The 50417-nt window shown below is 69.9% G+C and carries 47 protein-coding genes, 1 pseudogene and 1 CRISPR repeat array; of the genes and pseudogenes, 34 read left to right on the forward strand and 14 right to left on the reverse strand.

Annotation, left to right across the window (positions count from 1 at the left end):
• A partial coding sequence (locus D458_RS34410) for an RHS repeat-associated core domain-containing protein (RefSeq protein ID WP_017589974.1) occupies positions 1–1815 on the forward strand: 1815 nt, incomplete at its 5' end.
• 814 nt (positions 1816–2629) lie between these two features.
• Complete coding sequence (locus D458_RS0127695) at positions 2630–4060, forward strand: hypothetical protein (protein ID WP_152521269.1); 1431 nt, start codon at positions 2630–2632, stop codon at positions 4058–4060.
• A 552-nt stretch (positions 4061–4612) separates the two neighbouring features.
• Here D458_RS0127695 and D458_RS0127705 read toward each other — a convergent pair.
• The 3 genes from D458_RS0127705 to D458_RS0127715 form a co-directional block, all read right to left on the reverse strand.
• Positions 4613–5026: a hypothetical protein gene (locus D458_RS0127705; protein WP_017589977.1), complete on the reverse strand. Its 414-nt coding sequence runs from the start codon at positions 5024–5026 to the stop codon at positions 4613–4615.
• 195 nt (positions 5027–5221) lie between these two features.
• A CRISPR array of direct repeats spans positions 5222–6775; the repeat unit is 29 nt; unit sequence GTGAGCCCCACGCACGTGGGGATGGACCG.
• Positions 6776–7142: 367 nt separating this feature from the next.
• Positions 7143–7970, reverse strand: coding sequence for an alpha/beta hydrolase family protein (locus D458_RS0127710; protein WP_017589978.1), 828 nt, complete (start codon positions 7968–7970; stop codon positions 7143–7145).
• A 727-nt stretch (positions 7971–8697) separates the two neighbouring features.
• Positions 8698–9063: a MerR family transcriptional regulator gene (locus D458_RS0127715; protein WP_017589979.1), complete on the reverse strand. Its 366-nt coding sequence runs from the start codon at positions 9061–9063 to the stop codon at positions 8698–8700.
• Positions 9064–9148: 85 nt separating this feature from the next.
• On the opposite strand from D458_RS0127715, the gene D458_RS0127720 reads away from it, so the two are divergent.
• Both D458_RS0127720 and D458_RS0127725 read left to right on the forward strand, forming a co-directional pair.
• Positions 9149–10021: an NAD(P)-dependent oxidoreductase gene (locus D458_RS0127720; protein ID WP_017589980.1), complete on the forward strand. Its 873-nt coding sequence runs from the start codon at positions 9149–9151 to the stop codon at positions 10019–10021.
• Between the two features lie 86 nt (positions 10022–10107).
• Positions 10108–10341: a hypothetical protein gene (locus D458_RS0127725; RefSeq protein WP_017589981.1), complete on the forward strand. Its 234-nt coding sequence runs from the start codon at positions 10108–10110 to the stop codon at positions 10339–10341.
• A gap of 202 nt (positions 10342–10543) precedes the next feature.
• Here D458_RS0127725 and D458_RS34415 read toward each other — a convergent pair whose 3' ends face one another.
• From D458_RS34415 to D458_RS0127745, 4 genes are read right to left on the reverse strand one after another with little or no spacing between them, the layout of a single operon-like run.
• Positions 10544–10771, reverse strand: coding sequence for a helix-turn-helix domain-containing protein (locus D458_RS34415; RefSeq protein ID WP_017589982.1), 228 nt, complete (start codon positions 10769–10771; stop codon positions 10544–10546).
• On the reverse strand, positions 10768–11190 hold the full coding sequence (locus D458_RS38220) for a hypothetical protein (RefSeq protein ID WP_017589983.1): 423 nt from the start codon (positions 11188–11190) through the stop codon (positions 10768–10770). Before D458_RS38220 ends, D458_RS34415 begins: the two co-directional genes overlap by 4 nt.
• Complete coding sequence (locus D458_RS0127740) at positions 11190–11750, reverse strand: ATP-binding protein (protein ID WP_017589984.1); 561 nt, start codon at positions 11748–11750, stop codon at positions 11190–11192. The genes D458_RS38220 and D458_RS0127740 overlap by 1 nt, the downstream gene beginning before the upstream one ends.
• Positions 11747–12004: a hypothetical protein gene (locus D458_RS0127745; protein WP_017589985.1), complete on the reverse strand. Its 258-nt coding sequence runs from the start codon at positions 12002–12004 to the stop codon at positions 11747–11749. The genes D458_RS0127740 and D458_RS0127745 overlap by 4 nt, the downstream gene beginning before the upstream one ends.
• 138 nt (positions 12005–12142) lie before the next feature.
• Between D458_RS0127745 and D458_RS34425 the strand changes: the two genes are divergently transcribed.
• The 3 genes from D458_RS34425 to D458_RS0127760 all read left to right on the forward strand — a co-directional run bounded on the left by D458_RS34425 (position 12143) and on the right by D458_RS0127760 (position 13689).
• Positions 12143–13045 carry a helix-turn-helix domain-containing protein gene (locus tag D458_RS34425; RefSeq protein WP_083936448.1) on the forward strand — a complete coding sequence of 301 codons (903 nt, stop codon included), beginning with the start codon at positions 12143–12145 and terminating at the stop codon, positions 13043–13045.
• An 11-nt stretch (positions 13046–13056) separates the two neighbouring features.
• Positions 13057–13236, forward strand: coding sequence for a DUF397 domain-containing protein (locus D458_RS35865; RefSeq protein ID WP_083936449.1), 180 nt, complete (start codon positions 13057–13059; stop codon positions 13234–13236).
• Positions 13237–13461: 225 nt separating this feature from the next.
• Positions 13462–13689: a DUF397 domain-containing protein gene (locus D458_RS0127760; RefSeq protein WP_017589988.1), complete on the forward strand. Its 228-nt coding sequence runs from the start codon at positions 13462–13464 to the stop codon at positions 13687–13689.
• Positions 13690–13818: 129 nt separating this feature from the next.
• Here D458_RS0127760 and D458_RS37100 read toward each other — a convergent pair whose 3' ends face one another.
• Positions 13819–13968 carry a hypothetical protein gene (locus D458_RS37100; RefSeq protein WP_017589989.1) on the reverse strand — a complete coding sequence of 50 codons (150 nt, stop codon included), beginning with the start codon at positions 13966–13968 and terminating at the stop codon, positions 13819–13821.
• A 135-nt stretch (positions 13969–14103) separates the two neighbouring features.
• Here D458_RS37100 and D458_RS0127770 point away from each other — a divergent pair, with 135 nt between their 5' ends.
• The 7 genes from D458_RS0127770 (at position 14104) to D458_RS0127800 (ending at position 21448) form a co-directional block, all read left to right on the forward strand.
• The gene (locus tag D458_RS0127770) at positions 14104–14580 is read left to right on the forward strand and encodes a nitroreductase/quinone reductase family protein (RefSeq protein ID WP_017589990.1); all 477 of its coding nucleotides are present in this window, start codon (positions 14104–14106) and stop codon (positions 14578–14580) included.
• A gap of 230 nt (positions 14581–14810) precedes the next feature.
• Positions 14811–15113 carry a hypothetical protein gene (locus tag D458_RS34430; RefSeq protein ID WP_017589991.1) on the forward strand — a complete coding sequence of 101 codons (303 nt, stop codon included), beginning with the start codon at positions 14811–14813 and terminating at the stop codon, positions 15111–15113.
• Positions 15114–15342: 229 nt separating this feature from the next.
• Complete coding sequence (locus D458_RS0127780) at positions 15343–16971, forward strand: pyridoxal phosphate-dependent decarboxylase family protein (RefSeq protein WP_017589992.1); 1629 nt, start codon at positions 15343–15345, stop codon at positions 16969–16971.
• The gene (locus D458_RS0127785; RefSeq protein ID WP_017589993.1) at positions 16968–18443 is read left to right on the forward strand and encodes a lysine N(6)-hydroxylase/L-ornithine N(5)-oxygenase family protein; all 1476 of its coding nucleotides are present in this window, start codon (positions 16968–16970) and stop codon (positions 18441–18443) included. The genes D458_RS0127780 and D458_RS0127785 overlap by 4 nt, the downstream gene beginning before the upstream one ends.
• Positions 18440–19054 carry a GNAT family N-acetyltransferase gene (locus tag D458_RS0127790; protein ID WP_017589994.1) on the forward strand — a complete coding sequence of 205 codons (615 nt, stop codon included), beginning with the start codon at positions 18440–18442 and terminating at the stop codon, positions 19052–19054. Before D458_RS0127785 ends, D458_RS0127790 begins: the two co-directional genes overlap by 4 nt.
• Positions 19051–20922, forward strand: a complete 1872-nt coding sequence (locus tag D458_RS0127795) for an IucA/IucC family protein (protein WP_017589995.1) — start codon at positions 19051–19053, stop codon at positions 20920–20922. Before D458_RS0127790 ends, D458_RS0127795 begins: the two co-directional genes overlap by 4 nt.
• Positions 20923–21148: 226 nt before the next feature.
• Positions 21149–21448: a hypothetical protein gene (locus tag D458_RS0127800; protein WP_152521270.1), complete on the forward strand. Its 300-nt coding sequence runs from the start codon at positions 21149–21151 to the stop codon at positions 21446–21448.
• Positions 21449–21557: 109 nt separating this feature from the next.
• On the opposite strand, the gene D458_RS0127805 is transcribed toward D458_RS0127800, so the two are convergent.
• Positions 21558–22403: a glycoside hydrolase family 16 protein gene (locus D458_RS0127805; RefSeq protein ID WP_017589997.1), complete on the reverse strand. Its 846-nt coding sequence runs from the start codon at positions 22401–22403 to the stop codon at positions 21558–21560.
• Positions 22404–22692: 289 nt separating this feature from the next.
• A complete protein-coding gene (locus D458_RS34435; RefSeq protein WP_017589998.1) occupies positions 22693–23694 on the reverse strand; it encodes a LacI family DNA-binding transcriptional regulator in 1002 nt (333 codons plus the stop codon).
• Positions 23695–23930: 236 nt separating this feature from the next.
• On the opposite strand from D458_RS34435, the gene D458_RS0127815 reads away from it, so the two are divergent.
• From D458_RS0127815 to D458_RS0127830, 4 genes are all read left to right on the forward strand, one after another.
• On the forward strand, positions 23931–25208 hold the full coding sequence (locus D458_RS0127815; protein ID WP_017589999.1) for an ABC transporter substrate-binding protein: 1278 nt from the start codon (positions 23931–23933) through the stop codon (positions 25206–25208).
• Positions 25205–26146 (forward strand): carbohydrate ABC transporter permease, encoded by a 942-nt coding sequence (locus D458_RS0127820; protein ID WP_017590000.1) that lies wholly within the window; start codon positions 25205–25207, stop codon positions 26144–26146. The genes D458_RS0127815 and D458_RS0127820 overlap by 4 nt, the downstream gene beginning before the upstream one ends.
• Before the next feature lie 3 nt (positions 26147–26149).
• Positions 26150–27073 carry a carbohydrate ABC transporter permease gene (locus D458_RS34440; RefSeq protein ID WP_017590001.1) on the forward strand — a complete coding sequence of 308 codons (924 nt, stop codon included), beginning with the start codon at positions 26150–26152 and terminating at the stop codon, positions 27071–27073.
• A gap of 125 nt (positions 27074–27198) precedes the next feature.
• Positions 27199–28155, forward strand: coding sequence for a nucleoside hydrolase (locus D458_RS0127830; protein ID WP_040702892.1), 957 nt, complete (start codon positions 27199–27201; stop codon positions 28153–28155).
• A gap of 59 nt (positions 28156–28214) precedes the next feature.
• Here D458_RS0127830 and D458_RS0127835 read toward each other — a convergent pair whose 3' ends face one another.
• The gene (locus tag D458_RS0127835; protein WP_017590003.1) at positions 28215–28994 is read right to left on the reverse strand and encodes a siderophore-interacting protein; all 780 of its coding nucleotides are present in this window, start codon (positions 28992–28994) and stop codon (positions 28215–28217) included.
• 240 nt (positions 28995–29234) lie between these two features.
• Here D458_RS0127835 and D458_RS0127840 point away from each other — a divergent pair, with 240 nt between their 5' ends.
• The 3 genes from D458_RS0127840 (at position 29235) to mshC (ending at position 31335) form a co-directional block, all read left to right on the forward strand.
• The gene (locus tag D458_RS0127840) at positions 29235–29549 is read left to right on the forward strand and encodes a hypothetical protein (RefSeq protein ID WP_017590004.1); all 315 of its coding nucleotides are present in this window, start codon (positions 29235–29237) and stop codon (positions 29547–29549) included.
• Between the two features lie 214 nt (positions 29550–29763).
• A complete protein-coding gene (locus D458_RS0127845; RefSeq protein WP_017590005.1) occupies positions 29764–29952 on the forward strand; it encodes a hypothetical protein in 189 nt (62 codons plus the stop codon).
• A gap of 159 nt (positions 29953–30111) precedes the next feature.
• A complete protein-coding gene (gene mshC, locus D458_RS0127850; RefSeq protein WP_083936451.1) occupies positions 30112–31335 on the forward strand; it encodes a cysteine--1-D-myo-inosityl 2-amino-2-deoxy-alpha-D-glucopyranoside ligase in 1224 nt (407 codons plus the stop codon).
• Between the two features lie 135 nt (positions 31336–31470).
• On the opposite strand, the gene D458_RS0127855 is transcribed toward mshC, so the two are convergent.
• Positions 31471–32019, reverse strand: coding sequence for a nitroreductase family deazaflavin-dependent oxidoreductase (locus D458_RS0127855; RefSeq protein WP_017590007.1), 549 nt, complete (start codon positions 32017–32019; stop codon positions 31471–31473).
• A gap of 132 nt (positions 32020–32151) precedes the next feature.
• Between D458_RS0127855 and D458_RS0127860 the strand changes: the two genes are divergently transcribed.
• The 6 genes from D458_RS0127860 to D458_RS0127885 all read left to right on the forward strand — a co-directional run bounded on the left by D458_RS0127860 (position 32152) and on the right by D458_RS0127885 (position 37837).
• Positions 32152–33414 (forward strand): hypothetical protein, encoded by a 1263-nt coding sequence (locus D458_RS0127860; RefSeq protein WP_017590008.1) that lies wholly within the window; start codon positions 32152–32154, stop codon positions 33412–33414.
• Positions 33415–33797: 383 nt separating this feature from the next.
• A complete protein-coding gene (locus D458_RS34445; RefSeq protein ID WP_017590009.1) occupies positions 33798–34703 on the forward strand; it encodes a sensor histidine kinase in 906 nt (301 codons plus the stop codon).
• A complete protein-coding gene (locus D458_RS0127870) occupies positions 34700–35383 on the forward strand; it encodes a response regulator transcription factor (protein WP_017590010.1) in 684 nt (227 codons plus the stop codon). Before D458_RS34445 ends, D458_RS0127870 begins: the two co-directional genes overlap by 4 nt.
• Before the next feature lie 129 nt (positions 35384–35512).
• Positions 35513–36397: an ABC transporter ATP-binding protein gene (locus tag D458_RS0127875; protein ID WP_017590011.1), complete on the forward strand. Its 885-nt coding sequence runs from the start codon at positions 35513–35515 to the stop codon at positions 36395–36397.
• The gene (locus D458_RS0127880) at positions 36384–37235 is read left to right on the forward strand and encodes a hypothetical protein (protein WP_017590012.1); all 852 of its coding nucleotides are present in this window, start codon (positions 36384–36386) and stop codon (positions 37233–37235) included. The genes D458_RS0127875 and D458_RS0127880 overlap by 14 nt, the downstream gene beginning before the upstream one ends.
• A gap of 176 nt (positions 37236–37411) precedes the next feature.
• A complete protein-coding gene (locus D458_RS0127885; RefSeq protein WP_017590013.1) occupies positions 37412–37837 on the forward strand; it encodes an ABATE domain-containing protein in 426 nt (141 codons plus the stop codon).
• A 36-nt stretch (positions 37838–37873) separates the two neighbouring features.
• Here the strand turns inward: D458_RS0127885 and D458_RS0127890 are convergent, their stop codons facing one another.
• Both D458_RS0127890 and D458_RS0127895 read right to left on the reverse strand, forming a co-directional pair.
• A complete protein-coding gene (locus D458_RS0127890) occupies positions 37874–39070 on the reverse strand; it encodes a glycosyltransferase family 4 protein (RefSeq protein ID WP_017590014.1) in 1197 nt (398 codons plus the stop codon).
• A 242-nt stretch (positions 39071–39312) separates the two neighbouring features.
• The gene (locus D458_RS0127895) at positions 39313–40152 is read right to left on the reverse strand and encodes a PAC2 family protein (protein ID WP_017590015.1); all 840 of its coding nucleotides are present in this window, start codon (positions 40150–40152) and stop codon (positions 39313–39315) included.
• A gap of 324 nt (positions 40153–40476) precedes the next feature.
• On the opposite strand from D458_RS0127895, the gene metH reads away from it, so the two are divergent.
• The 7 genes and pseudogenes from metH to D458_RS0127930 all read left to right on the forward strand — a co-directional run.
• On the forward strand, positions 40477–43950 hold the full coding sequence (gene metH, locus D458_RS0127900) for a methionine synthase (RefSeq protein WP_083936453.1): 3474 nt from the start codon (positions 40477–40479) through the stop codon (positions 43948–43950).
• A gap of 97 nt (positions 43951–44047) precedes the next feature.
• Positions 44048–44761 (forward strand): HAD family hydrolase, encoded by a 714-nt coding sequence (locus D458_RS0127905; RefSeq protein ID WP_040702888.1) that lies wholly within the window; start codon positions 44048–44050, stop codon positions 44759–44761.
• Positions 44762–44952: 191 nt separating this feature from the next.
• Positions 44953–45441: a hypothetical protein gene (locus D458_RS0127910; protein WP_017590018.1), complete on the forward strand. Its 489-nt coding sequence runs from the start codon at positions 44953–44955 to the stop codon at positions 45439–45441.
• A 590-nt stretch (positions 45442–46031) separates the two neighbouring features.
• Positions 46032–47063 carry an ABC transporter permease gene (locus tag D458_RS0127915; RefSeq protein WP_017590019.1) on the forward strand — a complete coding sequence of 344 codons (1032 nt, stop codon included), beginning with the start codon at positions 46032–46034 and terminating at the stop codon, positions 47061–47063.
• 98 nt (positions 47064–47161) lie between these two features.
• Positions 47162–48907: an ABC transporter substrate-binding protein gene (locus D458_RS0127920; RefSeq protein WP_017590020.1), complete on the forward strand. Its 1746-nt coding sequence runs from the start codon at positions 47162–47164 to the stop codon at positions 48905–48907.
• 93 nt (positions 48908–49000) lie between these two features.
• Complete coding sequence (locus D458_RS0127925; protein ID WP_026119748.1) at positions 49001–50014, forward strand: ABC transporter permease; 1014 nt, start codon at positions 49001–49003, stop codon at positions 50012–50014.
• A 67-nt stretch (positions 50015–50081) separates the two neighbouring features.
• Positions 50082–50417, forward strand: a pseudogene (locus tag D458_RS0127930) (ATP-binding cassette domain-containing protein); the annotation flags it as partial.

The following is a 50417-nucleotide window of genomic DNA, read 5'->3' on the forward strand; positions in this document are numbered from 1 at the left end:
AATCCGGCCAAACCCACCAGCGTCACCACCCCTGACGGGGACACTCTGGAGATGTCCTACGACAGTGCGGGGAACCTGATCCGCGCGGTCCAGGAGGACATGGACATCACCGTCTCCGACATCGACTACACCGGCCAAGGGCTCGTCTCCTCCACGACGGACGCCAACGGCAACACCACCGAGTTCTCCTACGACAGTTCGGGGAACCTGACCGAGATGGCCGAGCCGGGCCCGATCGGGGCGACCTCGTTCGGCTACGACTCGCTGTCGCGGGTGACCTCGGTGACCGACGGCAACGGCACCAGGCTGGACTACGGCTACGACCGCCTGGACCGGATCGTGTCCATCTCCCATGAGGGCGATGTGCTCCAGAGCGTGGAGTACGACGGCAACGGCCGCCAGGTCGCCACGCACATCGACCAGGCCACCACCACCTGGTCCTACAACGGTCGCGGCGATTTGACCGAGTCCGAGCGCACCGACTCCGCCGGTACGGAAACCACCAGCTACACCCACGACGCGGTCGGCAACGTCACCGCCGTCACCGAACACGGCCAAAAGACCGAGTACGGTTACGACGCCGCGTTCCGCCTCACTTCCCTGGTCGACCACACCGGAGCCGAGACCACCTTCGACTACGACGCCAACAACCAACGCACCACCATCACCCACCCGGACGGGGCCGAGGAGAGCCGCGGCTATGACGCCTCGGGGCGGTTGACGGACATCACCACCACCGGCGCCGCCGACCAGATGCTGGTGGAGGCTTCCTACACCTGGGACACCGCCGAGGGCGAGGACAGCACCCAACTGCAGTCGCGCACCGTCAACGGCGAGGAGGAGAACTTCTCCTACGACGGCCTGCAGCGCCTGACCAGCAACGGCCAGATCGACTACACCTACGACGACGCCGGCAACCTCCTGCAAGCGGGGGAGGAGGAGTTCACCTACAACGACGCCGACCAGCCCACCCGAGCGCGCGGTGAGGACGTGGCCCACGATGAGGCCGGGAACATGACCGGCCGCGGCGAGTACGTGCTGGACTACAGCGTCACCAACCAGAACACCCGCATCGACGACGGCGACGGGAACCTGGCCACCAGCCTGAGCTATGACACCACCGACCAGACCCAGATGCGCGGCGTCACCGACGTCCACGACGGCGACCGCCTCGAGCGCCAGCTGTCCAACACCGCCCTGGGCGTCACCAACATCGCCTCAAACGGGGAGCGCACCAGCTTCGTCCGCGACCCCAACGGCCAGCTGATCTCGATGGTGGCCTGGGACGGCGACGAGCGCTTCCACTACACCCTGGACCACCAGAACACCGTCCTGGCCCTGACCGCCGAGGGTTCTGAAGCCGATGCCCCAGACGCGGTGTATGAGTACAGCCCCTACGGTGAACAGAACAGTGACACCCTGGACGGGACCCGGGCGGGGGAGCTGAACCCGTTCGGTTACACCGGCGCCTACCAGTTCCAGGACGGGACCGTGCACCTGTCCCACCGCTTCTTGGACACCTTCACGCTGGGGTTCACCCAGCCGGACCCCTCCCGGCAGGAGTTGAACAACCACACCTACGCGGCGTGTGACCCGATCAATAACACTGACTCGAGTGGCTTGGCCTCCGCCGCTTGTGTCGTGTCGGTCGCGGCCCTAACTGTTACGGCGCTTGCCGCTGTGATCGGGTTCGGGTTGATCTTCGCTTACGGAATGCCTGTAGCCACGGCAGCTGCTGTGGGGACCGGGGCTTTGGCAGGGCTCGATGTCATGGCGATCGGGCTCTCCCTAGCCGGAGTAATTTTGTCCTGTTGACCTCCCCGGGGTGCGGTACCCCATCCTTGATCGTGTACCGCGCCCCGGTTCCCCTGAATCGAGGAAAATGTCCCCGAGAAGGAAAAAAGCGTCCGCGGCTGGAGTTCTCTACCTCGTAGGAGCGGGATTTCCGGTAGTGGTACTCATCCTGCTCCTGGCCGATGGTGTTTTTGGAACAGGAATCAGTCCTGATGTCCTGATTGGACTCGGAATCGGGGCGGTTGCGGTCTTCGTCTTGGTCTCAGCTGTGCTGTTCGGTGTGCTCTCCGGGTTGGCGAAAGATCAAGAAGCCGGAGCATCTGAGAAGGCAGGCCCATGATCTCCGCTCCTGGATGACGTCTTCCGGGACGGGAGAGTCTGACGGCACCTGTTTCGTGCCGGGTGTGGGGCAGACAGCGTTGTGTGCTGGGATCGCCTCCCCTCACTCATCTTCTCTGGCTCTTGGGGTGAGGAAGTGCCCCCACCGGCTGATGCGTGAGTACCTGCCCAAGGGGACCGAGATCCCCCGGCACCAGCCGTAACCGACCGCGATCGGTGAATGAGGGTGGCGAGAGCCTGGAAGGCGATCGTGGAAGCCCGCGCTTGTTCGGCCCCGCCCCCGCCCAGCAGTACCTCGACCGGGGGATGCGGACCGCCGCGAACCTTCGCTGGACTCCACAGGGTTTGGGATGAACGAGCTTCCGTCTCGTCGATAGGTTCGTTTCGACGATCACCCCCTCGACACGAGCGGAGACTCGCGTTGGACCACGAAGACCCCCTACCCCCGCCGCAGGCCGAGCCCTCCACGGAGCACACACCCGACCGACTCCTGACGGTGATCGGCAACGCCACCCTGCTCGGTATCGGCTACATGCTGATGCGCCGGCCGGTTTTGGCGATCGCGTCGCTGCTCGGATCGATCGGTCTGCTGGCGCTCATCGCCGTCTATCCGTACGTTCTGGTGTGGAGGGTGCTGCTTCCGGTCTGGTGGGCGGCAGTGGTAGCCCATACCTGGTGGTCGGCGCCCCAGAAGGATCCGGTCCTTCGGGGTGTGGAGAACTCGGTATGGCGCAAGCGCGTCCTCGCCGCCGCCTGCCTGATACTCGTCCTGCTTGCCTGGGTCCGCTTCGACTCCTGGGCGATCACGCGCGACGCCGAGGTCGCTCACGCCGACGGCGACTGCGATCGCGCTGTGGCCTCGTTGCGATGGCTCGGTGCGGCCCACGGCGTCGTCCACAGCTCGGTGGCCTCGCGAGGCGAAGAGGAGCGCGAGGCCTGCGAACTGCTGATCGACGCCCTCGACACGTTGGGTCGGCCCGCGGCGGCCGAGAAGCTCGAAGCCTATCTGGACCACCCCGGTTCCCTCTGGGACGGCGCCGGACCGGAACGAGCCGGACTTCTGCTCGAAGCGGTCATGGACAGCAACGATGAGGTTCTGGAAGACGACGATCCGGCACTGGCCACGATGGAGGACGCATTCGCGCAGCTGTCCGTAACGCTCCAGAGCACGCCCGGCCAGAGCGAAAGAGTGGGAGAGGTCGTGGAGTCGTTCCTCGCCGCTCTCGTCGAAGCCCCGCCCTGCCGGACCAAGGAGATCGACACCTGGCTGTTCGCGCAGACCTGGGAGGAGCCGGAGCTGACCGAAATGGTAGCGCCAGAGGCCGATCAGGTGCCGATACGGATGTTCGGCTGCGCGGATGAACTCGGCAGTACCAGCGTGGAAGCGGCGTATGCGGCCTACCAGGAATTCCTGACGGTCCACCCCGAACACGCCTTGGCGACGAAGGCCGCCGAGAGCCTGCTCTCCGACGGAGGGTACTGCGAGTATCCGGCTGCCTATCCTGGTGCGCCGGCTTACGAGGGTGGCGGTCCGCACGCGATGTGGACGGTCGGGATCGACCCCGACGAGTACGACTTTCCGGGTTCCTGGCAGGCCGAGACTACTGACGAGACGGTCCTGGTGGTCTGTGCCGAAGGCCCCGAACGGGGCAGCCTCCAGCAGACCTGTGCCTACGAGCCGGGGGAGAGCCAACTGGAGCCGCGAGGGTTCGTGGAGGTCGATTTCTATGCCAGTGAGTTCACCGTCGAGGCGTACGAGCTGAGGTCCGGTGAGCTGGTGGCGGACTACAGTGCGGAGGTCGGCGACCCGTGTCCCGGAGTGCTCGAATACGGCTCCAGCCCCTACCTCGATATCGTGCCGGACGAATACGACTCCGACTATTCGGACGCGGACGTCCGAGCGATCTTCGACCGCCTCATGGATTGATCCCGTGTCCGCTGGTCGAGGGTCGGACGGCACGGTGAACTCCGGTCTTGGGCCGTGGAGCGTGGGTCGGCGTCCTCGGGCGGGGCCGTCGGCCTACGCTCCGGCAGGGTGCGCCCCAGCCCGTCGGCCGACGCTCGGGTTCTGCCTGCGGTCGAGGCGCCAGCTACCAGCACTATCCCGCCGCGCGGTGAGGCCGCGGCTGCGGCCAGACGCCGATCGAGCTCACCGTCGGTCTCACGGGGCACGTATGGCGGCAGACCCCGTGCTCGGTGTCTGGGAGGGCTTCGTGGGCGCCCAACCCACGGGCATCGGCCTGGTGGCCCTGGTCTCATCCTTCCGGGGTCATGGTGCGCGAACGGGCTCCACCATGACCGAAGAATGCCTTGCGCAGGCGCCGGTCGGGGCCGTGCAGCAGGCGGTGGACGAACCGCGAGATCAGGTAGAGCAGGGGACAGAGCCGACGTGAGCGTCTGTACGGACACGTGTGAGCTCGTGGACTTTGATTCGCGGGCATGCTGCCCAACACTTGTTCCGCGGTGAGGAGAGAGGAATTCACATCGTCTCCGGGGCCGTACCGACGGCCCCGGCTGAGCGAAGTGAGCGTCCCAAGTCTCCGACGAGGATGCGGGGGTGTCGCCGCCACCACCACAGGTCGGGGCCGGGCAGCCTGTGGAACTGATCGAGTGCCGTGCCCTCGTCGTCGACGGTCGCGGCCTTGTAGCGGTTGTCCAGAGCTTTGATCTGTGGGGTCCAGATCTGGACGATGTGTTCGTCCAACAAGAGCCATGCCTCGTGCAACCAGGTCCGGGAGTAGAGATCGTTGGTGTATTCGTAGATGTCGTCGTCATAGCCGAGCTCGATCGCGGAGACGAGAGCAGCCCACGCGGTCACCCTGTCGGAAACCGTGAACGCCGTCCGCCAGCCTCGTTGGTGCAGCAGCTTTCCGACCTCGATTTCAGTAGCCACGAGCGTGAGGTTCTCATACGGGGATTCGTTCAGGCGACCGTGAGGTCGTTTGCTGTGGTGGAGTATGTAAGACGAAGCTGACGCTCTGAGGTTTGGGTGCGGGGCGGGTCGTGGATTGGGGGGCGTTGAATCAGCTCCCTACTGCCGAGTAGGTCTCTCGGAGATAACGCCTTGCGTTTTCGCAGGTCATTAACTGTGAGCCCCACGCACGTGGGGATGGACCGCTGATCATCACGACCCGGCAGGGGAGCACCGGTGAGCCCCACGCACGTGGGGATGGACCGCCGTGCGCGAGTCGATGGCGGCGCTGGAGCAGGTGAGCCCCACGCACGTGGGGATGGACCGAAACGGCTCCCCCCGACACGACGTTTCCCCGTGTGAGCCCCACGCACGTGGGGATGGACCGCTGGCATACGGAGAGGTCTCCCCGGGGGAGCGGTGAGCCCCACGCACGTGGGGATGGACCGCGGCTGTTCGCGTGGTCTGAGGATTGGCAGCAGTGAGCCCCACGCACGTGGGGATGGACCGTTCGGCAGGATCCCCGCGCTGATCCTGTTCGTGTGAGCCCCACGCACGTGGGGATGGACCGCTCATCATCGCCGGGTACGGCGGTGCGACCACGTGAGCCCCACGCACGTGGGGATGGACCGTACAGCACCGAGCTGGTGCCCCTCGGTGGCGCGTGAGCCCCACGCACGTGGGGATGGACCGAATGGCTCTGCCATTCTTTATCCGAGTCGCCTGTGAGCCCCACGCACGTGGGGATGGACCGCATCTACGTCCGAGGCCATTCTCCGGACACCGGTGAGCCCCACGCACGTGGGGATGGACCGGGCGGGTGGGCCACCAAGGGAGCCGGCAGCACGTGAGCCCCACGCACGTGGGGATGGACCGACCTGGCGCCGCGCGCCGACGATCCGACGCGCGTGAGCCCCACGCACGTGGGGATGGACCGGCGCTGTTCTGGCCCGGTGCTGCTCACCCGGTGTGAGCCCCACGCACGTGGGGATGGACCGGCGCTGTGGATCGAGGAGGGTACTCGCCCGCAGTGAGCCCCACGCACGTGGGGATGGACCAGTCGGCGCGGGTGCCGCCGGTGACGTCGATGTCGTGAGCCCCACGCACGTGGGGATGGACCGCGGATCATCCGGGCCCACCCCGACGCGGTCCTGTGAGCCCCACGCACGTGGGGATGGACCGCAGCAGGTTGAGCGGCAGGGGCGTGTGCCGCGGTGAGCCCCACGCACGTGGGGATGGACCGGAGCTGGACCGCCGAGAGGAGCGGGCCGCCCGGTGAGCCCCACGCACGTGGGGATGGACCGGGGCACCGGGGCGCGAAACGGCGTCTGACCTGGTGAGCCCCACGCACGTGGGGATGGACCGTCCCTCGGCCAGGGCGATGATGCCGAGGATGGGTGAGCCCCACGCACGTGGGGATGGACCGGGGGCGTCGTGGTGGGTCAGGGTCCAGTGAGTGTGAGCCCCACGCACGTGGGGATGGACCGATCGTGGAGCTGTCCAACCGCTCCCGAGGAGTGTGAGCCCCACGCACGTGGGGATGGACCGGCCGGCGAGCACGCGGTAGAACGCCAGATCCTGTGAGCCCCACGCACGTGGGGATGGACCGGACGGGTCAGAGCGGCGCATCGACGTGCCCCCGTGAGCCCCACGCACGTGGGGATGGACCGGACGACTGGAACCGCGTGGCCCAGCTCCGCCAGTGAGCCCCACGCACGTGGGGATGGACCGGTGGCACCCAGCTGTGGGTGGACACCCCGGAAGTGAGCCCCACGCACGGATGGACCCAGGCCCGCCCCCGGAGCCGTCGTCGACCGCCGGGAGCTTCGGGCCTTCCTGGCTATTTCTCAGCGGGGGTTCCCCAGGATGAACGGACGAGGTGGGCAGGATCCGTTCTGGATCACCGCGTAGAACCGGAGCAGCCCTACGCCACGGGCGCACCGTAGACCAGTGCGGCACCGGCGCATAGCGGTGACGATTTTCTCTGCCCTGGTCAGAGCCTGCCCGTGCTTCACGCGGGCAGGCTCCCGTTTGCACAGCATCAACGTGCCTGAAGACAGGGGCACCACCGGCCCTGAGAATGCTTACCTACCGCTGCTCACCGCGTCGCGAACTGCCGGACGAACCACTGGGTGAGAACCCCGTCGACCGCCGCCGTCGCGGGCAACTGGGGAGCTGGTTCCAACCCAGGCTCATCGGCCAGCGAGTGGGCCAAGCCCGGCACCGTCGTCAGCTCGATCTCATCCGGACGCGTGTACTGCCCGCGAAGTGTCTTGACCAGGGAAAATGCGTCTTCGCGCAACGCCGGGTGGTCGCGCTCGCCGCTGACCAGCAGCAGCGGCGGCTCTCCACTCAGCTCCCCGGCGCGGCCGACGAAGTCGAGATCGTCGGCCGCCCTGCGGGATTCGGCGGTCCAACCGTAGGGCTGGCCGAGCCCGGCCGCGAGAAGTTCGACGGCCGCGCTCACCCGCACAGCTGGATTGACGAGCGCGACCGCCCTGATCGGTGTCGGCGGGGCTGTGAACACTTGCAGGGCCACCGCCCCGCCAAGCGATGCACCGAGGATGCTGATCGGCTGGTCGTCGACCGGTAGCTGACGGTGCAGCTCGGCCAGCGCGGCCGGGAACTCCTCGACGGCCTGGTGGACCATCGGAGCGAGGTACGCCAACAGGATGTCTTCGCGAGCGAGTTCGACGTGTCTGTCGAGACGGCCCTCGACCATACGCGGACCACACAGCGGCATACCCAGGTGGACCCGCCAGGAAGGAACACCGGCCATGGGCAGTGCCGCTGCGAAGGCTGCGTCCGTGCGGGGCGCGTCCAGCATGTGCCAGGTCACGATCAACGGCGCAGGGTCGTTGCCCGTCCCGGACGGCGGGAGGGCTGTGAACGGCACGCCTGCGGCTGTACCGGTGATCGCGTCCATACAGACTCCTGTGGCTTTCGGGGTTATGCCGCCAACCGTAAGGGAGCTCTGCCGGGCGCGGACGTCCTTTCTGCTGCGGGCAGACCTCCGGGTCCCGACCACGGGCCGAGATGTGCCGGGCAGCCGGGCCCGGGCGGGCCGCTCCGCGTTGCGAAGGTGAACCAGTTGTGCTCCCCGCGCACGTAGGGGTGGAGCGAAACCCCGAAGCCCGGACAGCCGGGAGGGCATGAGAGCCCCAAGCACATGGGGATAGACCGCCGTTCGGGGTGGGGTGTCGTGGGCGGTCCCGCACTGGCACGTCAACCGGCTCATCGCACAGTAGACCGCTCGTGTTCTCACCGGCGCCCCACTTCAGGGCACGGTCGGGGAGTCCGCCCACCGCCACCTGGACCGGCCCGCTTGCGTCGGCTACGCGGGCGGGGGCATCACCATCCTGCCCAGCGCCACCTACGCGTGGGTGCCTCTGGACCCGCGGTTCGTGGGGTGGGGCCAGGAGAACGAGTCGTGGACGCACGCCCTGACCACCCTGGCCGGGTCGTGCTGGCGCGGCCGAGCGGACCTGTGGCACCCGCCCCAGGAACGACTCAACACCCGGTGGGGCTCTGCGCGTGGGTGGGCTCTGGCCAGGAGCTACGAACAGGCCCGACGGCGCCCCGACCAGATGTGTGCGCTCGTTGACGAGACCCGCATACCCCACCCCGCAGGGTTCGGCGGCGACTAACCGAGGTCAGCGCGGGGTGGCCGCGATCATGGCGTCGAGAACGGCCCGGGCGTCGTCCAGCTCGGTGATGGACCTGATGATCCGGGTGCGTTCTCGACGCAGATCCGCCAGGAGGTCCGGACAAGCCGCCGCCAGGCCTTCACCTGTGTCGACCGTGCACGGTAGCACGGTGCGGATGGTGCTGGTGCTGAGCCCTGCGGTGAGCAGGATGCGGATGCGTCGCACCCGTTCCACGTCAACGCCGTCGTAGGCGCGGTATCCGCTGGGCCGCCGCTCCGGTTGAAGCAGTCCTCGCTCCTCGTAGTAGCGCAGAAGACGTTGACTGACACCGGTCCTTCGCGCCAGCTCTCCGATACGGATGGTCGCCTCCACTTGACTCTCACATACGTGTGAAGGTCTAGCTTAATCACGCGGCGACCGACACATCGGTCGGGTTCCGCGGAGACCGGAGGAGACCATGACCCACGGCGTGAACAATCCCGTGACGATCGTCGGACTGAACGCACGAGGCGCCGCGCTGGCCCGAGCACTGGCGGTGCACACCCGCGTCACCGTCTGGGACGGGGCCGGCCACCGGTCCGAGGCGCCGCACATCGAGGGGGTCTCCCGGGCCGGATCAGCAGCGGAGGCGTTCACCGCTTCGCCTCTGGCCGTGCTGTGCGGAGACGACTACGACCACGTCCACCGCGTGCTCGAAACGGCCGAACCGCATGTCTCCTCAGTGGACGTGGTCAACCTGACCTCGGGGACGGGAGATCAGGCCGAGCAGGTGGCAGCCTGGCTTGGCGCGCGGGGCGTCGACTACCTGGACGGTGCCCTGATGGCCCACCCCGAGCACGTCGGAGACCCGGACACAGTGCTGGTCCTCAGCGGATCACGCCCGGTCTTCGACCGCCACGCTGCGGTGCTCGCGCGCCTGGGCAGCCCGACCTACCTGGGATCGGACCCCGGTGCCGCGGCGCTGTACGACGTAGCGATGCTCAACTTCGCCTGGTCCACGCTGCTCGGCTTCCTGGAGACAGCCGCCCTACTCGGAACAGCGGGTGTCTCGGCCACGTCCGTGTCGCCGTTGTTGACGCGCTGGCTGTCCGGCACTGTCGCGGAGGTGATCACCGGCTACGCCAGCCAGGTCGACGACCGCCGCTACCCGGGAGACCAGGACTGGCTCGAACTGGACGCCCCGCTCATGGACCACCTCGTCGAGGCCGCGCGGGCCCGTGGTATCGACACCGCTCTGCCCGAACTCATCAGGTCGCTGACCGCGAAGGGTATCGAGGCGGGCCACGGTCGGGCCAGCTTCGCCAGCCTGGTCGAGGTCCTACGGGTGTGACACCGGGGTCTCGCGGGCGAGATGGTCGACTTCCTGCTGGTCTGCGGCTTTGTCCGACGGGTGAGGAAACCACGGGGTGGTTCGGTGTGGCGATCATGGTCGGCGGAGGCATCGCCGTCGCACCCCTGGTCCGCCTGCTCCTGATACGGATGGAAGCGTTTCGGTGGGTGCTGACCTTGCTGTGCGCGCCGGTGGTGCCGGTGGCCGCGGTGTTTCTGGTGTGGGCGGTCCTGTGGGCCGTCGGCAACGCGGTCATCGGAGAACTGGACAATCCCGTTTCCTGTCTGCTGGAGACCCTCACCGGAATCGCCGACGACTAGTCGTCTTCTTCGGCCAGGTCCAGGCTGCCGACGATCACTCAACCGCGCCGCTCCGAAGGCACCAGCAGGCCCTGGTCGCCTGGGGCGGCGAGAGCTACGCGCAGGCGGGGATGGTTGGCGCCGCTGCGGAGATCAGGGGCCGCGCGCCCGCTGGGGTTCGGGGGAGGACCTCAGTGGGCGCGCGGGGTTCGAGGGGTGTCGGTTACCGGTTGTGGTTCAGGCCAGCGAGGGCGAGGATCTCGCTGGTGTGGAACCTCTTGTGTCCGCCCAGGGTGCGGAAGGGGCTCAGGGCCCCTTTCCTGATCCAGCGGCTGACGGTGTGGGAGGAGACCCGGAAGAGCGCGGCGACCTCGGGCTGGGTCATCGCGGGCCGACCTTCGATGTCCTGAACCGTGAGGCCTGACAAGGGCTGTTCGGGCTGGGAGCTCACCGGCCCTCCTTGGCGGCCTGTTCCTGTTCGCGCTGCTTCTCTTCCTCGATCCTCCGGCGGATGAGCTCGCCCTGGCGGCGGTGGGCGTTCTCCTCCTCGGGGGTCAGCGGCCTGTTGGGGTCGGGCTTGCGTGGCATGAGGGGCGATCCTTCCTCGGGTGTGAACACACAGGTACGGGTGTGACCGGTAATGGTGGAGGTGCTCCTGGCGATGCCCAGGTGGCGGTGGGCGAGCCGGCGTAGGAGTTCGGTGCGGGTGGGCGCGGTGATGCGTTCGAAGGGGTCGCCCTCGCCCTGCCAGTTGAGGGGCCGGTAGGCGACGTACTTCTCGTGGGGCGGGGAGCCCTCGACGGTCATGCACCAGTGCCGGTAGAGCAGGTCGCACAGCACCCGTTCGGGAACAGGCAGTTCCTCACCCATCAGTGCTCCTCCCCGAGCCGGTTCCAGAGGGTGCGGGTCTGGTCGTAGGGCAGGTGGAACCAGACCCTGCGGCTGCGGGTGAGGCCGTTGTCGCCCCAAGAAGCGGACAGGGCGTTGATCATGGCCAGGCCGCGCCCGCTGGTGGCTTCGGGATTCAGGCCGCGAGAGTCGACCTTGAGGTGCTGGGGCCGGTCGGGGTCGAAGGGACCGGGCACGCCCTGGTCCTGGCAGGTCAGGCGGAGCCCGTCGCGGCGGCGTTCGCAGGTCAGGGTGTAGTGGCCCAGCGGCAGGCCGGAGCGGGTGTGGGCCAGGGCGTTGGCGGCCAGCTCGTTGCCGAGCAGGGTGAACAGGTACCGGTAGTCGCGGCCCCGGTGGGCGGCGGCGGTGTCCAGGAAGGCGCGCACCAGCGGCATGAGGTGGACCGAGGAGGCGAACTCGTAGTGCCGCACCCGGTAGGGGGCCCGCCCGGAGTCGGGGTCGAAGTAGTGCCGCGACCTGGAAGGCACGGTCTCGATCAGCGGCAGTGTCACCGCAGGCAGCTTCGTCAGCAGGGCGTTCACAGCATCACCCCCAGCTTGTGCAGCCCGGCCAGGACGGCGCGGAGCACGTCCAGGGGAGCGGTGTCCAGCGGCCTCCGGGGAGAGGGGACCAGCGGTGGGCGGGGCGAACGCGGCGGGCGCGCGCCCATCGGGGTTCGGGCAGCGGTGGCGTAGGTGCGTACGCGCCCGGCCCTGCGGGGGCGACGGCGGCGAACGAGTTCGGATGCTCGGTGGCGCACGTAGGCCAGCTCGGACAGGTTCAGGTAACGCGGCATAGCGCGACTCCTGGTGCTCAGGTGCCGGATGGGAGGTCCAGCTGGAATGAATACACGACCATATTGACTGTGTCAGACTGACGCGTCAATAGGGCACTGTCAGACTGACTGAAATGCCCGCATCTGCGTAGGAGCTTTATGATCCAGAAAGCGAAGCACCCCGAACCAGAGAAGGTAGAAGCCCCCGTGGCACCACCGAACCAGCCCAGCATCGAGCGGCGCCGTCTGGCTGCGGAGCTGCGTAGTCTGCGCGAGGGCAAAGGGATGACGACCGAGGAGGTCAGGGCCGCACTCGGATGGTCATCAGGGCGTCTCAACCACATGGAGGGTGGGCGCCATTCCGTGCCGGACACGTCGGGCCTTCGTGCGCTTCTCGACCTCTATGAAGTCACTGATGCCACCCGACGCGAGGCACTGGAAGCGCTCCGTTGGGAGGCCAAGGCTCGGCCATGGTGGCGAGACTACGAGGATGTCCTCACTGATGGGTTCCTCGGCTGGGAGGCTCGGGCACGGCGCATCTCCGCTTTCCAGCCGATCGTCGTGCCAGGCCTGCTGCAAACTCCCGAGTACGCCGCTGCATCCGCTCGGGCTTCTCTGGCCCGTACGGAAGAGGAGATTGAACGCATCGTCGCCGCTCGTGTCAAGCGACAGGAACGTGTACTCGGTCGTTCGGATGCGCCGGAGTTTCGATGTGTCCTCGACGAAGCCGTTCTCCTTCGCCTGGCCGCCCTGCCACCTGAACTGGCACAGGCTCAGCTTCGCCATTTGCTGGACACGGCAACCAATGTGAACACCGTAAGCCTGCTGGTGCTACCTATGAGCGTTGGTCTGCATGGGTGTCTCCATGGCTCGACCGTGCTGCTGGAGTATGACGACGAGCGGGATCCACCGATCGTCTACCTCGAAACACGGAGCCGTGGCACTTACGTGACCGGTCCAGCTCAGGTAGCGGACTACCGCCTTGCGCTGGACGACGTCACTGCAGACGCCTTGTCGAAGAGCGCCAGCATCGACTTGCTCAAGAGCATGATCACTGACTAGAAGAGGCACCCGTGTATTCATCCCGCGAGTTCCACAAGTCCAGCTACAGCCCGAACGAGTCAGCGTGCGTCGAGGTTGCGGAGGGTGCAGTCACCGCGGTTCGCGACACCCAGAATCGCGAGAACGGGGCCTTGATGTTTCCCTCTGCTGAATGGCAGGCGCTGCTCGGTGCCGCTCGGCGCGAAGCTTAGAGCAGCACATAGAAGCCCCCACCCGCAGAGGGTGGGGGCTTCCGTGTATTCATCCCGCGAACACTGTACTCCGGTGCCCCCCGGCCGGGAAGTAGACCTCACCGGGCTGCTCGTGGCCGCAGTCGGTCAGACCTCGAGACGTCGTCCCTTGCTTCCGGGGCGTGGAGGTGGGCAGGAGTGAGCACGAGTCAGTCCGAACCTCTATCCCCAACAAAGGACTCAGAGATGCGTCTCCACACCGCAGACCTCGCCTCCTACAGCAATCCGAACAACTGCGTGGAGGTCGCCCAGTTCCGGAAGTCCTCGTACAGCTCCGCCCGTGGACAGGACTGCGTCGAGGTGGCCGACTGCCGGTGCGGTGCCGCCGTCCGGGACACCCAGAACCGGAACCTCGGTGCTTTGGCCTTCCCCTCCCTGGAGTGGACAGCCCTGCTGACTTCCGTCCGCACTTGAACCCAGGCCGCATCTGGCCTGGTCGAACACCCCGGGTTCCCGGTATCCGGGGCCAGGTCCGAGGTAGAGCACAGCGAAAGCGACGGCACCGCGCCTCGGCAGCGGTCCGTCACCCTGGTGAGCCGCTGACTACATCGAGAAGAAGGCCACCACTGCCACCACGGTCACGGTGACGAAGGCGACCAGCGCGAGCAGCGCGTTGGTCTTGAAACGCTCCTCGTCCCCGGGCGAGAACGGGCCGAGGTCGGTCTGGTCGTCGATCTGGGAGGTGTCGTTCATACCCCCCATCCTGCCGTCTCCGGAGGCCCCGCACCAAGTGGGTCCGGGACGACCCGTGGTGCGGAAGGCCCCACTCGCGTAGCGTTTGCGTCAACGGCTGCCCCGAAGGGTGTCCCGAACGAAGGCGGCCACGCGATGGGTACGACCGAACACCCTCCGGCACGACTCCCGCCCCGGTGGTTCATCCGCGCCTTCTGGACAGCCCACCGGGCACTGTGCCGGATCACGGGCGCCCGCGCGGGCCTGTCCCGACCGAAGCCGGGCAGGTACGGCATGCTGCGCCTGCACACCGTCGGCCGACGCACCGGCAGGGAACGCGCGGTCGTCCTCGCCTACTTCGAGGACGGCCCGAACCTGGTGCTCCTCGCGATGAACGGCTGGGGCGACCCGCCACCCGCGTGGTGGCTGAACGTGCAGGCCAGGCCCGAGGCCGAGATCGACCTGGTGGGCGGCAGACGTGCCGTGCGGGCGCGTGAGGCCGGGGGAGGGGAGCGGGACCGGCTGTGGGCGCGGTGGGGTCAGGAGTTCTCCAAGAACCCCGAAGAACTCGACGCGCTGGCCGGGCTGAGATCACGGCAGACCCCCGTGGTCGTCCTCGAACCGACCGAATAGACACCGACCCGCAGTCCGACAACGCCCCAGCCGTGGACGCGACAGGCAGAGCGCCGGCGGATCACACCGGCCACCACCAACACGACAGCGAGCAGCAACTTCGTGGGATGCGACATCAACAGGCTCCTCGCCTTCGGGGGTGCCTGTTCGACGCCTTCCGCGCGCACCTGATCGTCCCGCTTGCACCCTCTTGAGACCTGTCCGTCGGCGAGCCCGCGCTGTGGAAACCGGTGTTCACGCACGGCGATCCGCGGTTCACCCACGTGTTCTCCGGGATCGGCCAGGTCACCGTCGTGCTCGGCCGGTCCGAGGCGTGCCAGGGCGACGCCTTGTTCGGTCCCCTCGCCCCGGCGCTCGGACGCGGGGAGCGCCTTGGCGGCGTCGTCACCGGTCACGGCGTCGACAGCGGCCTCGACGTGACTCGCGCCCGATGGTCGTCGCGAAGTCTGCCGGCGGTCCGCCGGAGGGTCGAGCACCGCTTCGATCCGTCCTCGCCCGGTTGTGGGGCCGACGTGCTGCGAGCCCGAATGTGAGCGGAGGGCACCGGGCGTACACAGGGTGGAGGGCTGCCTCCGACCTCAGTGTTCATTGCTCGCGGTGTTTGAAACCTCCCTTTGTGTAATACTCGTCACGATGCAGACAAAATACACTTAGGTTAGCCTTCCCTGAGTTGGCCATCCCCCGGGTCGACCCCGTTCATCTCCCGTGCCCGATTCCGCGCCGCGGAAGCCTTCGGCATGCCCGCCCTCAGGAGGACGAACCATGAGTTCCCCTGCGCGGTCCCTCCAGGACCCGCCCCGTCCACTCGCCGCCCGACCCCCGGACGAGCCCGGTACCGACCCCCGGGACCACCTGTTCGACGGCCACAGCGCCGACCGGTACCGGGAACTCACCGGCGACGCCGTCGGCCGGATCGCCGACCGGGTCGCGCGGGTCGACCGGCCCTGCACCGGCGCCACCGCCGAGGACCTGCGCCACGGCATCGACGCCGTCGACCTCGAACGGCCGCTCCGCGATCCCTCCGCGGCCCTGGACGAGGTGGAACGGCTCTACCTCGACGACGCCGTCTACTTCCACCACCCCCGCTACATGGGGCACCTCAACTGCCCGGTCGTCCTCCCCGCCCTGCTCGGCGAATCCGTGCTGTCGGCGATCAACTCCTCCCTCGACACCTGGGACCAGAGCGCCGGCGGAACCCTCATCGAGCAGCGGCTGATCCGCTGGACCGCTGACCGCATCGGCCTCGGTGACCGGGCTGACGGAGTCTTCACCAGCGGTGGCAGCCAGTCCAACCTCCAGGCCCTGCTCATGGCCCGCGACGAGACGCACCAGCGCGAGGGCGGCCGCCTGGCGGAGCTGCTGCCGCGTATGCGGGTACTGACCTCCGAGTGCGGGCACTTCAGCGTCGCCAAGTCCGCCGCGCTGCTGGGACTGGGCTACGAGTCGGTCATCTCCGTGGCCTGCGACGACCGCCGCCGGATGCGACCGGACGCCCTGGCCGCGCAACTGCGCCGCTGCCGCAAGGAGAACCTGCTGCCCATCGCGGTGGTGGCGACCGCCGGGACGACCGACTTCGGCAGCATCGACCCCCTTCCGCAGATCGCCGACCTGTGCGCCCGCCACGAGCTGTGGCTGCACGTGGACGCCGCCTACGGATGCGGTCTGCTGGTCTCCCGCCACCGGCACCTGCTCAGCGGCATCGAGCACGCCGACTCGGTCACCGTCGACTTCCACAAGTCCTACTTCCAGCCGGTCAGCTCCAGCGCGATGGTGGTGCGCGACGCCCGTTCCCTGCGACACGTCACCTACCACGCCGACTACCTGAACTCCCGTTCCGACGGCAGTACGCCGCTGCTCTCGCCCAACCAGGTCGACAAGAGCCTCCAGACCACACGCCGCTTCGACGCGCTCAAGCTCTGGCTGACCCTGCGGATCATGGGAGCCGACGGTGTCGGGGAACTCTTCGACCAGGTGTTGGACCTGGCCACCGAGGGCTGGTCGCTGTTGGAGGCCGACCCCCGCTTCACCGTGGTCACCCGCCCGACCCTCAGCACCCTGGTGTTCCGTTGTGCGCTGCCCGGCACCGATCCGGAGATCGCGGACGGCGCCAACCGGTACGCGCGTGAGGCCCTGCTGGCCTCGGGCCGCGCCGTGGTGGCCCGCACGACCGTCGACGGGCGCCCCCACCTGAAGCTGACCCTGCTCAACCCGCGTGCCACCCGAGAGGACATCGCCGAGGTCCTGGACCTGCTCGCCGGGCACGCCGAGCGCTACGTCAACGAACACGGTTCGGTTGTCGGGGCGTCGCCGGTCGTTCCCGGAGCACCCGCCCGGGCCGCGACAGCCGACGTCCCGCCCAGCCCCGCTGCCAAGACCGGGAGGACCCCTTGAGTTCCAGCACCCCCGCCCCCTCGGACGAAGGCCGTGTCCACGACTTCGCCGCCGTCGGTGTCGGCCCCTTCAACCTGGGTCTGGCCTGCCTGAGCGCCCCCATCGCCGAACTCGACGGGATCTTCCTGGACCGCAAACCGGAGTTCGACTGGCACAGCGGCATGCTGCTGGAGAACGCCGAACTCCAGACCCCGTTCATGTCCGACCTGGTCACCCTGGCCGATCCGACCTCACCGTTCTCCTTCCTCAACTACCTGAAGGAGAACGGACGGCTCTACCCGTTCTACATCCGCGAGCGCTTCTACCCGCTGCGCGCCGAGTACAACGACTACTGCCGGTGGGCCGCCTCGAAACTGGGCGACTCCGTGCGCTTCGGACAACAGGTGGACCGGGTCGACTACGACCCCGGGGAAGCCGTCTACCTGCTGCACGTCACCGACACCGCCACCGGCGACAAGAGCCTGTTCCGGGCCCGGCGGCTGGTGCTGGGCACCGGAACCCCGCCCCACGTCCCGGCGCCCTGCCGCGGTCTGCCGGGCGACGCGGTGCACAGCGGCGACTACCTGTTCGCCAAGGACGCCCTGCAGGGCAAGCGCAGCATCACGGTGGTGGGCAGCGGGCAGAGCGCCGCGGAGATCTTCCACGACCTCCTCCAAGACGTGGACACCAGGGGCTACGAACTGAACTGGGTCACCCGCTCACCCCGGTTCTTCCCGCTGGAGTACACCAAACTCACCCTGGAGATGACCTCCCCGGAGTACGCCGACCACTTCTTCTCCCTGCCCGAACAGACCCGGGACCGCCTGGTCGCCTCCCAGAAGAACCTGTACAAGGGCATCGACACCGACGTCGTCAACGCGATCTACGACCTGATGTACGCCAAGAGCCGGCGCGGCCCGCTCCCGGTGCGGTTGATGACCAACACCGAGGTCACCGGCGCGTCCCGGGACCAGGAGAGGGCCGGTTACCGTCTGGAGCTGCGCAACTCCGAGCAGGGCCGCGACTTCACCCTGGACACCCAGGGGCTCGTGTTGGCCACTGGCTACCGGTACCGGGCGCCGGCCTTCCTGGAGTCGATCGCCGACCGCCTGGCGTGGGAGGACGAGGAGCGGTTCCGGGTGCGGCGCGACTACCGGGTCGACCTGGCCGCACACGAATCCGACACCGGCGCGGCGGACGGGGGCGCCGCTGCGCCTGCTCCGCCCGGCGCGGTGTTCGTGCAGAACGCCGAACTGCACACGCACGGCTTCATCGCCCCGGACCTGGGTATGGGCGCCTACCGCAACTCCTACATCCTGCGGGCCCTGCTGGGCCGCGAACCCTACCCGGTGGAGCGAGCCATCGCCTTCCAGGAGTTCGGAGCGCCCGGCGAGGCCGCACCGCAGGTCACCGCCACGGGGGACACCGCGCACGACACCCCGGGAACCACCGTCCCGGCCGCCGACCCGGAACTGGAGGTGACCAACCGGTGAAAAGCACCTTCCCCTCGGGCCTGACCAGGGTCGACCCCGACCTGGGAGCGTTCGAGGTGCGCCCCGTCGACCCCGATTCCGACGTCGAGCTCCTCCACGGTTGGCTGACCGACCCCAAGGCCGCGTTCTGGATGATGACCTCCTTCTCCCGGGAGGACGTCGCGCGCTACTTCCATTCGGTGCACGAGTCCGCGCACGCGAACGCCTATGTCGGCGAGTGGGAGGGCGGGCCGCGCTTCCTCGCCGAGCTCTACGCTCCCGCCCACAGCGAACTGGCTCCGCACCACGACGTGCGTCCCGGTGACACGGGGATGCACTTCCTGGTGGCGTCCACCGACACCCCGGTACACGGATTCACCCGCGCGGTCATCACCACGGTGATGGAGCTGGCCTTCGCCGACCCCGCCACCGAACGCGTCGTCGTGGAGCCCGACGTACGCAACCACGCGGTGCACGCGCTCAACGAGGCCGTGGGTTTCCGGATCGAGACCACCGTTCACCTCGCCGAGAGCGACAAGGACGCCTACCTCAGTACCTGCACCCGCGAACGGTTCCGTGCGGCCCTCGCCGCGCGCGGCCCCCTGACAACGACGAGAGGAGTCGACCTGTGAGCGTCGACCACAGCCCCCCGGCGACCGGCGCCCCAGCAGCCGGATCCCCGGCGTCCGGAGCCCCGGAGTCCCCGGACCCGACCGACCCGGTCGGAGCCGTCGACCACCTGTCACCGGAGGTGTGGGCCCGGGCCGGCCGACTGCTCGTGCGCAAGGCCCTGGCCGAGTTCGCCCACGAGCGGCTGCTCGTCCCCGAACCCGACGGTGAGGGCTGGTACACGGTCCGTGCCGACAGCGGAGCCGAGTACCGGTTCACCGCACGGCTCATGGCCCTGGACCACTGGCGGATCGACGCCGACAGCATCGTTCGACGTTCCCCCGAGGGCCGCGTCACGGAGCTCGACGCGCTGGAACTGGTGCTGGACCTGCGCGGGACGCTCGGACTGAGCGAGGAGGTCCTCCCGGTCTACCTGGAGGAGATCACCAGCACCCTGGCCAGCAGCGCCTTTCGCATGGTGAAGGGACAGCCCGCCGCGGCCGAGCTCGCGCGGTCCGACTTCCAGGCCGTCGAGGCGGGGATGACCGAGGGCCACCCCTGCTTCGTCGCCAACAACGGGCGCCTGGGCCTGGACGCCGCCGAGTACCGGGCCTACGCCCCCGAGGCCGGACGGCCGGTGCGGCTGGTGTGGGTGGCGGCCCGGCGCTCGCACACCACGTTCAGCCACTCCGCCGACACCGATCCCGAGACCTTCCTGCGCTCCGAGCTGGGGCCGGAGCTGCTGCGCGCCTTCCACGAGCGGCTCACCGGCCTGGGGCTGGAGCCGGCCGACTACCACCTGGTCCCGGTCCACCCGTGGCAGTGGTGGAACCGGATCGCCGTCACCTTCGCAGCCGACGTGGCCCGCCGTGACCTGGTGTGCCTGGGGCACGGACCCGACGAGTACCAGGCGCAGCAGTCCATCCGCACGTTCTTCAACACCTCGCACCCGGAACGCCACTACGTCAAGACGGCGCTGTCGGTGCTGAACATGGGGTTCCTGCGCGGGTTGTCGGCGGAGTACATGGAGGCCACGCCCGCCATCAACGACTGGCTGGCCGACCTGGTCGAGGGCGACGAGAGGCTCCGGCGGACCGGTGTCGGGGTGCTGCGCGAGCGCGCCGCGGTGGGGTACCGCACTTCGCACTACGCGCGGGCCGCACCGAGACGGTCGCCCTACCGGAAGATGATCGCGGGGCTGTGGCGGGAGAGCCCGGTGTCGCGCCTGGAGCCGGGCGAGCGGCTCGCGACGATGGCGTCGCTGCTGCACACCGACGCGCGGGGCGCTTCCTTCGCGGAGGCGCTCATCGCCGAGTCGGGGCTGCGCCCGGGGGAGTGGCTGCGCCGCTACCTGGACGCGTACCTGGTGCCGCTGCTGCACTCGTTCTACGCGCACGACCTGGTGTTCATGCCGCACGGCGAGAACGTCATCCTGGTGCTGCGCGAAGGGGTCCCGCAGCGGGTGCTGATGAAGGACATCGCCGAGGAGATCGCGGTGATGAACCCCGAGGTCGACCTGCCCGACGACGTGGAGAGGATCCGCGCCGAGGTGCCCGAGGACATGCGGTTGCTGTCCCTCTTCACCGACGTCTTCGACTGCTTCCTGCGCTTCCTCAACGGCATCCTCGCCGACCGGGGCGTCCTGGCCGAGGACGACTTCTGGCGGACGGTGGCCGCGTGCGCGGCCGACTACCAGGCGTCCGTGCCGCACCTGGCGGAACGGTTCGAACGCTACGACCTGTTCACGGACCGGTTCGCGCTGTCCTGCCTCAACCGCCTCCAGCTTCGCGACAACGAGCAGATGGTGGACCTGGACGACCCGGCCGGGGCACTGCAGCTGGTCGGGACCCTGGAGAACCCGATCGCCGCGTACCGCCCCGCGGCGGTCTGAGCCGACGCACCGTTCGACGAGGGCCCGCCGGGGCGCCCCCACCCATGGGGCGCCCCGGCGGCGGGCGGGGCTTCCCCGGGCTCAGGGAGCGCCTGAACTCGGGCGGTGTGCTGTGGGGCTCCCGGCCCGAGGCAACCGTGGACGGGGGACGTTCGCCGAGCGCCCGCGAGGCAGGACCAGGCGTCTGCCGAGAAGGCGGGCCAGGGCCACGACGGCGACAGCGGCGATGGCGTACCGCGCGCGCTGGAGGCCGGACGGAGGGAGAGCGGCGGTCGCGGCGGTGCGCGAGCACATGCCCGGTTGCGCGATCCGCGGAGTGGCGGCCGGGGTCCACCTGTTGGTCCTGCTGCCTGAGGACAAGGACGACGAGGAGGTCGCGGCCCGGGCTCTCGACCGCGGTGTGGCCGTGCAGCCGCTGAGCCGCAACCGTGTGGTACCGGGCGCTCCGGGGCTGGTGGTCAGCTACGCGGGGCATGATCCGGCGCGGCTCAGCGACGCGATCGAACGGCTCGGCGGGGTGTTCTGAACCGCCGACGCAGAAGGCGCCGCCCGCCGGGTGGGGAAGACCCGGCGGACGGCGCCCCGCCGTCGTTCACGGCGCCCGTTCCCGGGCGGCGCTTCGGAGGCCTCGTGCTTCAGTCCAGGGAGTACACCCGGACGTAGTCGACGCGCATCTCCTGCGGCATCTGGGTGCTCCCGTCCGGGTAGCCGGGCCAGCTTCCGCCCACGGCCACGTTGAGGATCATGAAGAACGGCTGGTCGTACACCCACGGGTTACCGCCGGTGTCCTGCCAGGTGTAGGTCTGGTAGGCGTTGCCGTTCACCGACCAGGTGACCGAACCCGGGTGCCAGTCCACGGCGAACGTGTGGAAGGTGTCGGCGAAGGACCAGCCCTGCGGGTGCATGTAGGAGCCGGTCAGGGGGTTGCCGCCGGAGTAGCCGGGGCCGTGCAGGCTGCCGTGCACCAGGTGGGGTTCGCGGCCGATGTTCTCCATGATGTCGATCTCGCCCGAGTGCGGCCACGGGGTGTTCGGGAAGTCGGAGCCCAGCATCCAGAAGGCCGGCCAGATGCCCTGGCCGCGCGGGATCTGGATGCGGGCCTCGATCCGGCCGTACTGCGGCTGGACCTTGTTCTGGGTGGTCAGGCGGGCGGAGGTGTAACCGCCGTGGGACTCCTGCCGGGCGGTGATGACGAGGTTGCCGTTGCCGTCCAGGGCGGAGTTGGCCCGGCTGTCGGTGTAGTTCTGGAGCTCGTTGTTGCCCCAGCCGTGGTCGCCGGTCTCGTGGTTCCAGACGGCGGGGTTCGGCGCGCTGCCGGCCGGGCCGTCGAACTCGTCGGACCACACCAGCGCGGCCTGGGCGGTCGGGGCGGAGGGCTGGGGCTCGGCCGAGGCGGTGGCGGCGGGGACGAGGAGGGCCGCGGTGGTGAGGGCCGCCAGGGCGGCGGGGGCGAACAGGAAGCGGCGTCGGTACGTGCGCATGCGCTACTCCGGGGGGAAGCCCCGTCGGTGCGGGGCGGGGGCGGGCGGAGTCGGTCCGCTGTGCGGCGGACCTGGGGGGACACAGGGGCGACGACCCAGCGTGGCCGTCATGTGACCCGAGGTGCTGGAAAGTTACTTTACGTTTAGTTAGTCGGTCAGGCAAGAGGTGAAAGCGTCCTGCCTTGGTTCGAGTTCCCGTCCCCCGGCCCTCCCGGAACCGGGTCCGGGGTCGGGTCCGACCCGTCCCACGGGACCGTTCCGCCTCGGGTGCGGCTCCCGTCCGGGGCCGCTAGGCGGGGGCCGGCCCCCCGCTGGACTCGCGTGCGACGAACTCGAAGCCGAGGATCTCGTGCACGGGTTCGTCCTCCACCGTCCTGCCCGCGAGGATCTCCACCACGCGCCGCGCCATGGCCTCCGTCGGCTGCTGCACCGTGGTCAGCGCCGGGATCGAGACCAGGCAGTTGCGGGTGCCGTCGAATCCCACCACCGCCAGGTCGTCGGGCACGGTCAGCCCGATCCGGTGGGCCGCGTAGAGCACACCGAACGCCTGCTCGTCCGTGGTGCAGTAGACCGCCCTGGGTCTCTCCGGCCCGCTCAACAGCTCTTCGGCGACCTCGGCGGCGCGGTGGCGGGAGATCTCCGAGCGCACGGCGCTCGCGCGCACGCCCTCGGCGCCCGCGACGGCGCGGTCGAAGCCCGCGCGGTGCTGGCGCGCCCCGGTGGACTCGCCCGGCCCGTTCAACAGCACGACGCTCCCGTACCCGTGCGCCAGGAGGTGTTCGGTGGCCCGCTGGGCCGCGGCCTCGTAGTCGATGGTGAGCGAGGAGGCGTGCCGCCGGTCCCGCTCCGAGAGCGGGTGCAGGGCGACGACCGGGATCCCCGCCTCGAAGAACGCCCCGAGGTCGGGTTCGTCGCTCACCGAGACCAGGACGACCGAGTCCACCTGCCTCTCGATGAGCGAGAGCGTGTGGCGGCGCTCCTGCGCGGCGGAGAGGGCGGAGTCGGCGATCAGCAGGAGGTTCCCGGTGGTCCCCGCGGCGTCCTCGATGGCCCGGGCCAGCTCCGCGAAGTAGGGGTTGCAGATGTCGGGGACGATGAGGCCGATCGAGTGCGTCCTGCCCCGGGACAGGGACCGCGCCAGCGCGTTCGGCCGGTAGCCGAGCTCGGCCGCGGCGTCGAGGACCTTCTGGCGGGTGGCCGGAGCCACCCCGCGCGGGCCGTCGTTGAACACGTAGGAGACGACGGCGGTCGAGGTGCCCGCCCGTCGTGCGACGTCCCGTGCTGTGGCCATGCGGCACCAGTCCCTTCCGAATTCCCAGTGCGAGGGTAGCCGCACCGGATACCGGGCGACGCCCGGAGGCCCTCTCTCGAAACCTCGCGAAACATCCGCGTCTGACCTTGTCATTCACCCGTCACATGAGGTTTGCTAGCTTCTATCTAAGCGCATAGATCTCAGGTTTGCGGTGAAGCCTCCGCGGCCCGGTCGACGTCGCGCGAGCCGAATCCCGCTTCGAAAGGGCATCGTCCATGAGAAAACGACAGCGTGTTCTGGCGTCCGTCGCCGGTGCGGCGTCCCTGGCACTGGTCGCCGCCTGCTCCTCGGGCCCCGGAGGCGACGGCGGGACGATCCAGTTCCTCGCCCCCGAGGACCCCGCCTTCTTCGAACCCCTCATCGAGGCCTTCGAGGCCGCCCACGAGGGCTACACCGTCGAGTACACCCAGGTGCCCTTCGACCAGTACAACAGCACCGTCCAGCAGCGGCTCTCCGCGGAGGACGACACCATCGACGTCTACGCCGTGGACCAGCCGCGCGTGCCCTGGATGGCCGCCCAGGGCCTCCTGGAGGACCTGTCGGACGTCGAGGAGGAGGCCCGCGCGGCGACCACGGAGGGCCAGTACTCCACCGGTATCCACGACGGCAAGCTCTGGGCGCTGCCGGTGTGGAACTCCACGCAGCTGATGTTCGTCAACCAGGACGCCCTGGCGGAGGCCGGTGTCGAGGGTCCCAGCACCGACCCGGACGAGCGCTGGACCTGGGAGGAGACGGCCGAGGCGGCCGAGGCCGCCCAGGAGGCCGGGACCGAGTGGGGCCTGCTCCTGGAGCAGACCGACTACTACTACCAACTCCAGCCGCTGGCCGAGTCGCTCGGCGGGGGCAGCGGGGTCGTCGGCGAGGACATGCTCGAGCAGGACGTGGCCAACCCCGAGTGGGTCCGGGCCATGGAGTGGTTCGGCGCGACCTTCGAGGACGGGCTCTCCCCGAGGGGCGTCGGCTCCTTCGAGACCAGCCCCCTCTTCGCCGACGGCGACGTCGCCTTCTTCGTCGGCGGCCCCTGGGACCTGGGGGGATTCGCCGACTCCGACGTGGACTGGACCGTCGCGCCCATGCCCTATTTCGAGGGCGGCGAGGCCGTCACCCCGTCCGGCTCCTGGTCCTGGGGCGTCAACCCCGCCTCGCAGAACAAGGACGCGGCCCGCGCGTTCCTGGAGTACGCCGCCCTGGACGCCGAGGGCAACCTGGCCAGCACCGAGCGCCAGACCATCATCCCGGCCAACATCGAGGCGGCCGCGGAGTACCTGCCCCGCGTGGACACCCTGGCCGGTGAGCGCAGCGCGGGCGCCTCGGACCTCATCACGTACGAGGTGCAGAACACCGCGGTCGTGCGCCCGGTCACCGTCGGCTACGCCCAGTTCGAGGAGGTCATGAACACGGCCTTCGCCGACATCCGCAACGGCTCCGACGCCGCCTCGCGGCTGGAGCAGGCCGGCGAGCAGGTCGACGACGCCTGGGAGCCGCTGCGATGAGCGGTCCCGTCGCGAGAGCCGGGGGCCGGGCGCACACCGCGCCCGGCCCCCGGCGGGGCCACCGCGGCACCCCCTGGTGGCGGGGGACCGCGGCCGTGGCGCTGGCGTTCCTGCTGCCCTCGCTGGTGGCGCTCACCCTGCTGCGGCTGCTGCCCGGCGCTACCGCCCTGTGGGGAAGCCTGCACCACACCTCCCTGCTCTCCGGCGAGAGCTTCGTGGGCCTGGGCAACTACCTGAACCTGTTCTCCAACGCCGACTTCCGCAACGCGGTGGGGGTGACCCTGCTCTTCACCCTGGTGGTCAACCCGCTGCAGATCGCGGTCTCCATCGCGCTGGCGGTCCTCTACACGCGCCGCCGCATGGCCGGGGCCAAGGTCTGGCGGGCCCTGGTGATCCTGCCGATCGCCACCCCTCCCGCGGTCTCGGCCGTGGTCTGGAGCGTGATCTTCCGGCCCGAGGGCGGACTGGCCAACGCGCTGCTGGCGGTGGTCGGGCTGCCCCCGCAGGGGTACCTGACCTCGCCGGACCAGGCCCTGGCCTCGATCATCGTGCTGTTGTCCTGGATCGGCGTCGGCTACTGGATGCTGTTCCTCATCGCCGGGATCAACGACATCCCGACCGACCTCTACGAGGCGGCCGAGCTGGACGGTGCGTCACCGGCGCGCACCTTCCTCAGCGTCACGCTGCCCCTGCTGCGCAGGCCCCTGTCCTTCGTCCTGGTGGCGGCCACCGTCTCCAACCTGCTGGTGTTCGCGCCGGTGCAGATCCTCACCGGGGGCGGCCCGGAGGGGTCCACCAACCTGCTGATGTACGACATCTACTCCCGCGCCTACGCCCTCGGCGACATGGGGCGCGCCCAGGCCGAGGTGGTCGTGCTGGTGGTCATCACCCTCGTGATCGTCGCCGTGCAGTTCCGCATGCTGAGAAGTGAGGACTGAGTGATGCCGACGCACACCTCCGAACCACCCTCCCCTTCCACCTCCGAGGCCCTCTCTCCCTCGGGGGAACGCGGGCGCCCCCTCACCAGGGCGCGGCGGCGCCTGCGGCCGCGCGGGCTCCTGCTCAGCGTGGCGGGCGCCGTGGTCGGCCTGGCCTTCGTGACCCCGCTGGTGTGGGTGCTCACCAACTCCCTGCGGCCGAGCGGGGACACGTTCCGGTTCCTGTCGCCGGTCGGCTGGGAGACCTTCCTGACCCTGTCCCCGATCGCCGACAACTACCTGGCCCTGGTCGGCACCGGCCTGGGCCGGGGCATCCTGAACTCGCTGCTGATCAGCGCGGTCACGGTCGCGGTCGGCCTGGTGCTGTGCTCCACGGCGGCGTTCGGGCTGTCGGCGCTGCGGTTCCGCGGCCAGGGCGCGGTGTTCGCGGTGATCGTGGTCAGCTTCCTGATCCCCTTCGACGCGATCGCCATCCCGCTCGCCGACCTGTTCCGCGACTGGAACCTCCAGAACACCTTCACCGGGCTGATCCTGCCGGGGCTCGGCAACGGCATGGCGATCTTCATGCTCCGCAACTTCTTCCTCGCCATCCCGGAGGAGCTGGTCGAGGCGGGGCGCCTGGACGGCCTCACCTGGTGGGGCGTGTTCTGGCGGATCTACCTGCCGTTGTCCAGGCCCGCGCTCATGGGGGCGGGCCTGATGCTGTTCCTGTTCCAGTGGCAGGCGTACGTGTGGCCGCTCCTCATGGGAACGGACGCCGAGCACGTCGTCGGCCCCGTGGCCCTGGCCAACATGCAGGGCCAGTTCAGCGTGGACTACGGGCTGATGTTCGCCGGGTCCGTGGTGCTGATCCTGGTGCCGCTGGTCATCATCCTCTCCCTCCAGAGGTACTTCATCCAGTCCGTGTCGACCTCCGGTCTCAAGTGAGCCCGGTGGACCGTCCGGTCCCCTCGGCCGCCTCCAGCCGGCCGGTCCGTACCGGGCCGAGCCCCGCGGAGCCGACCCACACCAAGCACGTCCACACCGAGCCGACCCACACGAAAGAGTGCTCCATGCCCGCCGTTCCCGCTGCCTCCGCCTCCCGCGCCGTCATCCTGGACACCGACATCGGGACGGACGTGGACGACGCGATGGCGCTCGCCCTGCTCCTCGGACTGCCCGGGGCGGACCTGCTCGGTGTCACCACGGTGTACGGGGACACCGAACTGCGCGCGCGGCTGGCGCGGCGTTACGGGGCGCTGGCCGCGCGCGACCTGCGGGTCCGCGCGGGGGCGGGCGCGACGCTCTCCGGCCGCGAGGTCTGGTGGGCCGGACACGAGGGCTCGCTGCACTCGGGGCTGGAGAAGGAGTCCTACGAGGACGGGTCCGCGGTCGAGTGGATGGTGCGGACCGCGGCCGAGCGCCCCGGCCAGGTCGACGTCCTGGCGATCGGCCCGCTGACCAACATCGCCCTGGCCCTGGACGCCGATCCCGCGTTCGCGGAGAACGTGCGGACCCTGTGGGTGATGGGCGGATCGTTCGACGGTGCGGAGAGGACCGAGCACAACTTCCGCAGCGACGCCGTGGCGGCCGCCCGGGTGTTCGGCTCGGGCATCCGGACGGTGGTCACCGGCCTGGAGGTCACGCGGAGGGTACGGGTACTGGACACGCACCTGAGGGAGCTGAAGGTCGCGGGCCCCCTCGGCGCGGCGCTGGTGGCCGACATCGACCAGTGGTGGAAGTTCTGGGACGAGCAGTGGAACGTCCCCCACGACCCGGTGGCCGTGCTCAGCCTGGCCCGGCCGGAGCTGTTCACGCTGTCCGGGCCGGGTACGGTGCGGATCGAGCTGGACGGGGAGGACGCCGGGGCGAGCACCTTCGTTCCGGACACCGCCCAGGGCGCTGCTCAGGACACCGTCGAGGGCACGGGCGGAGCAGCCGGGAGGACCCGCCTGGTGCTCGACCTCGACGCGGAGGCCGTGGCCGAGGAGATCGTGCGGGGCATCGTCGCCGCCGGAGCCGGCCGCTAGCGTCTCCCGGCCGCAGGGGCGTCCCGACCGCCGGCGAGCCGCCGCCGACGGGACCGCCGCTACTTCATGGCCGCGGCCCCGTGGCGCCAGTAACCGACGAAGGTGACGTCGGCGCGGTTCACGCCGTGCTCCTTCACCAGGGTGCGGCGCAGCCCGGTGGGCAGGGCCTTCTCGCCGGCCAGGAAGCAGTACGGCCGCCCCTCGGGCAGCGTGCCCGCGGCCAGCCGCTCGCGCACGGTCTCCAGGGCGAGGGCGCCGGGGAGGGCCCCGGGGTCCTCGCGGGGCAGCCAGTGCACGTTCACCCCGTCGGGCACCACGGGCCGGCGCCGGTCCTCCTCGCCGGGAACCTCCAGGAAGACCTCCGCCCTCAGCTCGGGGGGAGCCTCCTCGAGGATCGACATCACGGCGGGCAGGGCGCTCTCGTCTCCCACCAGCAACTGCCACTCGGTGCCGGGGGAGGGGAGGTAGGAGCAGCCCTCCGCGTAGAGCCCGACCTCGTCGCCCGGTTCGGTCCTGCCCGCCCAGGCCGAGGCGGGACCGGTGTCCCCGTGGGAGACGAACTCGATGTCCATCTCCAGCCGCCCGCGGTCGAAGCGCCGCACGGTGTAGTTGCGCATGTGCGGGCGTTCGCTCAGGGGCATCAGGTAGTACTGCGCGATCCAGCCGTTGTGGGCGGCGGTGGGCATGCGCAGCGCGCTCTGCCCCTCCCGGGGGAGGAAGACCCGGGTGCACTGGTCGAGGCCGAGGAAGTCGAACCCGGCGAGCTCCGGGCCGCCGACGGTCACGGTCACGAAGTGTGCGCTGAGGGGGGCGACACGAACGACGTGCGCGCGCACCATGGCTCTGTGACGGGGCTGTCTGATACGCAAGGAGGACCTCTTCCTTCGGGGCGCAGCTCTGGAGGTTGAGGTTAGGTTAGCCTATCCAAAATTTGATCGAACGGCCTCCCCCGCGGCCCCCGGCTTCCGAAACCCCGGACGCGCACCGTTTTCTCAGAAGTTTTCCGAAAGCGCGTCATAGGCGGGACGGGGGAGCGTCTCATTGAAGAAAGAAGTTCGACGACCCACCGAGGAATCCCCATGATGAGCGCCCACGCCGTCCCCGCGTCCGCCGCCCGCCCCCTGGCCGACCCCGCCGGGCTGGTGGGACAGTGGGTTCGGCTGTACGAAGACGGAACCGTCGGGCTGCTGCTGTCCGCCGACCGGACCGGCTGGACCCTGCGTACGCCCACCGGCGACCGCACCGGAACCGGCCGCCTGGCCGCCGAGCCGATCACCAGCGAAAGCGAGGCCAGGCCCGTCCGCCGGCGCCTGCGCGCGGTCATGGACGACCCCGCGTTCCCGGGTGCCGCCGACCTCGACCTGCTCGACCTCCAGCTCGCCGCGCACCCCTGAGGTGCGGCCGACGGCCACGGTGTGAGTGTCGTGTGCCTTCGGCCGCGTGTTGCCTGCTTAGGGTGGGTGCGCGAGGCCGAGGGCACACGGTCGGGTGAGCCACGACCTAAAGAACACGTAAACCCCCTGAGTCACTGCGGCGTCTCTGAGAGAGACGACGCGTTCGCCGTCGGACGCGCGTGGAACACGCGCGTACTCAGCAAGGGGCACCACCATGGGCCGAAACGGCACTTTCCTCGAAACCGGAGCGTACTGGCTGCTTTACGTCGTCTCCTTCAGCGGCGCGCTCCTCCACTGGCGGCTGGGCAACGAACTCCTGGCAGCGCTCTGCGGGACGACCGCCCTGTTCAGTGCGCTCCTCATCGGACGGGTCCGGATCATCCCGGCCACCCCGAAACACTGATCCCCGATTCCCCGGGCCCTTCCGGCCCTCCCGCCCCGGAAGCTCCTCCTCACTCGGGGACGGCGCGTGTATTCCCTCTCCACCTGGGGTGATCATCACCTTGGGGGTGACCCGCTATCGGTGCGTTTGTCACGTGCACGTGCGGATAGGCTTCCCGGTATGCGTTCATGGTCTGCGCCTGACATCGTCCCCCTGCCGGGTACCGGCGGCCCTCTCCGTATCCACGACACCGCCACCGGACGGATAAGGACGACCACGCCGGGCTCCACCGCGGGGATGTACGCCTGCGGCATCACCCCCTACGACGCCGCACACCTCGGGCACGCCTTCACCTACCTGGCCTTCGACCTGGTCAACCGGGTCTGGCGGGACGCCGGGCACGACGTCAACTACGTCCAGAACACCACGGACATCGACGACCCGCTCCTGGAGCGCGCCGAGGCCACCGGCGTCGACTGGCGCGACCTCGCCCACCGCGAGATCGACGTCTTCCGCGAGGACATGGCCGCCCTCTCGATCATCCCGCCGACCTCCTACGTCGGCGTCGTCGAGTCCGTCGACCTCATCAGCGAGCTCGCCGTCCGCATCCGCGAGACCGGCGCCGCCTACGAGATCGACGGCGACCTCTACTTCTCCGCCGAGGCTGCCACGCGGTTCGGCCAGATCAGCAACCTCGACCGCGAGGAGATGCTCGAGCTCTTCGGCCAGCGCGGCGGCGACCCGCAGCGCGCCGAGAAGAAGGACCCCCTCGACTGGCTGCTCTGGCGCGCCGAGCGCCCCGGAGAACCCTCCTGGGACAGCCCCCTCGGCCGCGGCCGTCCCGGCTGGCACATCGAGTGCAGCGCCATCGCCCTGGACCGGCTCGGCCCCTCCTTCGACATCAACGGCGGCGGCAGCGACCTGATCTTCCCGCACCACGAGATGGGCGCGGCCGAGACCCGCTGCGCCACCGGTCAGGCCAACGCCCACAACCACCTGCACGTGGGCATGGTCGGCCTGAACGGCGAGAAGATGTCGAAGTCGCTGGGCAACCTCGTCTTCGTGTCCAAGCTGCGCCAGCAGGGTGTGGACCCGGCCGTCATCCGCCTGGCCATGCTCAGCCACCACTACCGCTCGCCGTGGGAGTGGACCGACGCCGAACTGCCCGCCGCCACCGAGCGCGCCGAGCGCTGGCGTGCGGCCACGGCCCTGGGGTCGGGCCCGGACGCCGCACCGGTCCTCGCCGCGGTGCGCGCCGCGCTCGCCGAGGACCTGGACTCCCCGGCCGCGCTCGCCGCGGTGGACGCCTGGGCGACCACCGCGCTGGCCGAGGGCGGTACCGACGCCGGAGCCCCCGGCCTGGTCGGCACCACCGTCGACACCCTCCTGGGCGTCAAGCTCTAGCGAGCGTCCTGCGCAGGGCCCGCCACCGGGCCCCACACACCTCCGTGCCCGCCCCGTCCGGTTCGACAAGGGCGGGCACGGAGCCGCTTTCCGGATCCCGCAGGGCGGTCGGCGCGGGCGCCCGGCTCCGCGGGTTCAGCTCCGCGGCCTGGGCACACCCGACTCGCGAGGGGCGGAGAAGTCGGGGAAGCGGGCCTCCTCCGAGTCCGGGAGCAGGCGCACCACGGGGATCCCGTCGACCGGGTCCGACCCGATGCGCTCGTACTCCCCGACACCCTCGCCGACGTCGTGGCCCAGCCCCCGCATCAGCGCTGCGGCCGCCTGCGGGTGCTTCTGCGCGTAGTGGGCCAGTACCCGCCCGGACTCCTCCGGCGGCAGCGTCTCGGCGGTGCCCCGCTGACGCCGGTTGCCGACCTGGAACAGCACCCGGGGCTCGACCCGGATGTTGCGGAACCACTGCGAACGCTTCCCGAACCCCGAGGCCACCAGCACCGCCCCGGTGGTGTCGTTGCGGCCCACCACCTCCAGGACCGCCTGCCGGGCCTCGCCGGTGCTGCGCCCCCGGTGGGTGAGCAGCACGAACCGGTTCCCCAGCACAGCGCCCAGGCCCAGCCGGTAGAGCCAGATCGGGGCGCGGAACAGCGCGCGCTGGAGCGGGTCCTGCGGGGGCTGGGTGAACGTCATGGCACCGGCCTTCCTGGGGCGGAGTCGGCCCGCCTCCGGAGCGGGTCGAGGGCGGGCACGAGTGTAGTCACGCGCCCCGGGGCCGCCCAGGGCGCCACGCCAACGGTCGGTGCCCGGTGCCATGATGCGGCCATGGACATCAGAGCCGACATCCTCCACACCTTCGACTGGTCCCGGACCTTCCACGCCTACGGTCCCGGGACCGACGCCCCCGAGAACCTCGCCGGGCTGCGGTCCGAGGACGCGGACGAGCGGGTATCGGCACTGGGGTACCTGTACAGCGCGATCCTGCACCAGGGAACGGTCTACCCGGCCACACCGCCGGTCGTGCTGTACGCGGCCGCGCTGCTGTCCGGACCCGAGGCCGACCGCCCGGTCCGCGGCCTGTTCGGCGAGGCCACGGGGTCCGCCTCCGTTCCGCTGGGCCGACACCTGCTCCACTTCCTGGCCGCCGTGGCCCGGGCGGTCGCCGAGTCCACCGGGAACGCCACGACCGCCGAACTGGACGCCCTGGCCGATCCGGGAGACAGGAAGGACGAGATCGACGCGCTCCTGGACCGGATCGCCGACGGCGGCGAGGACGTCGACGAGGAGGTCTGGGAGGACCCGCTCCTGGACACTCTCTGCAACGCGGTCCTGCGCGACCTGCGCCGGGCCGCGCCCGCGCTGCTCGATGCGGTCCGGCCGCTGCTCACCCACCGGGACAGCGGGGTGCGCCGACAGGCCGTGACCACCGCCGGTGCGCTGAGCCGCCTGGGCGGGGGCCTGGCCCTGGACCTGTCGGGCGCCGCCGACTGCGCCGAGAACCGCGACGAGGGCGCGGCGATCGTGCTCGCCCTCGTGGAGAGCGGCGGTGACACCACCGAGTTCCTCACCCACGCGGACCCGGCCATCCGTGCCTGCGCCGCGCTCTCACCCGCCCTGGCCGGCGACCCGGCCGCGACCGCCGAGCTCCGCACGGCCCTCACCCACCCGGCCACCGCCGACTCCTGGTTCGACGACCGCCCCGGCTACTTCGACGGACACGTCCGGTTCGCGCTGGTCAGCGCACTGGTGGAACGCTCCGGCCCCGGGGACGCGGCCGACCTGCTCCCGGTCTTCCAGGCCCTGGCCGCGGTGTCCTCGGCGTTCACCGCGGAGCGGGACCTGGAGGGTCTGCTCCGCCTGGCCCTGGGCCTGACGGCGGTGGACGCCGCGGCCCCGCTGGAGCGCCCCACCCCGCTCCAGAGCGCCTACCTGAGGGTGCTGGCCGGGAGCGACGGTCTCTGGGACGCGGAGGTCGCCAACTTCACCGTTCTGCTCAAGCGGCTCGGCCTGCCCCAGGACCGCGGAGGACTCCGGCTGCCGGCCGGGCACGCGCCGAACCGGCCCCTGGGCCGACACCGGGATCGATAGCATCGAAGTCGCAGGAACCGCACACGCGACCGCGCTGGAGCGACCCCCGACCGAGGGCGGTGACGCCGTGACGACGAGGCAGACGCCTCCCCGTGGACGACAGACCGGGTCATGGCTGCGGTCCGGGCTCCACCTGCTGGTCATCGCGTTCCTGACCCTTCTCGGCGCGGGCGCGCTGACCGGCCGGCAACTGGTGCTCTTCCTGGTCCTGGCGGCGGCGGCCGGGGCAGCGGCCCTGGTCAGGCGGCGGTATCCGTACGCCCTGCTGTTCGTGGCCTGGGCCTCGACGGCGTTGGCCACCCAGCTCCTGCTGATCCCCGCGCTGTTCGTGCTGGGGGTCCGGGGCCGGGGCCGCCGGGGGATCGCGGCCCTGGCCGGCACCCTTGTGCTGGTGGCGGCGGTGGCGCCGAGGGGGGGAGCGGCTGGTCTCCGTCGACGGTGTCGACCTCGAGGCCTGGTCGTCCCTCGGCAGCTGGGTGCTGAGCACCGTCGTGGTCGTGGTCGTGCCCTACCTGGTCGGCAGGGGAGTGGCCGCGCGGCGAGAGCTCGTGGAGAGCTACCGGCTCCGCGCCGAACACGCCGAGTCCGAACGCTCGGCGAGGGCCGCGGAGGCCGTGCTGCTCGAACGCGCCCGGATCGCGCGGGAGGCCCACGACGTCCTCGGCCACAAGCTGTCGCTCCTGGCCATGCAGGCCGGCGGGCTCGGACTCAACGCGGACGCGGGCGCCCGGGTGGTCGGGGAACGGGCGGAGCTGATCCAGCGCAGCGCCCGGGGCGCGCTCGACGACCTCCGCGCGATCATCAGCGCCGTCGAGGCCCCGGACCGCGAAGGCGGCGAAGAGATCGGCCGTTCCCTCGTACCGCAGGACCTGACCGGGTTGCGCCGGCTGGTGGACGAGAGCGTGCTCAGTGGCGCGACCGTCACACTGGTCACCGCCCAGCTGCGGTGCCCGGAACGGCTGGCCGAGGACGTCTCCCGCGCCGCCTACCGGGTGGTTCAGGAAGGCCTGAGCAACGCGCACCGCCACGAACCCGGCGCACCGGTGGTCGTCTCGCTCCGGGGAGGTCCCGGCGCGGGTCTCGTGGTCGAGGTGCGCAACACCGTGACCGGGGCCGAGACGAACGGGGCGCGTGGCCGGCACGGCGGAAGAGGGATCCCCGGGCTGCGGGAACGCGCGCGCGTCGTGGGAGGGGAACTCACCGTGGACGAGACCGACTCCGTGTTCATCGTGCGGGCACGGCTTCCGTGGCCGCAGGACCGGGACGGGGAGGGGGTGGCGCGGCCGTGATCCGAGTGCTCGTCGTCGACGACGATCCGCTGGTCCGGGAGGGGTTGGGGTTCATCCTCGCCACCGCCGACGACATCGAGGTGGTCGGTCAGGCCGCCGACGGGGCCGAGGGGGTCGAGCGGGCCAGGAGCCTCACCCCGGACGTGGTGCTCATGGACCTGCGCATGCCCGGCACGGACGGCCGGGAGGCGACCGCAGAGCTGATGAGCCTGCCCCACCCGCCGAAGGTCCTGGCGCTCACCACGTTCGACACGGACGCCCACGTCATCTCCGTGCTCGACGCCGGAGCCAGCGGCTACCTGCTCAAGGAGACCCCGCCCCCGGAGATCATCGACGCGGTGCGCGACACGGCCGGGGGCGGCACGGTCCTGTCCGCACGCCATGCGCGGGTCCTGCTGGACAAGTACTCCGAGAACGGGGTCAACGCGCGTCGCAACAGGGCCGGAGCCGCCCTGGACCGGCTCACCGGGCGCGAACGCGAGGTGGTCCGCTGCGTCGCCGAAGGCCTGACCAACGCCGAGGCCGCCGAACGCCTCCACTGCTCGCCCGGGACCGTCAAGGCGCACCTGGCGAGCATCTTCACCCGGCTGGGCATCGACAACCGCGTACGGCTGGCGATCCTCGGCCACGACGCCGGGATCCTCGACGGCCCGGACGGGGAGCCGGGGCCGGCCGAGTAGTCAGTCAGTAGCCCGATCGGCCCGCCGGGTCCTGGCCGTGTGGGCGATGCGGCCGCCCCCTCGGCGGTGCGAGCGTGGAGGCGGACAGGAACACCTGTTCCACGGTGTCTCCTCACCCGAAGGGCGGCCATGAGAGAACTCTGCACCGTTGACGGCGTCAGCCACTCGTACGGGCCCCGGACCGCGCTGGAGAACGTCTCGTTCTCCCTTCGCCCCGGAACGGTCGTCGGACTGGTCGGGGCCAACGGCAGCGGCAAGTCCACGCTGCTACGGATCCTCGCCGGGGTCCAGCGGCCGGACTCCGGGCGGGTCGTGCAGTTCGGCAGGGACATCTCCACCGCCGAGTCCGCGGGCGGTGGTGTCGGCGCGGCGACCGACGGCATGGCCCTGTGGCCCGCGTGGAGCGTACGGCGCAACCTCGGGTACGTCGCCCGGCTCGCCGGCGTTCCGCTGGACGACGTCGCCGCGGTGACGGAGGCGGTCGGCATCGTGGCCGAGGCGCGGACCCGGCTCCGGCGCCTCTCCCTGGGGAACCGTCAGCGGGTGGCGCTCGCGGTCGCGATCCTCGTCGGCACCGGGTTCGTCCTCCTCGACGAACCGATGAACGGACTCGACCCGGACGCCCGCCAACGGGTCCGCGCGCTGGTCACCCGGCTGTCCGGCCAGGGGCGGACCGTGCTGCTGTCGAGCCACGACCTCAACGACGTGGAGTCCCTGTGCGGCGAGCTGCTGGTGCTCGACCAGGGGCGTCTCGTGTTCGGCGGCCCGACCGGCGAGTTCGCCGGCACCGGCCGGATGGCCGTTCTGCGGACGGAACCCGGCGACACGGAGCGGGCGAGGGTGCTGCTCACCGGTGCCGGGGTGCGCTGCCGGCGGGACAGCACCGGGGCCCCGGTCGTGTTCGGCCGCGACGCCGCGGCGGCCACCCGCCTCCTCGGCGAGGCGGGGATCGGCGTCCTCGCTTCCGAAGAACGCCACGCGACCCTCGAGGAGAGCTTCCATGACCGGTACTGAGGCCCCGCGCACCGACTCCCCGGGCACGGTCTTCCCGAACCGCGCCTCCAACACCTCCGGCATCGTTCGGGCCGAACTCCTCCGGTGGCTCCGGGATCCGGTTGTCCTCTGCACGATCGCGGCACTGGCCGTCGCCTCCGGAGCGCTGACCTACCTGGCCGTGAACGTCGCCACGGGCGGTGCGCCGTCCGGAGACGGCGCGGTGCGGCTCCAGACCGACACCGTGCTCGACGCGGCCGCCACCGACGAACAGCTCGCGTCGATGTCACGCAGCGGCCTGACCATGCTGGTCCCCGTCGCCGCGGCGATCCTCGGCGCGTACACCGCCGGCACCGAGACGGCCTCGGGCGCGCTCCTGAACCTCGCGGTCGCCGCCCGTCGGCTGCGGTTCCTCTTCGTGGTGCGCGCTGTGGTCCTGCTCGTGCTCCTCGGGGCGGCCGGTGCCGTGACCGGGGCCGCCACCCTCGCCGCGTCCGGCGCGGGGATCGCCCGGACCCCCGAACTCGGGCACCTGTCCGCCTGGCACGGCGCCGGAACGGTCCTCGCCGGGGCGAGCGCGCAGGCGGTCCTGGTCGGGCTCATCGCGTTCGGGCTCGCCGCGCTGACCCGCCGGTGGGTGGTGGTCGTCATCTCCGCGACCGTCTACCTGGTCGCCCTCGAACCCGTCCTCGGCGGACTCGTCGGTGAGGCGTACGCGTGGTTGCCGCGGGCGGCGACATCGGCGTTGTCGGCACCCGGACCCGACCCGGCGCACGTCGTCCCGACCGTCCTGTGCGCCCTGGCCCTCGTGGCCGCGGCGGTGGCGAGCCTGCGCCGGGACCGGGCGACCCGAGGCTGAGGGAGGGGGTGGGGAGTACGGCGGGGAGCGGACCCGTCTCCGACCGACCGGAGACGGGCCCGCTGGTTCGGGAGTTGGGTTTCGTCCGGATATGCCCTGGATTCGAGTGACCACCTGTGGCCACGACCTCGTCGAATCACCACCACCGGGGTGCGTGCCGTGATGGGATGTCGCCCATGACCACGACCACGACCAGTACCCCCACCCGGCCCAGCGCCGCGGCGGAGCTCATCGCGGACTTCGTCTCCACCGGCGGCCGCCTGACCGACCGGGCCGACCTGGCCCGGTTCATGCGGGAGCACCGCCTCGTCACCGAGGGCGCCATCCCCATCACCCTCGCCGACCTCGACGAGGCCATCACCCTGCGGGACGGGATCCGCTCCCTGCTCGACCGTGAGTCCGCCCCCGACCCGGAGGCCCTCGGCCGGGCGCAGAAGGTCCTGGACGGACTACGGGTCACCGTCCGGCTGGAGCCCGCCGAACAGGCCGAGTCCCCCCTGACCCCCGCCGTCGTCGACGAGGTCCGCCGAGGCCTGGCCCGTATCGCCGGGGCCTGGGCAGCCGTCCTCGCCACGGGGGAGTGGCGCCGTCTGCGCCTGTGAGCGGAGCCTTCACCCCGTTGCCGTCCCGGTCGGCGCTCACCCGAACAGCGCGGCCAGCGGACCCCTCTTCGGCCGGGCGGTTCGGCGCAGCTCCAGGAAGTCCTCCCACTGCGCGATGACGTCCTCCAGCCGGTAGGCGGAGGCCGAGGCCAGGGCGGCCTCGCCCATGCGGTGGCGTTCCTCTCGGTTCGCCACCAGGCGCGACAGCGCGGCGCCCAGGGCCTCGGTGTCCTGCGGCGGGACGAGCAGGCCGTTGCGCCCGTCGTCGATGATCTCCCTGGGCCCGTGCGGGCAGTCGAAGCTGACCACCGGTACACCCACGGAGAAGGCCTCGATGATGGTCATCCCGAAGCCCTCCACCCGGGAGCTCACCGCCAGCAGCGAGGCCTTGGCCAGCTCGCCCAGCATGTCGGTGGTGCGGCCCATCAGGCTCACGTTGTCACCCAGGCCCAGCCGCTCCACGGTCTCGCGGAGCTCCTCGTCCCGGTCGCCCCCGCCGTGGATGTGCAGCCGCCACTGCGGATGGTCCCGCACCACGTGGGAGAAGGCCTCCACGAGCAGCGGGTACTGCTTGACCGGGGAGAACCGCCCGGCCGCCGCGATCACCGGCTGGTCCAGGCTGGACCGGGGCGGATCACCCGGTTCCAGGGCGTTGGGCAGCGCGGTCAGCCAGCCCTCCGGGGCATCGAGGAGCTCCTGGTAGGCGGCCCGGTCGGTTTCGGTGAGCACGCTCAGCCCGCCCAGCTTCGGATAGGCGCGGGCGATCGCCTTGCGCACCGCCGGTTTGTGCTCCTCCAGGTTGAGGTGCTCCTGGCCGATGGTCAGGACGCGGGGCGGCGCCCACGCGGCGAGGAGCAGGTTGATGCCGGGCCGGGTCCCGATCACCACGTCCGCGTTGGTGCTGCGCAGGTACCGGCGCAGCCCGGTGACGGCCTCCGGGGTGAAGTTCTTGTTCCGCTGCCGCTCCGCCTTGGGCACGATCGCCTCGGCCCTCCGGTGCCAGCGCTCCAGAGTCCGCTTCCCCGGCCGCGTGGCCGGGGCGTCGTCGGTCTCGTCGCTCAAAGGCACTAACCGGACCCCCTCGGCGGGCTTGAAGAAGGGGGTTCTGCGTTTGCGGACCAGACTCACGATCTCGACCTCGTGGCGGTCCGACAGGCCTCTGGCCAGGTTGTGCACGGTACGAACCGTGCCGCCCATGGCGTAGCCGTTGGCGATGACAAAAGCGATCCGCACAGGTTGCCCCAGACCCTGCCACGCGCGGTCGGGGAGGGTGTTTGTCCCAGGCCCCGGGGGACGAAAGGCGCAGCCGGGGCCGGAGAGCGTGTACCCCCGTAACACGCGCTCCGGCAACCCCGGCTCGTTTCCCCCGGTCCGCGAGCCATCACCCGTAACGTACCCATAACGACCTAAAGACGAGTTAATGTCGAACGGTTTGCCAGTTCAGGCCGATTTCCGGGGGAGCCGCGGCGGGGTGCTCAGCCGTCGTCGCGGCGGCGGAGGTAGCGCTCGAACTCCTGGGCGATGGCGTCGCCGGTGGCCTCGGGCAGCTCCACCGTGTCCTTGGCCTCCTCCAGGCCGCGCACGTAGGCCGCTATGTCCTCGTCCTCGGCGGTGAGGTCGTTGACGCCGGCCTCCCAGGACACGGAGTCCTCGGGCAGGTCGCCCAGGGGGACCTCGGTCTCCAGGAAGTCCTGGACCCAGCTCAGCAGGGCCAGGGTCGCCTTCGGGCACGGCGGCTGGGCCACGTAGTGCGGGATGGCCGCCCACAGCGACACCGTCTCCATGCCCACCGAGCTGAACATCTCGTGCACGACCCCGACGATGCCGGTCGGCCCCGAGTACGTGGCCGCCTCCAGCCCGTACCGGGTGCCCAGCTCCAGCGGCGAGGACATCCCCGTCACCGGGATCGGGCGGGTGTGCGGAGCGTCGGCCAGCAGTGAGCCCAGGATCACCACGCGCCGGACCCCCAGCTCACGGGCGATCGCGAGCAGGTCGGCGGTGTAGGAGCGCCAGCGCATGTTCGGCTCGGGTCCGGTCACCAGGACGACGTCGCGGCGAGAGCCCGGGGGCCGCACCACCCGCACACGGGTGGTGGGCCACTCCATCTCGGTCAGCCGGCCCTCGACCACGGTCATCCGCGGCCGGGTCACCTGGAAGTCGTAGTAGTCGTCCGGTGCCAGGGCGCACAGCTCGGTGGCGCCCCACTTCTCGGACAGGTGTTCCACGGCGAGGCTCGCTGCCTCGCCGGCGTCGTTCCATCCTTCGAACGCCGCCACCATGACAGGCTCGACGAGCTCGCGGTCGAGCTGGATCATGGGCGGCCCCTTCCTGGACGTGGACGCACACCACCCTATGGGGTGCCGACCTGACCGGGAAACTGTTAAGCGGAGTCCGTCTCATGAAGCTACCCACGTAACTTTGGGACACCGGTCTCACGTGGCGAAACAGCCGATGAGGTAGCCTCGCGACCAGCGACTGACAGGGTGCGTCCACCGAACGCGCCCTGGGACACCGCTGTCCCCGGACGCCCGACCCCGCTCCGCGCCGTGGGTCGACCCAGCGGCACACCTCTTCCGTGCCACTTGTCACCGGAAACCACGCTGGGCCGCCGCGGTGCCCCGAGACTAGAGTTGCTGAACATGAGAGATCGACGGACATTCCGTGAAGCACTGTCCCAGCGAGTTGTCGTGGCGGACGGGGCGATGGGCACCATGTTGCAGGCGCACGATCTCGACCTCGACCAGTTCGAGGGCCACGAGGGCCTCAACGACATCCTCAACCTGACCCGGCCCGACATCGTCCGGGACACCCACGCCGCCTTCTTCGAGGTCGGCTCCGACTGTGTGGAGACCAACACCTTCTCCGCCAACTACGGAGGCCTCTACGAGTACGGCATCGAGGAGCGCACCTACGAGATCGCCGAGGCCGGCGCACGCATCGCCCGCGAGACCGCCGACGCCTACAGCACGGCGGACCAGCCCCGCTACGTCCTGGGCTCGGTCGGCCCCGGGACCCGGCTGCCCACCCTGGGGCACGCGCCCTACGCGTATCTGCGCGACTACTACGAGAAGGCCGCGCACGGACTCATCGACGGCGGCTCCGACGCCATCCTGATCGAGACCTGCCAGGACCTGCTCCAGGTCAAGGCCGCCGTGGTCGGAGCCATGCGCGCCCGCAAGGCGCTGGGCAAGGACGTGCCGGTCATCGCCCAGGTCAGTATCGAGACCAACGGCACCATGCTCATGGGTTCGGAGATCGGCGCCGCCCTGACCTCCCTGGCCCCGCTGGGCATCGACGTGATCGGCCTCAACTGCTCCACCGGCCCCGCCGAGATGAGCGAGCACCTGCGCTACCTGTCGCACCACTCGCCCATCCCCATCTCGGTCATGCCCAACGCGGGCCTGCCCGAGCTCGGCCCGAACGGCGCGGTCTACAACCTCTCCCCGGGGGAGCTGGCCGACGCCCACGACACCTTCACCTCCGAGTTCGGCCTGAGCCTGGTCGGCGGCTGCTGCGGCACCACCCCCGAGCACCTGCGCCAGGTCGTCGAGCGGGTGCAGGGACGCGGCATCAAGAACCGCAAGCCGCTGGTCGAGGCCGCGGCCTCCTCGCTCTACCAGAGCGTCCCCTTCCGCCAGGACGCCAGCTACCTGGCGGTCGGCGAGCGCACCAACGCCAACGGCTCCAAGAAGTTCCGCGAGGCCATGCTCGCCGAGGACTGGGACGCCTGCGTGGAGATGGCCCGCGACCAGATCCGCGACGGCGCGCACGTGCTCGACCTCAACATCGACTACGTGGGCCGCGACGGCGTGCGCGACATGCGTGAGCTGGCCTCCCGCTTCGCCACCGCCTCCACCCTGCCGGTCATGCTCGACTCCACCGAGCCCGCCGTGCTGGAGGCCGGACTGGAGGCCCTGGGCGGCCGCGCGATGCTCAACTCGGTCAACTACGAGGACGGCGACGGCCCCGACTCCCGTTTCACCCGCATCATGGAGCTGGCGTCCGAGCACGGCGCCGCCGTGGTCGGCCTGTGCATCGACGAGGAGGGCCAGGCCCGCACCGCCGACTGGAAGGTGCGAGTGGCCAGCCGCCTCATCGACCAGATCACCGGCGAGTGGGGTCTGAACACCGGCGACATCATCATCGACTGCCTCACCTTCCCCATCACCACGGGGCAGGAGGAGACCCGCCGGGACGGCATCGAGACCCTCGACGCCATCCGCGAGCTCAAGTCCCGCTACCCCGACGTGCAGACCACACTGGGCCTGTCCAACCTGTCCTTCGGCGTCAACCCGGCCGCCCGGATCGTGCTTAACTCGGTGTTCCTGCACGAGGCGGTCCAGGCGGGGCTGGACTCGGCGATCGTGCACGCCTCCAAGATCGTGCCGACCAACCAGATCCCCGAGGAACAGCGCAAGGTCGCCCTCGACCTCATCTACGACCGGCGCGAGGGCGACTACGACCCGCTGTCGGAGTTCATCGACATGTTCCAGGGCGTGGACGCCAAGGCGATGCGGGCCTCGCGCGCCGAGGAACTGGCCGCCCTGCCGCTGTGGGAGCGCCTGGAACGGCGGATCATCGACGGCGAGCTCGCCGGTATCGAGGCCGACCTCGACGAGGCGCTCGAGAGCAAGCCCGCCCTGGCCATCGTCAACGACACCCTGCTGTCGGGCATGAAGACCGTCGGCGAGCTGTTCGGCTCCGGCCAGATGCAGCTGCCGTTCGTCCTCAAGTCCGCCGAGGTCATGAAGAACGCGGTCGCCTACCTCGAACCGCACATGGAGAAGACCGACGACGACGGCAAGGGCCGGATCGTGCTCGCCACCGTCAAGGGCGACGTCCACGACATCGGCAAGAACCTCGTCGACATCATCCTCTCCAACAACGGCTACGAGGTCGTCAACCTCGGCATCAAGCAGCCGGTGTCGGCGATCCTGGAGGCCGCGCAGGAGAAGAAGGCCGACGTGATCGGCATGTCCGGCCTCCTGGTCAAGTCCACGGTGATCATGAAGGAGAACCTGGAGGAGATGAACTCCAGGGGCATCTCCGAGCGCTACCCGGTGCTCCTGGGCGGTGCCGCGCTCACCCGTTCCTACGTGGAGCAGGACCTGGCCGAGATGTTCGGCGGCGAGGTGCGCTACGCCAAGGACGCCTTCGAGGGCCTGCGCCTGATGGACACCTTCATGGCGGTCAAGCGCGGTGTGGAGGGCGCCAAGCTGCCCGAACTGCGCCAGCGCCGGGTCAAGCGCGGGGCCACTCTCAAGGTGACCGAGCCCGAGGACATGCCCGCCCGCAGCGATGTTTCCACCACCAACGCGGTTCCCACCCCGCCGTTCTGGGGCGACCGGATCAGCAAGGGCGTCCCGCTGGCCGACTACGCCGCCTTCCTCGACGAGCGCGCCGTCTTCATGGGGCAGTGGGGGCTCAAGGGCACCCGCGGCGGCAACGGCCCCACCTACGAGGAGCTGGTGGAGACCGAGGGCCGCCCGCGCATGCGGATGTGGCTGGACCGCATCCAGACCGACGGCCTGCTGGAGGCCGCGGTCGTGCACGGCCACTACCCCTGCTACAGCGAGGGCGACGACCTGGTCGTGCTGGACGACGACGGGACCACCGAACGCACCCGCTTCACCTTCCCGCGCCAGCGCCGGGACCGGCACCTGTGCCTGTCCGACTTCTTCCGGCCCAAGGAGTCGGGGGAGCTGGACGTGGTGACCTTCCAGGTGGTGACGGTGGGCGCGGCGATCAGCCGGGCCACCGCGGCGCTGTTCGAGAAGAACGCCTACCGCGACTACCTGGAGCTGCACGGGCTCTCGGTGCAGCTGACCGAGGCCCTGGCCGAGTACTGGCACACCAGGGTCCGCGCCGAGCTGGGCTTCGCGGGCGAGGACCCCGCCGAGCTGGACGCCTTCTTCAAGCTCGGCTACCGGGGTGCCCGCTTCTCCCTGGGCTACGGGGCCTGCCCCGACCTGGAGGACCGCGCCAAGATCATGCGGCTGCTGGAGCCCGAGCGCGTGGGGGTGTCGTTGTCCGAGGAGTTCCAGCTTGTTCCCGAACAGGCCACCGACGCGATCGTCATCCATCACCCTGAGGCGACATACTTCAACGTCTGACCTGCTGGACCAGGGAGGCCCCGCCGGTGTTCCACGCCGGCGGGGCTCCGCCCTGTCAGGGGTCAGCCACCACCCGGCCACCACGCCACGAGTCGAGATGAGCGAATTGAGCACTGTGAGTTCCGAAAGGCCCGAGACCTCCGCAGCGGTGGAACGCCGCCTCCAGGCGGTCCTGCTGGACATGGACGGCACCCTCATCGAGAGCGAGCACCTCTGGGGTGAGGCCGAGGCCGAACTCGCCGCCGAGCTGGGCGGCGAGTGGACCGCCGAGGACCACCTGGCCAACGTCGGCAACGCCGCCGAGCCGGTGGGCCGCTACATCATCGAGCGGACCGGCGCAGACCACCTCACCCCGCGCGAGGTGGCGGACATGCTCTACGCCCGCTTCCTCGCCAAGCTGGAGGGCGGTGCCGAGGTGCGGCCCGGGGCCAAGGAACTGGTGTCGATGCTGGGGGAGGCCGGGGTCCCGGTCGTGCTGGTCACCTCCACCGAGCGCTCCCTGGTGGAGACGGCGATCGGCGGTATCGGGCTGGAGAGCTTCGTCGACTCGGTCGCCGGGGACGAGGTGGAGGCGAACAAGCCCCACCCCGACCCCTACCTCAGGGCCGCCCGCCGCCTGGGCGTGGACCCCGAGCGCTGTGTGGCCGTGGAGGACTCGGTGGTCGGGGTGGCTTCCGCCGCCGACGCCGGCTGCGTCACGATCGCGGTGCCCAACCACGTGGAGATCCCGCCCCGCGAGGGTGTGGTCTTCCGGGACAGCCTGGTCGGGGTCGACCTGGACTGGCTGGAGTCGCTGGTCGCCGAAGCCTGAGTGCCCGGCGGGCCCGACCCGCCGGAACGCCCGCCTGAACCCTTGGTGCGGCGCGCCCGGGTGGGTAGCGTGGAGACGAGGACCGTGGCGCCCGTGCACGCCCCGTTGGGTGAACCGCCCTAGGGGATCGACCGGATGTGTGCCGGGGCGCGGGATGGGAGACTGGCCGCATGCCTGCTGACACTCTGACTATGACGACCGGCCTCACGCTGGGGGCCATCCTGACCGTGGTCGGGCTGCTCATCTCCTTCTTCGTCTGGCGCCGCAAGGGCCTGGCCTACGGCCTGCGGGGTGTGGCCTGGTCGCTGTTGCCGCTGGTGGCGGGTCTGCTCGGACTGATGACCATCATCTGGCAGGCCGTGGTCGGCATCGTCGGCATCCTGGTGGGCCTGATCTTCAACCCGCTGGTGTGGGCCGGTGTGGCGTTGGGCGGCCTGATGGTGGTCCTGTACGTGGCCTCGGGCTTCATGAAGGCCAAGGGCATCGGCGTCAAGCCCGGTGCGCGGCCGCAGGACAAGGCCCGGGCCAGGACCGAGGGAGAGGGGACACCCGCCGCGGGCGCCGCTCCGCCCGCCGCGGGCCAGGTGAACGCCGCGCAGCCCAAGAAGGCCAAGGCCCCCGCCGCGGACGACGACTTCGGTGACATCGAGGCGCTGCTGCGCAAGCGCGGCATCGAGTAACCGGCTCCTCCGACCACGAGGACGGCCCCGCTCCGGCGGGGCTTTTTCGTGTCCGCCCGCGCCCGTGGGCCGCTGTGTCGTGGTTCACGTTACGGATTCATACCAACACTGTCTGATTCATAGCACTTGCCATAGCTCGACTGAATTGGGACGAAGTCCGCGGGGGTGACCGTAGAGTTGGCGAAGGTGTCATCTGCCCGTCTCCTCCCAGCTCAGGCGTGGTCGTCCGATGAATGCCTGCTTTGTGGTCTTTAGCTACCATATGGGTTGTTTGTTAGCTTTCATTACGGTTTGGCTACATGGGCAGTGTTTTGGCGCAGTGCACTCAAAGGGCGAGTAAATTGGGCGCTGTGTAACATCCCGGGCGGAAAGGTCCGCGGATGTGTCCAACCTCTCAGCGAGGTGGACGCGCCGCGTGCCAGTGCCGACGAGACGGGCTACCCTCCCGCTCCGTCGGCCGAACGCCCACGCCAGCCAGAGTCGAGAACCGGCCGGCCCCACCGTGAGACCCGAAGGGTTACCCCCTGAGCGGCTCACGCGTGGGATCTGTCCCCTCGGCCAGAAGCGTATGAGTGGAGAGTGGTGGCCTGATGAGCGCGCCCTCGCATGCCCCTGAGGCGACCGACCCGGTCGCCTCGGACCCCGGCGCGTCGGCCCCGGGTCGCAGCGACGCCGACAACCGTTCCCTGCGTCAGATCGCATGGCAACGACTGCGTCGCGACAAGGTCGCCATGGTCTCCGGTGTGGTCGTGGTCCTGCTCATCCTGGCGGCGATCTTCGCGCCCCTCCTGGCCAAGTGGTTCGGGCACCCGCCCACCCAGTTCAACCAGGACCTGATCGACCCGAGCCGCCGCGTCCCCTACCTGGACCCCGAGAACCCCGAACTCGGCGTGGACCGCTGGGGCGGGATCAGCTCCGAGCACCTGCTCGGCGTCGAGCCCACCACCGGTCGCGACCTGTTCAGCCGCATCCTCTACGGTGCCCAGATCTCCCTGCTGGTCGCCTTCCTGGCCACCCTGGTCTGCGTGGCCCTCGGCACCGTCCTCGGCATCATCGCCGGTTACATGGGCGGTTGGGTCGACACCCTCATCAGCCGTTCCATGGACATCTTCCTGGCCTTCCCGCTGATGCTCTTCGCCATCGCCCTCGTCGGCGTCATCCCCGAGGGCGTCCTCGGGCTGACCGGCAACGGGCTGAGAATCGGCGTCATCGTCTTCATCATCGGGTTCTTCAACTGGCCCTACATCGCCCGCATCGTCCGCGGACAGACCCTCGCCCTGCGCGAGCGGGAGTTCGTGGAGGCGGCCAAGAGCCTCGGCGCGAGCAACCGGCACATCCTCTTCAAGGAGATCCTGCCGAACCTGATCACGCCGATCATCGTCTACTCCACGCTCCTGATCCCCACGAACATCCTGTTCGAGGCGGCCCTGAGCTTCCTGGGCGTCGGCATCAACCCGCCCACCCCGAGCTGGGGCAAGATGCTCTCCGAAGCGGTGCCCTTCTACCAGACGGCGCCCTACTTCATCATCTTCCCCGGCCTGGCCATCTTCATCACCGTTCTGGCGTTCAACCTGTTCGGTGACGGCCTCCGCGACGCCTTCGATCCCCGGACCTCGGACTGATCCGCGTCCGTGCGCAGTGGCCCGCCTCCCACTCCGTGCGGACATGGGATCAACCAGTGGTCCAACCATCCCCACATCAGGTTCAGAGAGGTATTTCCTTGAGGAAACGCACCCTCGGCTTCGTCGCGCTCGGCGCGGCGGCGTCCCTCTTCCTGTCCGCCTGCGGCGGTGCAGCCACCGGTGGCGGCTCCGACTCGGCCGACACCTACGACCTCGGCTCCACGGAGGTCGTCAACCCCTCCGACGCGACCGGCGGCACCCTGAAGTACGCCATCGCCGGCGACTTCGACTCCACCGACCCGGCCAACACGTACTACGCGTTCAACTGGAACTTCTCCCGTTACTACGCCCGTACGCTGCTCGCCTTCAACCCGGAGCCGGGCGACAACGCCACGGACCTGATCCCCGACATGGCCGTGGATCTGCCGGAGCCCAACGAGGACTTCACCGAGTGGACCGTCAAGATCCAGGAAGGCCTCAAGTACGAGGACGGCACTGAGATCACGGCCCAGGACATCAAGTACGGCATCGCCCGCTCCAACTGGAACGGCGGCGTCTTCTCCGAGGGCCCGCAGTACTTCAAGGCGCACCTGGACCAGGCCGACCACAACGTCTACGAGGGCAGCGACCCGCTCGAGGGCTTCGACTCCATCGAGACCCCGGACGACTACACCCTGGTCTTCAAGCTCAAGGACTCCTTCTCGGAGTTCCCGAACGTGTTGACCCAGCCGCAGACCGCCCCGGTGCCGATCGAGGCCGACCGCGAGGCCCTGTACCAGGAGAAGGTCGTCTCCTCCGGCCCGTACAAGTTCGACGGCGAGTACGAGCCCGGCGTCAAGCTGCACCTGGAGCGCAACGAGCACTGGGACGGCGACACCGACCCCGTCCGCAAGGCGCTGCCCGACCGCATCGAGGTCGAGATCGGCGTCGCCCAGGACGAGATCGACGAGCGCCTGGTCAGCGGTGAGATCGACGTGGACCTCTCCGGCACCGGTGTGGGCCCGGCGATGAACGCCCGTCTCCTCGACGACGAGTCCGTCAAGGGCAACCTGGACAACCCGTACACCGGCGCCCTGCGCTTCGTGAACATCCACCTCCCGATCATCGACGACGTGGCCTGCCGCCAGGCGATCATGTACGCGGCCGACCGGGACAGCATGTGGCGCGCCTGGGGCGGCGCCGAGGGCGGCGACATCGCCACCAGCCTGCTCCCCCCGGCGATCCCCGGCTCGAACACCGACTCGGACCTCTACCCGTCCGAGGACAACAAGGGTGACCTCGACAAGGCCAAGGAGAAGCTCGAGGAGTGCGGCGAGGGCGACGGTTTCAAGACCAACATCGCCGTCCGCTCCGAGCGTGAGAAGGACGTCCAGACCGCCGAGGCCCTCCAGCAGTCGCTGGAGCGCGTCGGTATCGACGTCGAGGTCAAGTCGTTCCCGTCCGCCGACTTCTTCGGTCAGTACGCGGGTTCGCAGGACTACGTCCGTGAGAACAACATCGGCCTGAGCGTCTCGGGCTGGGGCCCGGACTGGCCGACCGGCTACGGCTTCGCCTCCAAGATCACGCACGGCGACGCGATCATGGAGACCGGTAACTTCAACACCGCCGAGCTGGACGACCCCGAGGTCAACGGCCTCTGGGACGAGGCCCTCAAGACCGAGGACCCGGAGGAGCGCGCCGATCTCTACACGCAGATCGACACCCTCGTCATGGAGAACGCCGCGATCCTGCCGGTCGTCTTCGACAAGGCGCTGATCTACCGCTCCGACGAGCTCACCAACGCCTACTACCAGCCCGCGTACATGATGTACGACTTCATGGCGCTGGGCGTCGACCGGGGCTAGTTCCCCACTACCAGCCTGAACTAGTACGAGAAGGCAGGTGAAAGCGGCGGGGAGCCCGAGGCGATCCCTCGGGTGTCCCCGCCGCCGACCGCGATGCTGAACTATATTCTCCGCCGCCTTGGTGCGGGTCTCTTGCTTCTCGCCGTCGTCACGGCGGTGACCTTCTGGATCTTCTACGTCCTGCCCCGGTGGGCGGGCGTCACCCCGCACGGCATGGCGGCGATGTACGTGGGCAAGGCGCCCACCCCGGAGGCGCTCGACGCCACCGTGGAACGCCTTGGCCTCGACCAGCCGATCGCGGTCCAGTTCTTCGAGTTCGTCCGCACGCTCCTCTTCGGCCAGGAGTTCACCTTCGGCCGCGAGACGGTCGAGTGCGCGGCCCCGTGCCTCGGATACTCCTTCACCACCAACACCCCGGTGCTGCCCCAGCTCCTCGACCGCCTCCCGATCACCCTGTCCCTGGGCCTGGGCGCGGCGGTCATCTGGGTCATCGGCGGCGTGGCCGTCGGTGTCCTCTCCGCGGTCAAGAAGGGCAGCATCTTCGACCGCCTGGCCATGGGCACCGCCCTCATCGGCGTGTCCCTGCCCATCTACTTCACCGGTCTGCTGGCGCTGGCCTTCCTGGTCCACGAGTGGGGCCTGTTCCCGGTGTCGCGCTACGTGCCCTTCACCGAGAACCCGATCGCCTGGTTCCAGGTCATGATCCTGCCCTGGGTGACGCTGGCCTTCCTGCACGCCGCCCAGTACGCGCGGCAGACCCGCGCGGGCATGTTGGAGACCCTCAACGAGGACTACATCCGCACCGCGCGGGCCAAGGGCCTGAGCGAGCGCAAGGTGATCTTCAAGCACGCACTCCGCCCCACCCTGACCCCCATCGTCACCATCCTGGGTCTGGACATCGGCATGGTCCTGGGCGGCGCGATCCTCACCGAGACGGTGTTCTCCCTCAACGGCGTGGGTGCCTACGCGATCAACTCGATCGTGTCCAAGGACCTGCCCGTCGTCCTGGGCGTGACGCTCCTGGGCGCGGTGTTCATCGTCGTCTGCAACCTGGTCGTCGACCTGCTCTACCCCCTCGTCGACCCCCGGGTGCGCATCGCCAAGTAGGGCGCGCCGAACACGCCCCAGCGCCCGAGCGCTGATCCCAGACCAGCTCTACCGAAGGAAAAGTGACATGGCCTCGACCGGACCGGCATCGGCTGCCTCTGACGCAGTCGTGCGCGTGGAGAACCTGCGGGTGACCTTCCCGACGATGGACGGTGACGTCCAGGCGGTGAAGGGCCTCTCCTTCGAGGTGCCCGCGGGCGGTGCCCTGGGCATCGTGGGTGAGTCGGGTTCGGGCAAGAGCGTGACCTCGCTGGCCCTGATGGGCCTGGCCTGCACCGGGGCAGCCGCGCCCGGATCACCGGCTCCATCGAGGTGGCCGGGCAGGACGTGGTGACCGCCAGCGACAAGAAGCTGCGCTCGATGCGCGGCAACGACATCGCGATGGTCTTCCAGGACCCGATGC

The organism is Nocardiopsis ganjiahuensis DSM 45031 (assembly GCF_000341085.1).
GTDB lineage: Bacteria > Actinomycetota > Actinomycetes > Streptosporangiales > Streptosporangiaceae > Nocardiopsis > Nocardiopsis ganjiahuensis.

Excerpts from the sequence above, each read along its gene's own strand:
- D458_RS0127710 (WP_017589978.1), bottom strand. The coding sequence starts at position 7,970 with ATGGACGCGATCACCGGTACAGCCGCAGGCGTGCCGTTCACAGCCCTC.
- D458_RS0127720 (WP_017589980.1), top strand. The coding sequence starts at position 9,149 with ATGACCCACGGCGTGAACAATCCCGTGACGATCGTCGGACTGAACGCA.
- D458_RS38220 (WP_017589983.1), bottom strand. The coding sequence starts at position 11,190 with ATGGGTGAGGAACTGCCTGTTCCCGAACGGGTGCTGTGCGACCTGCTC.
- D458_RS0127745 (WP_017589985.1), bottom strand. The coding sequence starts at position 12,004 with ATGCCGCGTTACCTGAACCTGTCCGAGCTGGCCTACGTGCGCCACCGA.
- D458_RS34425 (WP_083936448.1), top strand. The coding sequence starts at position 12,143 with ATGATCCAGAAAGCGAAGCACCCCGAACCAGAGAAGGTAGAAGCCCCC.
- D458_RS0127760 (WP_017589988.1), top strand. The coding sequence starts at position 13,462 with ATGCGTCTCCACACCGCAGACCTCGCCTCCTACAGCAATCCGAACAAC.
- D458_RS37100 (WP_017589989.1), bottom strand. The coding sequence starts at position 13,968 with ATGAACGACACCTCCCAGATCGACGACCAGACCGACCTCGGCCCGTTC.
- D458_RS0127770 (WP_017589990.1), top strand. The coding sequence starts at position 14,104 with ATGGGTACGACCGAACACCCTCCGGCACGACTCCCGCCCCGGTGGTTC.
- D458_RS0127780 (WP_017589992.1), top strand. The coding sequence starts at position 15,343 with ATGAGTTCCCCTGCGCGGTCCCTCCAGGACCCGCCCCGTCCACTCGCC.
- D458_RS0127800 (WP_152521270.1), top strand. The coding sequence starts at position 21,149 with ATGGCGTACCGCGCGCGCTGGAGGCCGGACGGAGGGAGAGCGGCGGTC.
- D458_RS0127805 (WP_017589997.1), bottom strand. The coding sequence starts at position 22,403 with ATGCGCACGTACCGACGCCGCTTCCTGTTCGCCCCCGCCGCCCTGGCG.
- D458_RS34435 (WP_017589998.1), bottom strand. The coding sequence starts at position 23,694 with ATGGCCACAGCACGGGACGTCGCACGACGGGCGGGCACCTCGACCGCC.
- D458_RS0127815 (WP_017589999.1), top strand. The coding sequence starts at position 23,931 with ATGAGAAAACGACAGCGTGTTCTGGCGTCCGTCGCCGGTGCGGCGTCC.
- D458_RS0127820 (WP_017590000.1), top strand. The coding sequence starts at position 25,205 with ATGAGCGGTCCCGTCGCGAGAGCCGGGGGCCGGGCGCACACCGCGCCC.
- D458_RS34440 (WP_017590001.1), top strand. The coding sequence starts at position 26,150 with ATGCCGACGCACACCTCCGAACCACCCTCCCCTTCCACCTCCGAGGCC.
- D458_RS0127830 (WP_040702892.1), top strand. The coding sequence starts at position 27,199 with ATGCCCGCCGTTCCCGCTGCCTCCGCCTCCCGCGCCGTCATCCTGGAC.
- D458_RS0127835 (WP_017590003.1), bottom strand. The coding sequence starts at position 28,994 with ATGGTGCGCGCGCACGTCGTTCGTGTCGCCCCCCTCAGCGCACACTTC.
- D458_RS0127840 (WP_017590004.1), top strand. The coding sequence starts at position 29,235 with ATGATGAGCGCCCACGCCGTCCCCGCGTCCGCCGCCCGCCCCCTGGCC.
- D458_RS0127845 (WP_017590005.1), top strand. The coding sequence starts at position 29,764 with ATGGGCCGAAACGGCACTTTCCTCGAAACCGGAGCGTACTGGCTGCTT.
- mshC (WP_083936451.1), top strand. The coding sequence starts at position 30,112 with ATGCGTTCATGGTCTGCGCCTGACATCGTCCCCCTGCCGGGTACCGGC.
- D458_RS0127855 (WP_017590007.1), bottom strand. The coding sequence starts at position 32,019 with ATGACGTTCACCCAGCCCCCGCAGGACCCGCTCCAGCGCGCGCTGTTC.
- D458_RS0127860 (WP_017590008.1), top strand. The coding sequence starts at position 32,152 with ATGGACATCAGAGCCGACATCCTCCACACCTTCGACTGGTCCCGGACC.
- D458_RS0127875 (WP_017590011.1), top strand. The coding sequence starts at position 35,513 with ATGAGAGAACTCTGCACCGTTGACGGCGTCAGCCACTCGTACGGGCCC.
- D458_RS0127880 (WP_017590012.1), top strand. The coding sequence starts at position 36,384 with ATGACCGGTACTGAGGCCCCGCGCACCGACTCCCCGGGCACGGTCTTC.
- D458_RS0127885 (WP_017590013.1), top strand. The coding sequence starts at position 37,412 with ATGACCACGACCACGACCAGTACCCCCACCCGGCCCAGCGCCGCGGCG.
- D458_RS0127895 (WP_017590015.1), bottom strand. The coding sequence starts at position 40,152 with ATGATCCAGCTCGACCGCGAGCTCGTCGAGCCTGTCATGGTGGCGGCG.
- metH (WP_083936453.1), top strand. The coding sequence starts at position 40,477 with ATGAGAGATCGACGGACATTCCGTGAAGCACTGTCCCAGCGAGTTGTC.
- D458_RS0127905 (WP_040702888.1), top strand. The coding sequence starts at position 44,048 with ATGAGCGAATTGAGCACTGTGAGTTCCGAAAGGCCCGAGACCTCCGCA.
- D458_RS0127910 (WP_017590018.1), top strand. The coding sequence starts at position 44,953 with ATGACGACCGGCCTCACGCTGGGGGCCATCCTGACCGTGGTCGGGCTG.
- D458_RS0127915 (WP_017590019.1), top strand. The coding sequence starts at position 46,032 with ATGAGCGCGCCCTCGCATGCCCCTGAGGCGACCGACCCGGTCGCCTCG.
- D458_RS0127925 (WP_026119748.1), top strand. The coding sequence starts at position 49,001 with ATGCTGAACTATATTCTCCGCCGCCTTGGTGCGGGTCTCTTGCTTCTC.